The 56,049-nt window shown below is 55.2% G+C and carries 48 protein-coding genes; 25 read left to right on the top strand and 23 right to left on the bottom strand.

The window, feature by feature from the left end:
- Positions 1-342: 342 nt before the first annotated feature.
- Together J1782_RS06720 and J1782_RS06715 are read right to left on the bottom strand one after the other, a co-directional pair.
- Positions 343-1,113 carry a hypothetical protein gene (locus J1782_RS06720; protein WP_165059107.1) on the bottom strand — a complete coding sequence of 257 codons (771 nt, stop codon included), beginning with the start codon at positions 1,111-1,113 and terminating at the stop codon, positions 343-345.
- A 130-nt stretch (positions 1,114-1,243) separates the two neighbouring features.
- Positions 1,244-3,952 (bottom strand): cation-transporting P-type ATPase, encoded by a 2,709-nt coding sequence (locus tag J1782_RS06715; protein ID WP_217152697.1) that lies wholly within the window; start codon positions 3,950-3,952, stop codon positions 1,244-1,246.
- Between the two features lie 278 nt (positions 3,953-4,230).
- Between J1782_RS06715 and J1782_RS06710 the strand changes: the two genes are divergently transcribed.
- Genes J1782_RS06710 through J1782_RS06700 form a run of 3 tightly spaced genes read left to right on the top strand, consistent with a single transcriptional unit; the run spans position 4,231 to position 9,360 of the window.
- Positions 4,231-5,331 carry an efflux RND transporter periplasmic adaptor subunit gene (locus J1782_RS06710; RefSeq protein ID WP_371819745.1) on the top strand — a complete coding sequence of 367 codons (1,101 nt, stop codon included), beginning with the start codon at positions 4,231-4,233 and terminating at the stop codon, positions 5,329-5,331.
- Between the two features lies 1 nt (position 5,332).
- Complete coding sequence (locus tag J1782_RS06705) at positions 5,333-8,398, top strand: efflux RND transporter permease subunit (protein WP_217152696.1); 3,066 nt, start codon at positions 5,333-5,335, stop codon at positions 8,396-8,398.
- Positions 8,395-9,360, top strand: a complete 966-nt coding sequence (locus J1782_RS06700; protein WP_165059101.1) for an acyltransferase — start codon at positions 8,395-8,397, stop codon at positions 9,358-9,360. The genes J1782_RS06705 and J1782_RS06700 overlap by 4 nt, the downstream gene beginning before the upstream one ends.
- A gap of 1 nt (position 9,361) precedes the next feature.
- On the opposite strand, the gene J1782_RS06695 is transcribed toward J1782_RS06700, so the two are convergent.
- Entirely contained in the window at positions 9,362-9,910 is a 549-nt protein-coding gene (locus tag J1782_RS06695) for a helix-turn-helix domain-containing protein (RefSeq protein ID WP_152327702.1), read from the bottom strand.
- A 98-nt stretch (positions 9,911-10,008) separates the two neighbouring features.
- Here J1782_RS06695 and J1782_RS06690 point away from each other — a divergent pair, with 98 nt between their 5' ends.
- Positions 10,009-10,677 carry an AzlC family ABC transporter permease gene (locus J1782_RS06690; RefSeq protein ID WP_217152695.1) on the top strand — a complete coding sequence of 223 codons (669 nt, stop codon included), beginning with the start codon at positions 10,009-10,011 and terminating at the stop codon, positions 10,675-10,677.
- Positions 10,674-10,997: an AzlD domain-containing protein gene (locus tag J1782_RS06685; protein WP_152327700.1), complete on the top strand. Its 324-nt coding sequence runs from the start codon at positions 10,674-10,676 to the stop codon at positions 10,995-10,997. The genes J1782_RS06690 and J1782_RS06685 overlap by 4 nt, the downstream gene beginning before the upstream one ends.
- Before the next feature lie 48 nt (positions 10,998-11,045).
- Here the strand turns inward: J1782_RS06685 and J1782_RS06680 are convergent, their stop codons facing one another.
- Positions 11,046-12,407: an APC family permease gene (locus tag J1782_RS06680; protein WP_152327699.1), complete on the bottom strand. Its 1,362-nt coding sequence runs from the start codon at positions 12,405-12,407 to the stop codon at positions 11,046-11,048.
- Positions 12,408-12,977: 570 nt separating this feature from the next.
- Between J1782_RS06680 and J1782_RS06675 the strand changes: the two genes are divergently transcribed.
- Together J1782_RS06675 and J1782_RS06670 are read left to right on the top strand one after the other, a co-directional pair.
- Entirely contained in the window at positions 12,978-13,946 is a 969-nt protein-coding gene (locus tag J1782_RS06675) for a sensor domain-containing diguanylate cyclase (protein WP_165059097.1), read from the top strand.
- 104 nt (positions 13,947-14,050) lie between these two features.
- Positions 14,051-14,860, top strand: a complete 810-nt coding sequence (locus tag J1782_RS06670; protein ID WP_152327697.1) for an AraC family transcriptional regulator — start codon at positions 14,051-14,053, stop codon at positions 14,858-14,860.
- On the opposite strand, the gene J1782_RS06665 is transcribed toward J1782_RS06670, so the two are convergent.
- Both J1782_RS06665 and J1782_RS06660 read right to left on the bottom strand, forming a co-directional pair.
- Complete coding sequence (locus J1782_RS06665) at positions 14,850-15,485, bottom strand: LysE family transporter (protein WP_208950327.1); 636 nt, start codon at positions 15,483-15,485, stop codon at positions 14,850-14,852. The genes J1782_RS06670 and J1782_RS06665 overlap by 11 nt on opposite strands.
- Positions 15,482-16,774, bottom strand: coding sequence for a hypothetical protein (locus tag J1782_RS06660; protein WP_152327695.1), 1,293 nt, complete (start codon positions 16,772-16,774; stop codon positions 15,482-15,484). The genes J1782_RS06665 and J1782_RS06660 overlap by 4 nt, the downstream gene beginning before the upstream one ends.
- 171 nt (positions 16,775-16,945) lie before the next feature.
- Between J1782_RS06660 and J1782_RS06655 the strand changes: the two genes are divergently transcribed.
- The 4 genes from J1782_RS06655 to J1782_RS06640 all read left to right on the top strand — a co-directional run bounded on the left by J1782_RS06655 (position 16,946) and on the right by J1782_RS06640 (position 20,569).
- Positions 16,946-17,605: a DUF1345 domain-containing protein gene (locus J1782_RS06655; RefSeq protein WP_152327694.1), complete on the top strand. Its 660-nt coding sequence runs from the start codon at positions 16,946-16,948 to the stop codon at positions 17,603-17,605.
- Between the two features lie 163 nt (positions 17,606-17,768).
- Positions 17,769-18,587 carry a transporter substrate-binding domain-containing protein gene (locus J1782_RS06650; RefSeq protein ID WP_152327693.1) on the top strand — a complete coding sequence of 273 codons (819 nt, stop codon included), beginning with the start codon at positions 17,769-17,771 and terminating at the stop codon, positions 18,585-18,587.
- Positions 18,587-19,411 (top strand): amino acid ABC transporter permease, encoded by an 825-nt coding sequence (locus tag J1782_RS06645; protein ID WP_152327692.1) that lies wholly within the window; start codon positions 18,587-18,589, stop codon positions 19,409-19,411. Before J1782_RS06650 ends, J1782_RS06645 begins: the two co-directional genes overlap by 1 nt.
- A gap of 27 nt (positions 19,412-19,438) precedes the next feature.
- Positions 19,439-20,569, top strand: a complete 1,131-nt coding sequence (locus J1782_RS06640) for an aminotransferase class I/II-fold pyridoxal phosphate-dependent enzyme (RefSeq protein WP_217152694.1) — start codon at positions 19,439-19,441, stop codon at positions 20,567-20,569.
- Positions 20,570-20,585: 16 nt separating this feature from the next.
- Here the strand turns inward: J1782_RS06640 and J1782_RS06635 are convergent, their stop codons facing one another.
- A complete protein-coding gene (locus J1782_RS06635) occupies positions 20,586-21,464 on the bottom strand; it encodes a LysR substrate-binding domain-containing protein (RefSeq protein WP_208949963.1) in 879 nt (292 codons plus the stop codon).
- A gap of 117 nt (positions 21,465-21,581) precedes the next feature.
- On the opposite strand from J1782_RS06635, the gene J1782_RS06630 reads away from it, so the two are divergent.
- Positions 21,582-23,117 (top strand): MFS transporter, encoded by a 1,536-nt coding sequence (locus J1782_RS06630; RefSeq protein ID WP_217152693.1) that lies wholly within the window; start codon positions 21,582-21,584, stop codon positions 23,115-23,117.
- Here the strand turns inward: J1782_RS06630 and J1782_RS06625 are convergent.
- Complete coding sequence (locus tag J1782_RS06625; protein ID WP_217152692.1) at positions 23,096-23,872, bottom strand: YdcF family protein; 777 nt, start codon at positions 23,870-23,872, stop codon at positions 23,096-23,098. The genes J1782_RS06630 and J1782_RS06625 overlap by 22 nt on opposite strands.
- A 424-nt stretch (positions 23,873-24,296) precedes the next feature.
- Here J1782_RS06625 and J1782_RS06620 point away from each other — a divergent pair, with 424 nt between their 5' ends.
- The 6 genes from J1782_RS06620 (at position 24,297) to J1782_RS06595 (ending at position 30,317) form a co-directional block, all read left to right on the top strand.
- Complete coding sequence (locus tag J1782_RS06620) at positions 24,297-24,842, top strand: spore coat protein U domain-containing protein (RefSeq protein WP_152327687.1); 546 nt, start codon at positions 24,297-24,299, stop codon at positions 24,840-24,842.
- Positions 24,843-24,904: 62 nt separating this feature from the next.
- Positions 24,905-25,423, top strand: coding sequence for a spore coat U domain-containing protein (locus J1782_RS06615; RefSeq protein WP_152327686.1), 519 nt, complete (start codon positions 24,905-24,907; stop codon positions 25,421-25,423).
- Positions 25,424-25,431: 8 nt separating this feature from the next.
- Entirely contained in the window at positions 25,432-25,962 is a 531-nt protein-coding gene (locus J1782_RS06610) for a spore coat U domain-containing protein (RefSeq protein WP_217152691.1), read from the top strand.
- Positions 25,963-25,980: 18 nt separating this feature from the next.
- Positions 25,981-26,793 (top strand): molecular chaperone, encoded by an 813-nt coding sequence (locus J1782_RS06605; protein ID WP_217152690.1) that lies wholly within the window; start codon positions 25,981-25,983, stop codon positions 26,791-26,793.
- 18 nt (positions 26,794-26,811) lie between these two features.
- The gene (locus tag J1782_RS06600; RefSeq protein WP_217152689.1) at positions 26,812-29,352 is read left to right on the top strand and encodes a fimbria/pilus outer membrane usher protein; all 2,541 of its coding nucleotides are present in this window, start codon (positions 26,812-26,814) and stop codon (positions 29,350-29,352) included.
- A complete protein-coding gene (locus J1782_RS06595) occupies positions 29,349-30,317 on the top strand; it encodes a spore coat protein U domain-containing protein (RefSeq protein WP_217152688.1) in 969 nt (322 codons plus the stop codon). The genes J1782_RS06600 and J1782_RS06595 overlap by 4 nt, the downstream gene beginning before the upstream one ends.
- 57 nt (positions 30,318-30,374) lie before the next feature.
- Here the strand turns inward: J1782_RS06595 and J1782_RS06590 are convergent, their stop codons facing one another.
- From J1782_RS06590 to J1782_RS06580, 3 genes are all read right to left on the bottom strand, one after another.
- Positions 30,375-30,854 carry a cold shock domain-containing protein gene (locus J1782_RS06590; RefSeq protein WP_152327681.1) on the bottom strand — a complete coding sequence of 160 codons (480 nt, stop codon included), beginning with the start codon at positions 30,852-30,854 and terminating at the stop codon, positions 30,375-30,377.
- 107 nt (positions 30,855-30,961) lie between these two features.
- Positions 30,962-31,615: a DNA oxidative demethylase AlkB gene (gene alkB / locus J1782_RS06585; protein WP_217152687.1), complete on the bottom strand. Its 654-nt coding sequence runs from the start codon at positions 31,613-31,615 to the stop codon at positions 30,962-30,964.
- A gap of 69 nt (positions 31,616-31,684) precedes the next feature.
- Positions 31,685-32,569 (bottom strand): LysR family transcriptional regulator, encoded by an 885-nt coding sequence (locus J1782_RS06580; protein ID WP_165059078.1) that lies wholly within the window; start codon positions 32,567-32,569, stop codon positions 31,685-31,687.
- Between the two features lie 91 nt (positions 32,570-32,660).
- Between J1782_RS06580 and J1782_RS06575 the strand changes: the two genes are divergently transcribed.
- The 3 genes from J1782_RS06575 (at position 32,661) to J1782_RS06565 (ending at position 34,931) form a co-directional block, all read left to right on the top strand.
- On the top strand, positions 32,661-33,461 hold the full coding sequence (locus J1782_RS06575; protein WP_165059075.1) for an isocitrate lyase/phosphoenolpyruvate mutase family protein: 801 nt from the start codon (positions 32,661-32,663) through the stop codon (positions 33,459-33,461).
- 49 nt (positions 33,462-33,510) lie between these two features.
- On the top strand, positions 33,511-34,047 hold the full coding sequence (locus J1782_RS06570) for an ATP-binding protein (RefSeq protein ID WP_217152686.1): 537 nt from the start codon (positions 33,511-33,513) through the stop codon (positions 34,045-34,047).
- 65 nt (positions 34,048-34,112) lie between these two features.
- A complete protein-coding gene (locus J1782_RS06565) occupies positions 34,113-34,931 on the top strand; it encodes a shikimate 5-dehydrogenase (protein ID WP_217152685.1) in 819 nt (272 codons plus the stop codon).
- Positions 34,932-35,022: 91 nt separating this feature from the next.
- Here J1782_RS06565 and gudD read toward each other — a convergent pair whose 3' ends face one another.
- The 6 genes from gudD to dgt form a co-directional block, all read right to left on the bottom strand.
- Complete coding sequence (gene gudD / locus J1782_RS06560) at positions 35,023-36,360, bottom strand: glucarate dehydratase (RefSeq protein ID WP_152327675.1); 1,338 nt, start codon at positions 36,358-36,360, stop codon at positions 35,023-35,025.
- Between the two features lie 32 nt (positions 36,361-36,392).
- A complete protein-coding gene (locus J1782_RS06555; RefSeq protein WP_165059067.1) occupies positions 36,393-37,730 on the bottom strand; it encodes an enolase C-terminal domain-like protein in 1,338 nt (445 codons plus the stop codon).
- On the bottom strand, positions 37,727-39,103 hold the full coding sequence (locus tag J1782_RS06550) for an MFS transporter (protein WP_152327673.1): 1,377 nt from the start codon (positions 39,101-39,103) through the stop codon (positions 37,727-37,729). The genes J1782_RS06555 and J1782_RS06550 overlap by 4 nt, the downstream gene beginning before the upstream one ends.
- A 305-nt stretch (positions 39,104-39,408) precedes the next feature.
- Positions 39,409-40,569: a CdaR family transcriptional regulator gene (locus J1782_RS06545; RefSeq protein ID WP_152327672.1), complete on the bottom strand. Its 1,161-nt coding sequence runs from the start codon at positions 40,567-40,569 to the stop codon at positions 39,409-39,411.
- 217 nt (positions 40,570-40,786) lie between these two features.
- A complete protein-coding gene (gene degP, locus J1782_RS06540; RefSeq protein WP_152327671.1) occupies positions 40,787-42,226 on the bottom strand; it encodes a serine endoprotease DegP in 1,440 nt (479 codons plus the stop codon).
- A gap of 207 nt (positions 42,227-42,433) precedes the next feature.
- Positions 42,434-43,948 carry a dGTPase gene (dgt, locus tag J1782_RS06535; protein WP_165059065.1) on the bottom strand — a complete coding sequence of 505 codons (1,515 nt, stop codon included), beginning with the start codon at positions 43,946-43,948 and terminating at the stop codon, positions 42,434-42,436.
- A gap of 184 nt (positions 43,949-44,132) precedes the next feature.
- Between dgt and mtnN the strand changes: the two genes are divergently transcribed.
- From mtnN to J1782_RS06520, 3 genes are all read left to right on the top strand, one after another.
- The gene (gene mtnN, locus J1782_RS06530; RefSeq protein ID WP_152327669.1) at positions 44,133-44,837 is read left to right on the top strand and encodes a 5'-methylthioadenosine/S-adenosylhomocysteine nucleosidase; all 705 of its coding nucleotides are present in this window, start codon (positions 44,133-44,135) and stop codon (positions 44,835-44,837) included.
- A complete protein-coding gene (gene btuF, locus J1782_RS06525; RefSeq protein WP_165059063.1) occupies positions 44,837-45,643 on the top strand; it encodes a vitamin B12 ABC transporter substrate-binding protein BtuF in 807 nt (268 codons plus the stop codon). The genes mtnN and btuF overlap by 1 nt, the downstream gene beginning before the upstream one ends.
- 346 nt (positions 45,644-45,989) lie before the next feature.
- Positions 45,990-46,235 carry a hypothetical protein gene (locus J1782_RS06520; protein WP_165059061.1) on the top strand — a complete coding sequence of 82 codons (246 nt, stop codon included), beginning with the start codon at positions 45,990-45,992 and terminating at the stop codon, positions 46,233-46,235.
- A 102-nt stretch (positions 46,236-46,337) separates the two neighbouring features.
- Here the strand turns inward: J1782_RS06520 and erpA are convergent, their stop codons facing one another.
- Both erpA and clcA read right to left on the bottom strand, forming a co-directional pair.
- A complete protein-coding gene (gene erpA, locus J1782_RS06515) occupies positions 46,338-46,697 on the bottom strand; it encodes an iron-sulfur cluster insertion protein ErpA (RefSeq protein ID WP_369825840.1) in 360 nt (119 codons plus the stop codon).
- Positions 46,698-46,785: 88 nt separating this feature from the next.
- Positions 46,786-48,249 carry a H(+)/Cl(-) exchange transporter ClcA gene (gene clcA, locus J1782_RS06510; protein WP_165059059.1) on the bottom strand — a complete coding sequence of 488 codons (1,464 nt, stop codon included), beginning with the start codon at positions 48,247-48,249 and terminating at the stop codon, positions 46,786-46,788.
- Positions 48,250-48,435: 186 nt separating this feature from the next.
- Between clcA and hemL the strand changes: the two genes are divergently transcribed.
- Positions 48,436-49,716 (top strand): glutamate-1-semialdehyde 2,1-aminomutase, encoded by a 1,281-nt coding sequence (gene hemL, locus J1782_RS06505; protein WP_152327665.1) that lies wholly within the window; start codon positions 48,436-48,438, stop codon positions 49,714-49,716.
- Positions 49,717-49,778: 62 nt separating this feature from the next.
- On the opposite strand, the gene fhuB is transcribed toward hemL, so the two are convergent.
- The 4 genes from fhuB to fhuA form a co-directional block, all read right to left on the bottom strand.
- Positions 49,779-51,767: a Fe(3+)-hydroxamate ABC transporter permease FhuB gene (fhuB, locus tag J1782_RS06500; protein WP_217152684.1), complete on the bottom strand. Its 1,989-nt coding sequence runs from the start codon at positions 51,765-51,767 to the stop codon at positions 49,779-49,781.
- Complete coding sequence (gene fhuD / locus J1782_RS06495) at positions 51,764-52,666, bottom strand: Fe(3+)-hydroxamate ABC transporter substrate-binding protein FhuD (protein ID WP_152327663.1); 903 nt, start codon at positions 52,664-52,666, stop codon at positions 51,764-51,766. The genes fhuB and fhuD overlap by 4 nt, the downstream gene beginning before the upstream one ends.
- Before the next feature lies 1 nt (position 52,667).
- On the bottom strand, positions 52,668-53,480 hold the full coding sequence (fhuC, locus tag J1782_RS06490) for a Fe3+-hydroxamate ABC transporter ATP-binding protein FhuC (RefSeq protein WP_195813762.1): 813 nt from the start codon (positions 53,478-53,480) through the stop codon (positions 52,668-52,670).
- Positions 53,481-53,558: 78 nt separating this feature from the next.
- Positions 53,559-55,787 carry a ferrichrome porin FhuA gene (gene fhuA / locus J1782_RS06485; protein ID WP_217152683.1) on the bottom strand — a complete coding sequence of 743 codons (2,229 nt, stop codon included), beginning with the start codon at positions 55,785-55,787 and terminating at the stop codon, positions 53,559-53,561.
- Between the last annotated feature and the right edge of the window lie 262 nt (positions 55,788-56,049).

Below are 56,049 nucleotides of genomic sequence, written 5' to 3'. Positions count from 1 at the left end.
CAATGGCATTAATTGCTAAATAAGGGTGGAAATTCGGGCAGATGACCGCAGGAATACGCCTGTAAATCCCCTGCAGGCAGAATGAACGGTAATAATGCGCTGACGGACAGTCATAAAAAAACCCGCCTCATGGCGGGTTTTTTGCGGGCTAATTAATCGATTTAACGGTGCTAAAACACGGCCTGTATTATTTTTTCCAGCCCGCCATCACTTCACTCATCTCAAAAGGTTTAAGAATGTAATCATCCGCACCGCTTCGCCGGTCATCACGTCATCTTCAACCAGCAGTATTCGCATCGGTAATCTCGTGGAAAGAATCGGTTTCAGGACTGACGCACGCCTTCACTGAGCCATTTTCCTTTCAGTGAAGGTGAGATAACCCACCAGGCCAATAATGGCGACGAGAAACAGGCAACTCGTTCCGGTCGTGCCCAATCCGAGGCCGCCGTTATCCGGCGTCTGAGCCAGCAGGTCGCCGCAGGAAGCTCCAAACGGACGGGTCAGCACATAGGCAATCCAGAAACACAAAACCGCATTCATCCGCAGCAGATAATGGGCACAAGCGGTAATCACAATCAGGCCACCAAACGCGATAGCGGCAGTGGAATATCCCAGATTCATGCCTTCGGCCACCCAGTCACCCGCAGCGGTTCCCAGTGCGAAAGTGAAGAGAATAGCTGCCCAGTAAAACAGCTCTCGTCTGACTGTATCAATCTCATGAATCGACAAGGTTTTTTCGTTTTTATACCAGATGCTGAACGTGACAATCAGCAGCGCGCCAAACATCACGGTGGAGAAAGCCAGCGGCACGTTGAAATTGTCGGTGAGGTTATCGGTGAGCAGTGTGCCAAAAACGCTGATCAGCAACACCGACATCCAGTAAAGCGCGGGGACATAGCGTCTGGCTCTGATTTGGAAGAACAACGAAATCACCAGCAAAATGCCGGTCACAACCGACGTATTAGTCAGCCCGAAGTTCAGATTCACGTTGAGGAAATCGGCAGCCGTTTCACCCACCGTGGTAGACATCATTTTGATAAGCCAGAAAAAAAGGGTAATTTCCGGCACTTTGTTTGCCCAGTTAACTTTTTCCTGCGTTGCCACGTTTGTCATCGTAAAACCCGCCCAGTTGGAGATAAGTCAGGCGAGTATTTCACGGGTTTCTTAAGGGCAACTTAGGGCGTGCAAACAAATCCCAAAAACCTGAACGGCTACCTTCGCCGTTCAGGATGTGGGTTTCTCTCTAACTCTTACGCCAGCTGCGCGTCAGCACTTTCTCTATCTCGACAATCACGAACAGCGCGACGCCGATCAGCAGCCCGATGATCCAGTAGATAAACGGCAGCGGACGCGTGCCGAACAGCGTGTTCATCAGCGGCACATAGATAATGATTGCCTGAAGCGCGAACAGCACAACGGTGACAATCCAGATCCCTTTGTTTTCCAGCAGCCCGCGGCTGAGGGAGAAGTTATCCGAATCGCGACAGTTGATCATGTAAACCCACTGCGCGGTCACCAGCGTCTGCAAGAGCACGGTACGGATAAACTCCGGTTCATAACCGCGCGGTTGCAGCCAGGCTTCCAGCATAAAGGCGCTGACGGAAATCAGCAAACCGACGAACGCGACGCGCCAGATGGCGTATTTATCCATTACATGCGCGCTGACGTTACGTGGCGGACGGCGCATCACGCGGCTTTCCGCCTCTTCAAACGCCAGCCCGAATGACAGCGTGGCTGAGGTTGCCATGTTCATCCAGAGAATTTGTACCGGCGTTAACGGCAGAAAATTACCCATCAGAATGGCGATAATAATCAGCAACCCTTGCGCCAGGTTGGTCGGCATAATAAAGAGAATGGTTTTTTTCAGGTTGTCATAAACCCGGCGCCCTTCCCTGACCGCGTTGGCGATGGTGGCAAAGTTGTCATCCACCAGGATCATGTCCGCCGACTCCTTGGTCACCTCCGTCCCTTTGATCCCCATCGCGATCCCGACGTTCGCCTGTTTCAGCGCAGGCGCATCGTTCACGCCGTCGCCGGTCATCCCAACGATTTCACCGGTTTCCTGCAACGCTTTTACCAGCCGCAGTTTATGTTCCGGGCTGGTGCGGGCGAAGATATCAAACTGCGTCGCGGCAACCCGCAGCTGATCGTCATTCATATGCTCAAGTTCATACCCGGTGATCGAGTTTTCGCTGTTGCCGATCCCGAGCATTTTACCGATCGCCATCGCGGTTTCCTGATGGTCGCCGGTGATCATCTTGACGCGGATCCCCGCCTGCTGACATTCCCCGATCGCCACAATCGCTTCCGGACGCGGCGGATCCATCATGCCTGCAATGCCTATCAGCACCATGCCGTGGCTGAGTTCCGGGTGATCGAGCGCCGTCACCGGCTGATCTACCGGCTTCCAGGCCGCCGCCACCATACGCAAACCTTCGCTGGCGTATCGGGTAATTGCTGATTCCCAGTACGCATGATCTAACGGAACGGCACCTTCCGGCGTCTGCTGGTACTGACAAAGTTTCAGCAAAACATCCGGTGCGCCGGTGAGCATAATCTGCGCCTCCCCGTTTTTATCGCCCGCCACCGCCATGTATTTGTAGAGCGAATCGAACGGAATTTTGCTGCTCAGGTTAAACGGCAATTCCGGTAAATGCGCCTTCGCAGCCAGCACTTTCAGCGCGCCTTCCGTCGGCCCGCCGGTAATGCCCCAGTGGCCCTGCGCGTCCTGTTTTAACGTACTGTCGTTACAGATATCGACCGTGCGTAGAAACTGCGTCAGCAGCGGCGACGAGTCTGGCGGCACCTGTGCTGCCGAACCGGCAAGAGAAAAACTGCCCATCGGCTCGTAGCTGTTGCCTTCGACGGTCCAGACGTTATCCGCCAGAATCACCGCTTTTACGGTCATTTCATTCATGGTCAGCGTGCCGGTTTTATCCGAACAAATCACTGACATCGCGCCGAGCGTTTCGACCGTCGGCAGCTTGCGGATAATGGCTTTCGAACGCGCCATCGCCTGCACGCCAAGCGACAAGATGATCGAAATAATTGCCGGCAGCCCTTCAGGAACGGCGGCCACGGCCAGGCTGATGACCGAGAGCAGCAGCTCGCCAAACGGAATATCGCGCAGCAGGAAACCGAAGATCAGCAGCGCCACCATCATGAACAGAATGATGATAAAAATGGATTTACCCAGTTTATCTATCTGCACCAGCAGCGGCGTTTTATTGTCTTCAATCGAGGAAAGCATTTCATTGATGTGGCCGAGTTCCGTCTGGCCACCGGTGGCAAACACCACGCCGCTGGCAGTACCGGAGCTGACGGTCGTTCCCGAGAACGCGAGGTTTTTGCGGTCGCCGATGGATTTCTCGCCTTCCAGCGAATCGGTTTTTTTCGAGACGACGGTGGATTCACCGGTCAGAATCGCCTCTTCAACGCGCAGGTTATGCACGTCAATCAGGCGTAAATCGGCAGGAATTTTGTCGCCGGGGCGTAACAGAACAATATCCCCCGGCACGATTTCGTCGGTTCCCACGGTAACCTGTTGTCCACCGCGTAATACGACAGCCTCACTGGAGAGCATATTCTGGATGCTCTTCAATGATTTTTCAGCGTTATTTTCCTGGATGAAGCCGATTAGGGCATTAATAACTGCCACCGCTAATATCACCAGCGTATCGACCCAGTGCCCCATTATTGCGGTGACCACGCCCGCCGCCAGTAATATATAAATCAGGATATCTTTAAAGTGAGAGATAAACTTAATAAATAAAGACTTACCTTCTTTTTGTGGCAGAACGTTAGGGCCGTAATGTTGCAGTTTGTTTTTGGCTTCTTCGGGTGTCAGCCCGGCTGGCCCGGATTGCAGCCCGGCCAGGCTCTCTTCTACTGTGTGCTGATACCACAATTTTTCCGATGTTTTATCCCCGGAAACTGGTGCTGGATTATTCATGATGCCTGACTCCTTGACCCCTGAAATGGTTCATGAATGAAGCGGATAATGAATTAATTGTCGTGTTAATTCTGGCAAGATACCTAAAGCTGTATAAACTATAATATACCGTGTTAAATAGTGTTAACGGGTTGCCTGAAAAAACAAATTATTAAAGAAAAACAATAAGTCACTGCACAGTTTCAATGGGGATACATCGAAGGCAGAATATACCGAATCCGGTTTATCAAGAGTCCTTATATATTCTGCCGGGATTTATTAATTTCGCGTGTAGTTGCATGAGGGGAAGTATTTTGAAGATCCGTTTCTCTCTCGTTCTGGCCCTCGCTTTAATGTTAAGCGCCTGCGACCAGAAAACGGCGGACGCGCCCGCGCCCCCCCGTCAGGTAAAAATCGCCACCGCCGAAGCGGCCAGCCCGCTAAGTACCCGCGTTTTTCCGGCCCGTATTCTCGCAGGCGATAACACCGACATTGCCTTTAAGCGCGCCGGTCAGTTGCAGACGCTTGACGTCCGCGAAGGCGAAGCCGTGAAACAGGGGCAAGTTCTCGCCCGCCTCACCAACAATGACGCCCGCCAGCGGCTCAACGATCGCCGCAGCGCCGCGACACTCGCTCAGCGCCAGTTCGAACGTTATCAGACCCTCGCCCGTCGCCATGTCGTTTCTCAGGCTGAACTTGAAGTGCATAAAGCCAGCCGGGATTCTGCGGCAGCGGCGCTGAAAATCGCACAGGAAGAACTCAATGATCTCAATCTGGTGGCACCGTTCAGCGGCGTCATTGCCCGGCTGAATGTGCGTAATCATCAGGTGATTTCCGCCGGTCAGCCGGTGGCGACGCTCAGCCGTTCCGATGTGCTGGACGTTATTTTCAGCGTGCCGGAAAACCTCTTCACCAGCCTTGATATGCGTAACGCCGATTACCGTCCGCGGGTGCGCATCAACACCCTTCCCGACCGCGAATTCACCGCGACTTATAAAGAGCACACCGCCAGCAGCGAAGCCAACACGCTGACCTGGCAGGTGACGCTGACCATGCCGCGCCCGGAAAACTTCCCGGCGGTGGCAGGACTGAGCGGCACTGTCACGGTGAACCCGGCCAATCTCGCCACGGCCACGCCGGACTCCACGCTGGTGATCCCGGTTGAAGCCGTGTTTAACCCCGACAACACGCAGCGCAACAACCCGCACGTCTGGGTGATCGCCGGAGAAGGCGACACCCTGCACGTTGAAGATCGCAAAGTCACCGTCGGTAAACTCACCTCGCAGGGCATTGAAATTACGGCCGGTTTGAAACAGGGCGACCGCATTGTCGCCGCCGGTGTCGGTGAATTACATGCGCAGCAACCCGTTCGCATCTGGACACGGGAACGGGGCCTGTAATATGGGGATCAACGAGAGTTTTATCAGCAATCCGACGCGCGTCTGGCTGGTGATCATGCTGCTCGGCGTGGGCGGATTAATTGCATTGTTCAACATCGGGCGGCTGGAAGATCCGGCGTTTACCATTAAAACGGCGGTGGTTTCCGTTCAGTATCCGGGCGCATCCTCGCAACAGGTGGAAGAAGAAGTCACGCTGCCGCTGGAAAACGCGCTTCAACGCCTGCCTTACGTCGATAACATCACGTCGATTTCTGCCGTCGGTTTGTCGCAAATTACCGTGAATATCGATGCCCGCTATCACTCTTCCGAACTGCCGCAAATCTGGGATGAACTGCGCCGCCGGGTGAATGACGCGACGCTGCAATTCCCGCCCGGCGTCAGTCCGCCGTTCGTTAACGATGATTTCGGCGACGTGTACGGCTATTTTTTCTCGATCTACGGAGACAGTTTTACCAACCCCGAACTGCGCGCCTATGCCGAACAGCTTCGCAGGCAACTGGTTCTGGTGCCCGGCGTGGGCAAAGTCGCGATTGGCGGCGTCATTCCTGAGCAGGTTTACATCGAGATTTCGCGGGCGAAAATGGCGGCTTACGGCGTCACGCTGGCGCGTCTGGCCGATGTGCTGAACCGGCAGAATATGGTTTCCGACGCGGGCAGCATGACGGTGGGAAGTGAATCCATCCGTCTGCATCCGACCGGCGGCTTTCAGAATATCGATGAACTCAATAATGTGCTCATCAGCCCGGCCGGTTCCACGCACAGTATTTATCTGCGCGATATCGCTACGGTTTCGCAGGGCGTGACGGATCATCCCGGCAATATTTACCACGCCAATGGCCGCAATGCGCTGACCATTGGCGTCTCTTATATTCCCGGCGTGAATGTCATGAATATCGGCCACGCTATCGAAGCCAGAATGAACCAGCTCAGCGCCGACAAACCGGCAGGGATCGAGCTTAAAGTCTTCTACGATCAGGCTGCGGAAGTGAAGAAATCCGTCGACGGTTTCATCATTAACTTCCTGATGGCGCTGGCGATTGTGGTCGGCGTCTTGCTGATTTTTATGGGTTTACGCAGCGGGATTATCATCGCCGTGTCGCTGGCGCTGAACGTGCTCGGCACGTTGCTGATTATGTATTTATTTGGCATCGAGCTTCAGCGCATTTCGCTCGGCGCGCTGATCATCGCCCTGAGTATGCTGGTGGATAACGCGATTGTGGTCGTGGAAGGCGTACTGATTTCCCGACAGCAGGGCAATCCGCTGATGAGTGCAATTTCACGCATTATCAAACGCTCCGCCCTGCCGTTGCTGGGCGCGACGGTCATCGCCATTCTGGCGTTTGCACCTATCGGTCTGTCCCAGGATTCGACCGGCGAATACTGTAAATCGCTGTTCCAGGTATTGCTGATTTCGCTGATGCTCAGCTGGGTAACGGCGCTGACGCTCACGCCGGTGCTGGTCAAATGGGCGTTTGCCAATATGCCGGTGCCGGAGAAAAAGCCGGATGAACAGGCCGACCCGTACAGCGGCTGGATTTTCCGCGTTTACCGGCGTTTGCTGTCGGCGCTGCTGGTGCGCCAGACGGTGACGCTGGTCACGCTGGCGGCACTGCTCGCGGCATCCGTCTGGGGGTTCGGCTTTGTGCGGCAGAACTTTTTTCCGTCCTCCAACACGCCGATTTTCTTCGTCGATCTCTGGCTGCCTTACGGCACCGATATCAATTACACCGCCCGTGTCGCCCGCGAAATAGAACAGAACATCAGCAAACAGGAGGGCGTGGAAAACACCGTGACCACCGTCGGTCAGGGCGGGATGCGCTTCATTCTGACCTACAACGGCCAGCGCCAGTATTCCAACTACGCGCAGATTATGGTGCGGATGGACGACCAGCGGAAAATCGCCGGGCTGGTTCGCCACACCGAGCAGGATATCCAGAAAAATTACCCCGAGGTGAATGCGCGGCTCAAACGCATCATGTTCGGGCCGTCCGGCGACAGCGCCATTGAAGTCCGCATTAAAGGCTCCGACCCGGATACGCTGCGCAGCATTGCCAGCCGGGTGGATAAAATCATCCTCGATGACGGCGCGGCCGACGGCGTGCGCAACGACTGGCAGGATCGTAGCAAAATGGTCAGGCCGGTATTTTCCCCGTATCTGGGCCGTGAACTGGGCGTGGATAAAGGCGAGGTCGACAGCGCTTTACAGATGAATTTCAGCGGCAGCACGGTCGGGATTTACCGCGATGGCTCCACGCTGATGCCCATCGTTTTGCGCCCGCCGGCGGCTGAAAGGCTGGATGTCGATCACATGGCGAACATCATGGTCTGGAGCCAGACGCGCCAGCAGTTTATTCCGCTGAGCAACGTGGTCAGTGACTTCAAAGTGGAATGGGAAGATCCTCTGATCATGCGTCGCGACCGTATCCGCATGCTCACCGTGCAGACCGACCCCGATGCGGCCACCGGCGAAACGTCCGGCGATATGCTCGCGCGCATCAAACCGCAGGTTGAGGCACTGACCTTGCCCCACGGTTACAGCATTGAATGGGGCGGCGATGCGGAGAATTCCGCCGAGGCGCAGGAAGGCCTGTTCACCACGCTGCCGATTGGATTCCTGATGATGTTTATCATCACGGTGCTGATGTTCAGTTCGGTGAAAAATGCGATTGCCATCTGGCTGACCGTGCCGCTGGCGCTGATTGGCGTGACGTTTGGTTTCCTGCTGACCGGCATTCCGTTCGGGTTTATGGCGCTGATTGGCCTGCTCAGCCTGAGCGGCATGCTGATCCGCAATGGTATCGTGCTGGTCGAAGAAATTGGCCAGCAGAAGAAAGAGAAAAACCAGACAGAAGCGATTATCTACGCAGCAACGTCACGTCTGCGCCCTATCCTGCTGACGGCGTTTACCACCGTGCTCGGGCTCGCGCCGTTGTTACTTGATGTATTTTTCCAGAGCATGGCGGTTGTTATCATGTTCGGTCTGGGGTTTGCGACCGTGCTGACGCTTCTGGTTCTGCCGGTGATTTACAACTGTTTCCATCGTGAAGGACAACGAATTCAACAATGAACACAACGGGACTGAACATTATTAAAACGCTCGGCTGCCTGACGGCCGTGACCTTTTTCACCGTCTATAACACGTACGATAATTACAATTATAACTACGATCAGATCCTGGCCTTTCTGACTTTTATTTCCACCATCGCCACGCCGCTGTTTTTTGTCGTGACCGGTTATATGGACGCCGATTCCCAGCACACGCCGGAATGGCAGATGAAAAAGATACGCGGGATCCTGACAATATTTATCTTCTGGTTCTCGATTTATTACCTGTGGGGACCGTATCAGAAAGGCTATCTGATCCAGCCGTGGTTCATCTTTTCGCTGGTGATCATCTACACCTTTCATCCGGTCGTGGAATGGCTGGCGAAACGCCGGGTGATCCTGGCATCGCTGGTGTTCGCGCTGCTGATTTTCTCTTTCGCCTATGATCTGCTGGCGATCTATTTCACTGAAAGTAAAAGCTTCTCCGCGCCCGCGCAATTCCGCATCTGGACGTGGGTGCTTTATTATCTGACCGGCCAGTTACTTTACGATCCGGTGGTTTCCACACTCTACAGCCGCCCGCGCATCGCTAAATACGCCGCCATCGCGATTCCGTTTGTTTATACCTTTACGTGGTTTTATGAGAAGCACTTTTTCTTCTCGATATTCAACGTTGAGCGCAACAGCTTTATTCTGACCGGCTCGCAGGTGTATATCCTGGTGCTGCTTATTATCATTGCCGCGAACGGCGTAAAACCGGACGCCACGCGGCTGCCGGTCAGTGAAATGGTCAGCTCGCTCGGTAAAACCATGACCGGCGTTTATATCCTGCACTACACCTTCTTCAATCTGCTTATCGAGTGGATCCCGATCAATTCCCTGACCGCCAAACTGCTGGTCATTCTGATGACGTTCCTGCTTTCGGTGGCGTCATCCATGCTGCTGCTTAAAAGCAATCTGACGAAAAAGCTGATTACGTTTTGATTTAGCGTTGCTCCGACACCAGCACCGCCATGGTGTCGGGCTCCAGTGCTCTGAAAATATGCTCAACGTCAGCCGGATATGAAATATAGTCACCGGCGTTCAGCTCGACCGGTGAATCCACCATCCCGACCAGCGCACGCCCCTGTGTGATGATGATGTGTTCCACCGAACCCTGCGGATGCGGGCTGGAAACGCGGTCGCTGCCCGGCTGTGTGGTCAGCAGATAGACATCGCGACGCGCGCCCGGCGGACAGGTCGCCAGAAGCACCGCTTTGTAATCCGCCAGCTCCGCCACCACCGACGGACCTTCGCCGCGCCGGATCACCTGCATTTTATTCACTTCAGGTTCCATCAGCCGCGCGAAGGGAATATTCAGCGCCACGCACAGCGCCCACAGCGTTTCCAGACTCGGATTCCCGTTACCGGCTTCGAGTTGTGAAAGCGTCGATTTAGCCACACCGGCGCGGCGGGCGACTTCTGCCAGAGACAAGCCCGCGCGCTGACGTTCGCGCACCAGACCTTTGGAAATAACGCTGATAGGTTGAGACATTGCGGTACCCTGATCATTATAACGAACGATCGTTCGACTTGAAGAACGATTCGGAAGTGTTCATTATAATGGATACTCGTTCGTTATGGGATTGAATTATGCAAGCACGTTTCTTTTCACCGCTGGGAAAAGATGTGGTGAAAGCCATCTTTCTGGTCTGTCTCGCCGACGGCCTGGTGGGGATTTCTTACGGTTCACTGGCGGTCGCCGGAGGCTTCCCGCTGTGGGTGCCGCTGATGCTCTCGTTGCTGGTGCTCGCCGGCGCTTCGGAGTTTTTATTTATCGCGATTGTCGGCGGTGGCGGAAGCCCGTTCGCCGCAGCGGCTGCCGGTTTACTGGTGAATGCCCGCCATTTGCCGTTCGGTATCGCCGTGAAAGATCTGGTGGGCAGTAAATCGCTCAGCTGGCTCGGATGCCACATCATGAACGATGAAAGCGTGGTATTTGGCATCTCCCAGCCCACCCATGAGAAACGCAAAAAAGCCTACTGGCTGTGCGGCGCGGGCATTGCGCTGTTCTGGCCAGTCAGCGTGATTGCCGGGGCTTACATCGGGCAGTTTATCCCTGATATCAAAGCCATCGGGCTGGATGCCGTATTCCCGGCCATTTTGCTGGCGCTGATTTTCCCGGCACTGAGGAAGCGCAGAACGCTGATCCCGGCGGCGTCCGGCGCACTGATTTCCGTCGCCGTCGTGCCTTTTGTGCCCGCCGGAATGCCGGTACTGTTTTCACTGCTGGGATTACTGGCCTGGAGAAACAAAAAATGACGCAACAAACGTTATGGATTGCCGGGATCGTCGTTCTGGCGGCCGGAACTTTCGCGATGCGCATGGCCGGTTACCGGCTGGGCTCGCGCCTGAATTTTTCACCGGCAACACAAACAATGTTGTCGGACTCCGCCACGATTCTGTTACTGGCCGTTGCGGCCACGTCAGCGTTGTTTGAAGGCCATCACTTTGGCGGATTTGCACGGGTAGCAGGCGTCGGCGTAGCGCTGTTTTTAGCGTGGCGAAAGGCACCGCTGATTGTCATTATTATCGCGGCGGCGGTCGTGACTGCGCTGATGCGCTGGGCGGGGATCGCCTGAACACAAACAAAAATGGCTCCCGCAGGAGCCATCAATATTCACCAGTCTTTACGCCACATCTTCGTATTGCGGTACCGGATTGCGGAAGCTTTTGGTCATGCAGGCCAGATAGATGAAGCCGACTGCGCCCCAGATCAGCCCCAGCACCATCGAACCTTCTTCCAGATTTACCCACAACGCACCGACCGTCAGCGCGCCGCACATCGGTAAAAGCAGATACTGGAAGTGATCCAGCAAGGTTTTGTTGCGCTTCTCGCGGATCCAGAACTGCGAAATCACAGACAGGTTCACGAAGGTAAATGCCACCAGCGCACCGAAGTTAATCAGCGCCGTCGCAGTCACCAGATCGAAGTTAATCGCCATCAGGGCAATCGCGCCAACCAGCAACACGTTGAAAGACGGCGTACGCCATTTCGGGTGAATGTAGCCGAAGAAACGTTTTGGGAATACGCCGTCGCGGCCCATGACGTACATCAGGCGTGAAACGCCCGCGTGCGCCGCCATGCCGGAAGCCAGAACCGTGATGCTGGAGAAAATCAGTGCGCCGAACTGGAAAGCGCGTCCGGCAACCTGCAACATGATTTCAGGCTGAGAAGCATCCGGGTTTTTGAAGCTGGAAATATCCGGGAAATACAGTTGCAGGAAATAGGTTGCGCAGATAAAGATGGCACCGCCAATTAACGCCGTCAGGAAAATCGCCCGCGGAATCACGCGTTCGGCGTCTTTCGTTTCTTCCGACAAATTACTGATGCCGTCAAAGCCGGTGAACGAGAAGCACAGAATGGTGGCGCCGGTAATCAGCGGCACAGTATGGGTATTTTCGCCCCAGAACGGTTTCGAACTGGCCAGCGTGCCGTAACCGGTGCCGTGGTTAACGCCGTAAATCACCATGCCGGTAATCACAACAATCAGCACAATCTGCAAGACGACGACCAGCGTATTAATATTGGCGACGGTTTTGATGCTGCGTAAATTCGACAGCGTCATAAAGCCGACCAGCACAATGACAAATATCCACGACGGCACGGAAGGCACCAGCGCTTCGAAATAGATTTTCGCCAGCAGGATATTAATCATCGGCGCGAAAAGGTAATCGAGCAGCGACGACCAGCCCACCATAAAGCCGACAACCGGATGAATCGCTTTTTGCGCGTACGTATAAGCGGAGCCCGCAGAAGGATAGCGGCGCACCAGTTTGCCGTAGCTCAGCGCCGTAAATAAAACAGCGATCAGCGCGAAGGCATAGGCCGTCGGCACATGGCCGTCGGTCAGGCCGGAGACAATACCGAACGTATCGAACAAGGTCATGGGTTGCATATAGGCCAGGCCTATCATGACAACCGGAATCAGCGTAAGGCTTTTACGCAGTTCCACGCGGGAAGGGGTACCTGTTGCGATGTTATCCGACATGATGTGAATTTCCCATGACGGATGACGTCACATAAAAAGAGTGGTGCACCATTTATGTTTCCTTGCGACAAGACTGTCGATTTCTGAAAGTAAATATCTATCCGGTACTAAGCCCGGCCTCTGGTTTTTGAATGTTTTCTTGTACGAAGAATGATTTCGTTAATGAAGAAAGAGTGAATCAGCCCGTTTTGCGGGCCGCATATTTTGCCTGATTAAGTATCGAATTGACAAGGCTGCTCAGGATAAACAAAGGCAATAAATAAAATAATCCGCCAAAACCGGCACGTATTGTCAAAGCGCTTTCGAAGGGGTGGAATGAAATGTTTTTATAATGTGAAAATAATTAAACACGCCGTTATTGCATCCGGAGATATATCGACAACCCATGTTTAAAAATAACGAGTGCGCCTCTTATTTAACATTTATCGCCCCGAAACGCCGTTGTCCCTTCCCGGTTGCACTTATGGGCAAATTCCGAAAATCCGCTCCTCTGACGTCTTTTTCACACCTGATGTTTACAAAATCAGGGTCCGTGGCAAGAATGAAGATTATTTGCTCATAAAATAAGAAATGTCTGATTCCTCACTTTTACAACAACTCCAGAACCTGAAGAAGCACAATGCCCGGCTAAAACGCATCGCGCACGACGCCCGCAACAAGCTGAGTGCCGCGCTGGATGGAACCGGTTTGTGTTTGTGGCAGCTTGACGTGCCCAGCGGAAAACTGGTGATTTACAACCGCCGCTGGGGATCAATGCTGGGTTATCAGCCGAAAGAGCTGAGCGCGCGTTTTGAAGTCTGGCGCGAGCATTTACACCCGGACGACCGGGACGATGTGCTGTCGGCTTTTTACAATCATCTGGAAGGCAAGACGCCGTTTTATGAGGCGCTGCACCGGATGCAGGCGAAAAATGGCACCATTACCTGGGTGCTCGATCGTGGCCGCGTCACCGAACGGGACGATGCCGGACGCCCGCTGAAAGTGACGGGCACCCACATCGATATGACCAAAGAGAAGAATTACGAGCAGCAGCTGGCGACGCTGGCAAACCATGATCCGCTGACCGGGCTGGCAAACCGTCATGCGTTACAGCATCATTTTGCAGCACTGAAAAATGCCGGCCCGTTGTGTGTGGCATTTATCGATCTGGATGATTTTAAGCATGTGAATGATACGCTCGGCCACCGCAGCGGAGATGAAGTTCTGATGCGGCTTAGCCAGCGTTTTCAGGAAGCGTGCCCGCCGGGTGTAATTCCGGGGCGGCTGGGCGGTGATGAATTTGTGCTACTGATGCCGTATTCGCTGAACAATCCGGTGATTAAACGCGTAGCGCAGGCTTGTCTGAATGCGGCGATCATCCCCTTTGAGCTGGATAACGGCAATGCGCAGATTGGCGCGTCAATAGGGATTGATGAAGTGAACGGCAGCGATGATTTCAGCGAAGCGCTGCTGCTCGCCGACCGGGCGATGTATGCGATAAAGCATCACGGAAAGAATGGCGTCATGCTTGGGTCGGAGGTTTTTCCCCTCCGTGCGTGATGAATTTTCCTCGCTTTCAGTGTTAAAAGTTTGTGCTATAAATTTTGCATAAGAAAAAGGGTTAGTTTGTTTTTTTTCGCTCAGCAATGATTTATGGGGGTGATGTGTCTCTTTCTATTTCTGAATGGACGATAGCTAACGACATTGAATGCTCGCATCTGACCGCGAGTAATTCGTCATTTCCGCGTCATACTCACGACGAATACGTCATCAGCGCCAATCTCACCGGCACGGAAGAAATCTGGCTGCACGGCAAAACCGCGCTGGTGCGCGGCGGCGATATCACGATTTATAACCCGTCGACGGTGCAGTCCTCGTTATTCGGCGATGAAAAGGTCGAATTCCTCAGCGTGCATATTCCCCAAGCGTTGCTGCGTCAGGTGTCGGTCGATCACAATCTGCGTTCAGACCATCACGCGCCGGTCCTGGCCGAAGGCGTTCTGAGTAATCCCGCGCTGTTTTCCGCACTGTGCCATTACAAACGCACGCTCAATGATGAAGACCAGGAGCAGAATCTGCTGTGGCTGCTGGGCGCGCTGCTGGAAGAACCGGCGAAAGAGCAGGAGCAGTCGCTGCGCCCCATCACACTGGCGCTGGATTTTATGCGCGACCATCTGACGCGGAAAATACATCTCGATACGCTGGCCCAAATCAGCGGGCTGAGTAAATTCCATTTTGTCCGGCTTTTCCGTCAGCATATCGGCATGCCGCCGCTGCAATACCATATGCAGCTGCGGCTGCTCGAAGCCCGCAACCAGCTGCGCAAAAACAATAACGCGCTGGACGTGGCAATCCGCCTGGGCTTTTACGATCAAAGCCACTTCATCAATACGTTCCGCAAAATGATGGGGATCACGCCCCACCTTTATTCGCTGTCGCTCAACGCCTCGCACAGCCACGCGGCTATACGATAAATTCGCGGTAGCCGGTGATCACCACGTACAGCGCGAAGTACGAGAATATCGCCGCTGACGCCACGTAAGAGTATTTCAGCATTTTGGTGCCGAGCATTTTTCCGCCCCAACTGCCGACGCAGCACAGCACGATCGTCCAGAACACACCGGCGATAAAGAATCCGGTCAGGAACCACGACGCTTCCACTGTGCCGCCCTGCCCCATGCGGGAAATCAGTGCCCCGCCGACGGCGGCAAACCACAGGATCGCCGTCGGAGAGGACATCGCCAGCAACACGCCACGACCGAAGTTGCGGACAACCGAACGCGGTTGCGCGTTGTCGCCGGAGCTCAGATCGCTGGCCGGAGCCAGCGCCGCGCGGATCATTTTGTAGGTAAACCACATCAGCATCAGCGAGCCGCCGACCCACAAAACCCAGCGGACGCTCTGGTATTGCAGTAACAGCGTCATCCCTGCCAGCGCCAGCACGGCGTAAATCAGGTCGCCAATGCAGGTGCCAATGCCCAGCCAGAATCCGTGAAAATAGCCGCGTTGCATCGCCAGCGTAATCATGGCGATATTGGCAATCCCGATGTCCAGACACAGCGACAGGCTGAGCAAAAATCCATTTGAAAACGGCATCATAACGGAACTCTCTTAATTAACTGGTTGTATTCAATCATGTCATTGGTGGTGCCCAGACGCGCCATCAGCACATCGACATCCTCCGGATTGGTGTGCGGACAACGTTCCAGCATGAAATTTTTTGCCCGTTCCGCGTCGCCGCCCAGCAACTCTTCGCTCATCAGCCGGGTAAGATCCGCCATCTGGGTAAAGAAAAGATCCGGGTGGAAGTCGACAGAGTTCTCGGTCAGCCCGATGCAGCCATGTTCACGCAGGTAGTTGAACTGGATCCAGGCCGCACCGGCGTCTGGATAGCTCGACGGCCCGCGGCGAAGATAGCGAAGCATTTCGAGGAAGTAGATCCGCGCCAGCACGGTGCGGTCGAGTTGCAGACCGTCGGCCACCTGCGGCGTGAGGCACATCAGCAGGCCAAACTGATCGGCCAGCGCTTCCTGCACCATCATCGATCCCCAGCGATCAATCTTGCTGAGTTTCGGGAAGACGTTCTCGTTGCGCACCAGCGAATGTCCCAGGTCGTGCCCGCGGAACCACGCAATCAGATAACGCTGGCACACGCGGCTGTCCGGCAACCGGTCTTCCGGCCAGCCCATTTTTGCCGCTTCGGTGCGCGAAAACAGTTCGAATAATTGCAGGTAAGTGTTGGCGAAAACCACGGTGCGCTTGACCGGCGAATACTTCAGCCCTTCATCCTCCGGGAAGAAATAGGCGAAATGTTTCGGATAGGTATTGGCTTCACCGGCAATGCCAAACAGGTTGATAATTTTGTACGCGCAGCCCGGCATCGCCAGCAAATCACCGGCAATTTCCTTTTGCAGATACAGCAAACTTTCAGGGAATAAATCGTCCATCACGTCGGAGATTTCCTGCAACATCGGTGCGGGTTCGCCAAACCACGACGAATAAAAACTCTGTTTGGATTTTCCGACCCACGTCGAGGTATTGCCGATGCCCAGCACCAGCTGCTGTTCATTCAGCCCGGCGATTTGCGGCAGCACGGTTTTCCCGCAGCTGTCGTCCGCCAGTACTTCCGCGCGCAAAAACAGCCCGCGGCGGGTATCAGGGTCATCAAACATCGGGGCAAGACGGAAACACTGGATCGACATTTCCTCGCGCAGCGCATCCAGCAAACGGCTTTCGCAGGCGGCTTCCAGCTGATTAATGGCTTCCGTGAGACGCAGGCAGTAGTGAATAGTTTGCAGAGCTTTAGGACTTAAATTTTCCGGGGCATCCAGATCCATCATTGAAACCTGATATGCCGCCGCGGCTGGCCAAAATGAGGTTGTAAACATGATTTCAAACCCTTAAGCGCAATAGAGACAACCTACTAAATCACTCCCGCGAAACCGGGTATTGGAAGAAATTGCGCAGACGCAAGGAAGTGAAAACCGCCACCAATACAAGCCTGCCATCTGCGTCTACCCTTAACGTATCCATCCCTTTTTCGCTAAGCGCCTAACATCATGAGTCTTTCCCTTCGTCACTACCTGCACGCCCGTTCCCGGCTGGTGATTTCTATCATTGCCGGACTGATTTGTTTTTTTGCTCTTCCCGCGCATCTGGGGACGTTGCAGCGCCTGATGATTGGCTGGAATGTGCTGGCATGGCTGTACCTGTTTTTCCTGTGGCTGCGGATGTTGCGCACAGAGCCGAAAGACATTCCGCACATCGCCAAAACGCAGGATGAAAGTGCCAGCATCGTGCTGACGCTGGTGACGCTGACCTGTCTGGTGAGCATTCTGGCGATCCTGATGGAACTGGGGTCACTGAAAGATCTGACCGGCACCGCTCGGGCGCTGCACATTCTGCTGACCGCCACCACGCTGATTGCTTCCTGGGCGCTGCTGCCCACGTCGTTCGCCATGCATTACGCGCATCATCACTATCTGCGGCGCAGCAAAGACTGCACGCCAATGATTTTCCCTGAAAAACCCGACGAACCCGGTTACTGGGATTTTCTCTATTTCTCTTTCACCATTGCCGTGGCGTCGCAAACCGCCGACGTGGCAACCGGCACCACCGATATGCGGCAGATTGCGCTGTTGCAGTCGGTGATTTCCTTCGTCTTCAATCTGGCCATTCTCGGGTTTTCCATTAACGTCGGCGCGGGATTGCTAAGCTAATTACTGACTTAACGATTGAAGTAATACGCTGTATTTCGGGGGATTTTCGGCAGAGTTCACTGTAAGTCAAAAAAGGCGCATTTTGGACTTCTATACGTCTAAAACTTAGTGTAGGTTTTCACAATATTCTCCCAATTTGGTTACGTTTAAGGAAACTTTGCTTATGCGCACTTCGTTCGTTGCCCTGACCCTGCTGGCCACCACGCTGTTTTCTGCCACCACTTTTGCCGGGTCGACGCTGGATCGCGTGACCAAAACCGGCGTTTTGCGCAATGCCATCGTTAATGACTATCCGCCTTTCGGCTTTATTGATGACAATAATCAGCTGGCGGGTTTTGACGTGGATGTCGCCAAAGCCGTGGCACAGCGCATGGGCGTGAAGCTGGAAATTATTGCGCCGGGCTGGGAAACCATTGTCGGCGGTAAATGGCAGGGGCGCTGGGATACCTGTATCTGCTCGATGACGCCAAACACCGAACGCGCCAAAGTGCTGGATTTCCCGACGCCGTACTACAACTCTCCGGCGGTTTTGGTGGTGAATAAGAAAGATGACCGCATTAAATCCGCTGCGGATCTGAGCAATAAGAAAATCGGCGTCGGCATCGGTTCAACCTATGAAACGTACCTGCAAAAAGCGCTGGTGATTCCGGGCGCAAAACCGCTGAACTTCCCGTTCGATAACGTGCAGGTTATCCCGAGTGACGAAGAAGTCGCGTTCCAGAATCTGGCGTTGGGGCCGGGCGTGCGACTCGACGGCGTGGTGTCTGATTTAGCCACCGCCAATGCCCGCATCAAACGCGCACCGGTGTTCAAAATTGTCACTGAGCTGTACGCCGAACCGAACTGGGTGGCGACGGACAAAGGCGACGCAGAGTGGGATAAAAAAGTCGCAGACACCATCAAATCGCTGCGCGACGACGGCACGCTGGCCAAAATTTCCCAGCACTGGCTGGGTGAAGATATTACGCACGAGGTACCGTGATGCCACAAATCCCGGACAGCCAGCCGAAGGTGGAAACGCCGGAACGCTGGCACCACGCGCACGCGTTTAAATTTAAAACCGGGCTGACGTGGCTGATTCTGCTCAGCCTGCTGCTCGGCACCTTCAGTAAAATGGGGCTGGACTGGAGCCTGATCAGCCAGAAATTGCCTTTTCTGCTCGGCCTGCGTCTGTCGCCGGACGGTTTTATTCAGGGCGCGGCGCTGACCATTATGATCACCGCCTGCTCGATGTTTTTCTGCCTGCTGATTGGCCTGATTACTGCACTCGGGCGGATGTCCAAAAACGCGCTGGCGTTTGGCTGCGCAACGTTTTATGCCTCGTTGTTTCGCGGTACGCCGCTGCTGGTTCAGGTATTAATTATTTATCTGGCGCTGCCGCAGGTCGGGATTGTGCTCGGTGCGCTCAGCTCCGGCATCATTGCGCTGTCGATGAACTATGGCGCGTATCTGGCTGAAACTATCCGCAGCGGCGTGCTTTCCGTGCCGCGCGGCCAGCAGGAAGCCGCGCTGGCGCTGGGCGTTTCGCGCTGGACGGTGGCGGTTCACGTCACCGCACCTCAGGCGCTGCGCATTATTATTCCGCCCGCCGGGTCGATGTTTATTTCCATGCTGAAAGACTCTTCGCTGGTCTCGCTGATGGGGCTGTGGGAGCTGAATTTTCTCGCGCAATCCTACGGGCGAAGCACCTATCGTTATATGGAAATGCTGGCGACCGCGGCTGCGATATACTGGATTATGTCGATTGTCTTAGAGCTGCTGCAAAGCCGTCTTGAGCGCCGTTTTGCGCAGGGCCAGCGCCGCTGATGTTTAAATTTTATTAACGGGTACGCCATGTCCTTTCCAGAAGATTTTCGTTTAATCAGCTACCTCTCACGGCTGGAACACGCCGTCCGTTTTCCGCTGTCGTCGTCTTATCCGGAATCGATGAGCATCGATACGCTGTTTGAACTGGCGGGAAAAGAGCACCGCGCGCCTTTCATGCAAACCGTGCTGGATTACCCGCCGCTGCGCGGAACGCCTGAACTTCTTGAAGCCATCGCGTCCACATACCGGCACATTACGCCGCAGCAGGTCATCAGTTTTGCCGGTGCCGACGAAGCAATTTATGCCAGTTTTCAGATGCTGCTCGAACCAGGCGATCACGCGGTCGTGATCACGCCCAATTATCAGTCGCTGGAAAGCGTGCCGTTGTCGCGCTGTTCCGTCAACGGCGTGGCGCTCGATGAAAACAACGACTGGGCGCTGGACGTGGAAAAAGTGCGGGCTGCGCTGCGTGAAAACACCAAAGTGCTGGCGATAAACTTCCCGCATAACCCGACCGGTGCGCTGATTTCGCGTCAGCAACTCACGGATCTGGTGGAAATGTGCCGTGCACGCGGGATCTGGATTTTCTCCGATGAAGTGTACCGCCTGACGGAGTTTGATCCGGCGGATCGTCTGCCGCAGCTGGCCGATATTTACGAACGTGGGATCTCGCTGAATGTGACGTCAAAAGCCTACGGATTGCCCGGCCTGCGTATCGGCTGGGTGGCGTGTCAGGATGACGCGTGGATGCTGAAACTCGAACGCATGAAGCAGTATCTGTCGATCTGCAATTCCATGCCCGGCGAGTTTCTGACGACGATTGCGCTCAACGCCCGCGCGCCGATCCTTGAGCGTGTCATGGCGCGTTCGCGCACCCAGCTCGCCGCGCTGGCAGAGTTCCTGGCGCGCTATCCGCATCTGTTCCGGCTTTCCATGCCGAAGGCCGGTGTGCTGGCGTTTCCGCGTTATCTGGGGACAGAAGGCGCAGAAGCATTCGCCACCACACTGGTGGAAGAAACCGGGGTGATGGTCATTCCGTCGGTGACTTATGCCTCTGAACTGACGCCGGTTTCGGAAGATTTTCTGCGTATTGGCTTTGGCCGCGAAAATCTGGAACAGGCGCTGGCGGAAATGGGTAAATGGCTGGACAAGCGGTAAACCGCTGAAAAAATGCTTATCCCAGTACCTGTTTTTCGGTCAGAAAATCAATGAACACCCGCACCTTGGGCAACATATGGCGGCTGCTCGGCCAGACTACCGAGAACTTGCCGCCCTCTTTCTGAAAGCTGTCCAGCACCGAAATCAGCTCGCCGGAGGCCAGATAATTGCGCACGATAAACTCCGGCACATACGCCATTCCCAGCCCCTGTACCGCCGCCTGAAGTATCGATTCGAGATTATTGCTGCTCAGCGCCAGCGGCAGATCCACCGGCGTTTCGCTCAGTTCCCACTCCTGCCATTGTCCGTTACCCGGAAACCGGTAACGCAGGCAGGCGTGATGACGCAAATCACCCGGCGTCAGCGGAGCCGGGTGTTGCGCGAAATAACCGGGGCTGCCGACGATGGCAAAGCGGAACGGCCCGAGACGGCGCGACATCATCTGCGAACTGTTCAGCTCGCCGCTGCGGATAGCAATATCAAACCCTTCATCGATGACGTCCACCATGCGGTCGCTGAAATCCAGATCCAGCTCGACGTCAGGATAACGTGCGCGAAACTCCGGCAAATGTGGCAACAACATGCGGTAACCGATGGCCGGCGCGGTGATGCGCAATTTGCCGCGTGGTACGGCGGAAATCCGCACCAGCTCCTGCTCGGCTTCTTCCAATTGCGTGACGATATTCTGGCAGCGTTCGAAAAAAAGCTGCCCTTCATCGGTCAGGCTGATGCGTCGCGTGCTGCGGTTAAACAGCCGCACGTTGAGCTTTTCCTCCAGGCGCGCCACGCTTTTCCCCACCGCTGACGCCGAAATGCCCATGCGTTCTGCCGCCGCCGCAAAACTCTGGCTTTGCGCCGCGCGGACAAACGCCAGCAGACCATTCAGATTTTCCACTTTACCCTTCCTGCCATTCGAGCGTTTTAGTCCTTAATCATCGGACTCACAGCCTGTTTCCGCAAGATTACTGACATTTTATCATCCATGTCACGACTCTTTCCGTTGGGGAAACCAATGAATACCTCTTCCACGCACAACACCGGCAGCCTGCGGGTTCTGTTCACCGTTTGTCTGGCAGCGGTGATCCTGCCGCTCAATTTCGTCAGCGGCGCGGTCGCCACGCCCGCCATCGCCCGTGAACTCGGCGGCAGCGCGCAGGCGCTCAGCTGGATAACCAATTCTTTCATGCTGACGTTTGGCTGTTTTCTGATGGCCGCGGGTGCGCTGGCGGATGAAATCGGCCGCAAAAAAGTGTTTATCAGCGGCGTTTCGCTGTTTGCCCTGCTTTCGTTGTTACAGGCCTTCAGCAGCAGTTTGCTGTGGACTGATTTGCTGCGCGGCGCGCAGGGGATTGCCGCCGCCGGTGCGCTGGCGGGCGGTGCGGCGGCTCTGGCGCAGGAATTCGACGGCGCAGCGCGAACCCGCGCGTTCAGTCTGATGGGCAGCAGTTTTGGCGTCGGGCTGGCGTTCGGTCCGTTTCTGGCCGGATTGCTTATCGCGCATTTCGGCTGGCGTTCGGTCTTTTTCTCCGCCGCTGCCATCGCGCTGATTTCCCTGCTGAGCGGCACGTCGAAAATGCACGAAACGCGAAATCCGCAGGCTGCCGGTATCGACTGGCCGGGCACAGTGTCGTTTACCGCCATGCTGGCTTTGCTGACCTGGGCGCTGATGGAAATTCCGCAGTCCGGCCTGAACAGCCCGCAGGTGCTGGCGATGCTGGCGGGTGCGGCGGTGTTACTGGGTATTTTCGTGGTGGTTGAGCTGCGCGTGAAAAATCCGATGCTGGATTTATCGCTGTTCCGCTACGTGCGTTTTATCGGCGTGCAGGCACTGCCGCTGGCGACCGGTTTCTGTTTTGTGGTGCTGCTGGTGGTGCTGCCGATGCTGTTTATCGGCGTTACCGGGCTGAGCGAAGAGCACGCCGGGCTGATGATGATGGCGCTGTCGGTGCCGATGCTGGTTGTACCGCTGCTGGCGGCGTGGCTGACGCGCTGGATACCGGCGGGCGTGTTGTGTACCGCCGGGCTGGTGATTGCTGCTGCCGGTCTGGGCTGGCTGAGCCGCGCGGTGCTGGCGCAGGATCTGTCCGGCATGATCGCGCCGATGCTGATAATTGGCGTGGGTACGGGTTTACCCTGGGGTTTGATGGACGGGCTTTCGGTCAGCGTTGTACCAAAAGAACGGGCAGGCATGGCGACCGGGATTTTCAGCACCACGCGCGTGGCCGGTGAAGGGATTTCACTGGCGATTGTCGGTGCCATTCTCGCCGCGCTCACTCATAACGCACTGGCGGCACAATTTACCGGCGGAGAAATCAGTCAGGCGGCGCAGCGGCTGGCGACCGGCAATCTGGCGGTCGCTCAGCAGCTCATTCCGCAGGCCAGCACGGCGCAGCTTCAGGCGCTTTATGCCGCCTCGCTGCATCCGCTGTTGTTGTGCCTGACGGGTATTACGCTGTTTTCCGCGCTGGTGGTTTTACTGGCACTGCGCGGAAATCATCAGGAAACGGCAGAAAACGCAGCCGTCTGTCAGAAGGATCTGTCGCCGTAACCGGCTTCAAGAACCGGGCGCAGCCGCGCATAAACTTCTTCAATGTCTGCCGGAATATCCACTTCGGCAATAAAGCCCGCACCGCGCGGGCCGTAGCCCCCCGGCGCATTACGCAGACGCGGGATTTCGCCCAGCAGCAGGGAGATAAAGCGCGGCAATGTCCACAAACCGGCCTGTGCGGTTCCGGCAAATCTCACGCTTTCGCCTTCGCGCACCAGCTGCGGCACCAGCACCGGCCAGCTGGTGAAGCGGACATCCGGACGATCGCGCCAGACGTGGCGGAAACTGGCGTCGGTGCGCAACTGCATCAGCGGATCCTGTGTCAGAATAATGTTCGTATTCTGGTCACCGGATCCGTCGAGCACGCGCCGCGCCTGTAGGGCGTTATCGCCGCAGTTGGCCGACGCCGTTTCCAGCAGGATATTTTCCGGGGAAAGCCCGAAATGCTGTAAACCGATGTCGTACAACACTTCGGCCTCACTGCGGCCTTCGGTGGCGATGTTCCGGTAAACCGGATGTTGCTGCACCGCGTCATACAGCAAACGGGTCGAATGCCCGATGCCACCGGCAATCAGCAGGCGTGACACCGCGCCCTGCGCCAGCGCCTGAAACGCCGCTTCTGCGGTCGGTAAAATCGCGTTGCCCAGGAGGATGAGCAGCGGCGAAGTACCTGACGGCCCCTTTCCGGCGGTTTGGTCAAAAGATAAAAAATGCGCCAGACGGTTCATATCAGCAATAACGGGATCAGAAAACATCACAGTCTCCATTCGGGGGGATACAGCATCATAACCCGTTAACAACACACAAAGAATGGTTAATAAACTTCATCTTTTCACTGCCGCTCCGCATCATACAGACCTGTAAAAAACATAATATCGGGATAAAAAACTATCAATTTCACATTTATAGAATTTTTATCCTTATTATCAAAAATGCCGAAAATATCCCCTTAAGGTAAATTTATTAACTTATATTTAACCATAACGGCGTTTTTCATCATGAGGTTAAGGTCAGGGACTCTTTCAGCAGTGACTGAAAAATACAAATCCCGGTCTGCGCGTCGTTTCTTGTCCGGTTTTCTTGCAGTCTTTAGCGTTAAATTACTGACCACCAGAGGATTTCCACATGCAACACCGTTGCATGAATACACACCAGTGTAAGCAGTTATTGGGAGTCATCATGGGCGAAAAAAATTCTTTATTACTGGCTATTCTGGCCGCGGCAACACTGACGTTAGCCGCAGGCGCGCAGGCAGCCGGAACCTTAACAGGGCAAGTGGGCGTTTCACTGACCATCAGCACCGGGTGTACCGTGGGTAACGGCACGTCAACGGGTGGGACCAACCAGTGGGGTACCTTAAACTTTGGTAACTATGCCGATCTGACCAGCGTGATCAACGGCACCGTGTTTGGTGCCAATGGCACCGGCGCGGTCACCATCACCTGTAGCACCGGCCTGACACCAACGCTGTCACTCAATGGCGGCCTTGCGGCGACCGGCGGGTTGCGCACGATGACCTCCAGCGGAACCAGCATTCCTTACCGTCTCTATTCCGATACCGCACGTACCACTGAAATCGCGATCAATACGCCAATCACCCTGACCACCGGGACGACGGCGCAAAATATCCCGATTTATGGCCGCGTGCTGCCTGCTGACCAGACCAGCACCACGCCAGCCGCAGGAACTTATAACGATACCGTTGTTGCCACTCTTTCCTGGTAAAGCTTTATTCCCTCAGGGCCGGTTTAGCCTCTGAAGGATTTTTGATTCAAGGAAGGAAAACCATGGACATCAAGGTACTGCTGCTCTTGCCAGCTATCCTGCTGGTGTCGATGCCGTTCAGCATTCCCTTAAGTCAGGCGGCAACAATCGGCGTCAGCGCCACGTTGTTGCCCGCCTGCGAGGCGGGAACCACGACGTCCGGAAGTACCAGTTTTGGTACGCTGAATTTTGGCAATTATGCTTCGCTGACCAGCGCGATTAATGCCACCAGCGCTCAGCTGGCGGGCTCGATTCGCGTGAAATGCGTGAACGGACTGGCCTACAAAATTGTTATGGATGGCGGCAGCAGCGGCGTGGTGACAGCCCGCAGAATGGTCAACACCACCAACAGCGCGGTATCCCTGCAATATAATCTCTATACCACAGCGGCGCGCACGACAGTCTGGGATAACACCACCGGCGTGAGCAATACCGGCAACGGTGCCGATCAGTGGGCGACGGTCTATGGCCGCGTTCCGGCTCAAAGCACACCGGCCGCCGGTGTTTATCAGGACACGGTGAACGTCACCGTGTCCTGGTAGAGGCTGTTATGCCTGGCCGTCTGCTTGCTCCGCTGATTCTGCTGCCGCTGATGTTTTGCAGCGCAGCGCGGGCCGCAACCGCCACGGCAGCATTTACCGTCACCGCCACCCTCACCAATGGCTGCGCTTTTGGCAGCTCGTTTTCCAGCCCGACCACCAACCTCGGCATCATCAACTTCGGATCCATGTCCTCCATCCCCGCCAACGTCGACACCACCAGCGTTGCCGGTGCCGGATCCGTGGTGGTGACCTGTACGCCGGGAACCTCCGTCAGTATCGCCATGGATTACGGCACTCACGGCGGCAGCGCGACGCGCCGCTTTCTGCAAAACACCACCAGCACAGAGCAACTGGGCTATCAGCTTTTTCAGGATGCCGCCCGCAGTCAGGTCTGGGGCAACGGCGCACTGGTTAAATCCGTGGCCAGTTTTCCTGCGACCACACAAACCTACCCGGTTTATGCACGTTTATACGCTGTGACCACCCTGCCTTCTGCCGGGACTTATACCGATACCGTCACCGTAACGTTAACTTATTGAATCATCAGGATATGGAATATGAATACACTGTTTTTACGCACGAATTTTTCCCGCATTATTTCAACCACTGCGCTGGCCTGCTCCCTGCTGTTACCGCCCGCTGCGCAGGCTGCCAGTTCCGTGCTTGTCTGGCCGGTCTACCAGATTATTGAAGCCGATCAGAACGGATCGGCCCTGTGGCTGGAGAACCGTGGCGCTGAACCGGTGTCTTTACAGGTGCGCGTGCTGGCCTGGAAGCAGGAGAATTTTAACGAGCGATACGCGGATCAAACCAACGTGGTCGCCAGCCCGCCTTTTGCGACGGTGCCTCCGGGTCAGCGCCAGCTGATCAGACTGATCCGCAACACGCCGGTGCCGGCGAATACTGAACAGGCCTACCGCATCATTATTGATGAGATCCCGTCCCCGTTGAATAACGCCGGCCAGGGGAAAGATAAGGCGGTGGTCGGGCTGCAATTGCAGATGCGTTATCTGCTTCCGCTGTTTATGGATGGCGGCAGTCTGTGGACTAACGATCGCCCGGATATGAAACGCGATCCGTCCACGGCGTCGCGCCCGGTACTGTCGTGGCGCACGGTTTCTGACGGCGGTAAAACCTATTTGCAGGTGCGCAATACCGGCATCGTCCATGCGCGTCTGAGCAACGTATTCTGGTCAGCGAACGGCAATCAGAAGCAGGGTGTAAAAACCATGGTCGGCGGCTTTATGGGCTACGTGTTACCGGGGCAACAGATGCGCTGGCCGTTGCCTGCGGGCGTCACGCCCGGCGAGCAGCTTAATGCGCAGATTGCCGATAATACCAAACCGATTGTCATTTCCCGCGGCCAGTAACAGCAGGAGCCGCAACGGATGCCAATCAGACCTCTTCCCCGTTCGGGTTATCAGCCGAAGCTGTATTTCCGGGGAAGCCTGTGCCTGTTATGCCTGACCACGTTTGCCGTGCAGGCGCAGGAATATTCATCGCTGCCGGACGCCCCGCGTGCTGCACCGGTGGTGACGGATGCCATGTTTTATCTGTCTGTCGTGGTGAACGGCCAGACGGATAATCAGGTGGTGCCTGTTACCTATCGCAATAATGCGTACTTTGTCGAAGCCGGGGTGCTGGCGAAAAATCACGTTCACATTAACGGTCAGACGGGGCTGATTAACGTCGGCGAGTTGCCGGACGTGAAAGCCCGTTATGACTCGGGAACACAGCAGCTGATTTTACAGGTGCCGGATGCGTGGCTGCCGAATCAGAACGTCAGCGGCGATCCGCTGATGAACTACACACCATCGGAAAGCAGCAACGGCCTGCTGTTTAACTACGATGCGTATTACACCGATCCGCCCGGCGGCGCACGGTCAGTCGCCACCTGGATGGAACAGCGTTTTTTCAGCAGTCTGGGGATTGTCACCAACACCGGAACTTACCGCTACAACATTGACAGCGTGTCCTCCAACGGCGGCCAGACCTCGCAGGATGGCTATCTGCGTTACGATACTTTCTGGCGTTTTACCGACGAAAAAAATTTGATCAGCTATCAGGTCGGGGATTTCGTCAGCGACTCCCTGACATGGAGTAATTCGGCGCGCATGGGCGGTATCCGCATCAGCCGTAATTTCGCGGTTCGTCCGGATCTGGTGACGTATCCGCTGCTGCAATACAGCGGAACAGCCGCCGTACCGACCACCGTGGATTTGTTCCTCAATGGCTTCAAAGCCAGCAGTAATAACCTGAACTCCGGGCCGTTTACCCTGACCAACGTGCCGTATATCAACGGCGCCGGTGAAGCCACGATCGTGACGACGGATGCTGTCGGGCGACAGGTTTCGACCAGCGTACCGTTTTATGTTTCCAACACCTTGCTGCGCAAAAACCTCAGCGACTTTGATTTCTCGCTCGGCGCGGTTCGTCAGAATTATGGCCTGTCCAACGGTGATTATTCCGATGCGGCCTTCAGCGGTATCTACCGTTACGGCCTGAGCAATTACCTGACGCTTTCGGGCCATACCGAAATCGCGCAGGGATTAACGCTCGGTGGTTTAGGGGGGGATATCGCGGTCGGCACCTGGGGAACGCTGAGTGTCTCAGGCAGCACGAGTAAAGCCGACCGGCCGCCGGTCGATGGTAGTAATATTCCCGATAACCAAAGTACTTACCCGAACGGCGCGAACCCGGGTATTCCCAATGCCAGCGGAGAAATCAGCAATCCGCTGGGCGTGAGCGCGACCGACAAAAAAGACGGCAGCCAGTACACCCTCGGCTATTCGTACTATTCCAATATTTTCAGTCTGTCCGCCCTGCGCTCAAAACGCACGGTGGGTTATCAGGATATTACGTCTTACACCAGCAACACGAGGTTAAGCCGTCAGGCGGATCAGGTGACGTTCAGCACCTCGCCCTTTGGCTCGTCAAACGGCACCATGGGCATCGGGTATTACGACGTCGAAGCCTATGACAATTCCCATACCCGGCTGGTGAACTTCTCTTACAGCCGCTCGCTGTGGGGCCAGAGCAGCATGTTTTTATCGCTCAACAAAACGCTGGGCGATAACGGCTACAGCGCACAACTTCAGTTCATTATCCCGATCGGCACCAATATCAATATGAATGCAGGCGTGCAGCGTGACAGTTCAGGAAATTATCAGGAGCAAATTGGCGCCAGCAAAGCGACACCGACCGACGGGGGTCTGGGCTGGAATCTGGCTTACAGTGGCGGCAATAACCCGTATCAGCAGGCCGATGCCACCTGGAAATCCCATTACGCCACGGTTCAGGGCGGCTTTTACGGCAATCAGGGCGATTACACCAACTGGGCGGATCTGAGTGGTTCCGTGGTGTTTATGGCTAACGACTGGTTCCTGTCAGACAAAATTAATGACGCCTTTATCGTGGTGGATACCGGCCATTACGCCGACGTGCCGGTGTTGTTCGAGAACCAGAAAATGGGCAAAACAGACAGCAACGGACATCTCCTGATCCCAACCGTCAGCTCGTATTATCCCGCCAAAGTGGAAATCGATACGCTTCCGCTCCCGGCAGACGTGGTCGCCAATAACGTCAATGACCGGATTGCCGTGAAGCAAGGCAGTGGCGTAATAGTGAAATTTAGCGTGGAAAAAGTCCTTTCCGCCAATATCACCCTCCACGACAAAGCCGGGCAACCGCTGAAACTCGGGACGCTGGTAACGGAACAAAACTCTCAGCAAACCACCGTAACCGGCTATGACGGGCTGGTGTACTTCTCCCATTTGCAGGAACACAACGTGCTGAATATTCAGCAGGAAGATCATTCGGTATGCCGGATCGGTTTCGATCTGGATCCTAAACATCAGAGCATTGAGCAGATTGGCCCGCTGGCATGTCCGGACACGACAGCGGGTACAGGCGCAGGAGATAAATCATGAGAATTTTTTGGCGGCAGATACGCCACGGCGTGTTGCTGGTGATGCTGCTTGCGGCATCGTCGGTGGCCCGGGCCGGTTGTACCACAGCAGCGTCCACCATTACATTGGGAACACAAAATTCTTTTGCCGTCAGTTCCACTCCGCTGATCACCTCTGGCGGCAGCGGATTAAGCTGTACCGGCGGCCTGCTCAACGTGGGCGGCACCAATACCATCACGGCGCTGATAGGCACAACGACACATCCGGCCGGAACACAGCCACGCCTTTACAGCGCAGCCACCGGCCAGTATCTGCCGTACAGTTTGTGTAAAGATGCCAGCTGCAGTGCCGTTTATAATCAGGGCGATACTATCACCTGGAGCAGCAGCACCGCGCTCGGCCTGTTGGGATTATTTTCCGGCCCCAACAGTACATTGCCGCTCTACGTCCGCCCGGTTGCCATTTCCAATCTGGCAGCCGGAACCTATATCGATACGGTTCCGATTAACTGGACCTGGAATATGTGTTCCATCGCCGTGGGTACATTGCTGTGTCTCGCGGATACAGGGAGTGTTTCTGGCAATGTGAATCTGACCCTGAATGTCACCAGTTTTTGCTATATCGACAGTGCTCCCAACGTCGGTTTCGGCAGCGCCGCCCTGCCTTCCGGCCTGACGACGGTCGTGGCGAACACCATCAGCGTGCGCTGCACCCTGAACGCCGCCTATTCCGTGAACCTGACCAGCAGCGTGGCGGGCACCGGCGCATACCGGCAGATGTCATCTACCGCCAATTCGGTTACCAGCTATCTGCAATACCAGATTTTCAAAGGTGACAGCACGGTCTGGACCGCCGCAACCAACAGCAGCGCGACCGGAACCGGTACTTCGCAGTCATTCCCGTACACGGCGTCCGTGAATTTGACGCAAGCCAACCAGCCCGCAGGTTCTTACAGCGATATCGTGACGGTAACAGTGACGTACTAGAAGGGATAAAACAGAACCGGTGCAGCGAATGCGCACCGGTTTGGAAACGATAAAAACTTACAGCGCTTTCAGCGTTTTGATGGTGGCATCCACGTCAATTTCATCTTCCGTAAACACGTACGTGCTGTTCTGGAAGGTGGTGATCAGCAGCTTTTTCATGGTACGCGTCGCGGCTTTTTTCTCTTCTTCCTGCGGGCGGATACGGTTCATCAGCAGGCCGACAGAAAGCACGGCATTCTCTTTGTCGACTTTGGTTTCTGCCGGGACTTCTTCATTGAAGGCCAGGAAGGATTTGATACTGGTGATTTTGATGCGCTCACCGGCAATAAAGATGTATTTGCTTTCCGGTTCCACTTTGACCGCAAAGGCGGAAAGACCTTTGTTGTTGGTCGTCGGCTCAAAAGTGACCACCGCATCTTTTTTAATCAGCTCAGGGTTTGCGACTTTAATCACGTGGAAATAACGGTTATCGCCGTTTTCATCTTTGATAAAACCGAAACCTTTATCTTCAAACCAGGTTGTGATTACGCCGTTCATCGCTTACCGCCTAAGTAATTATTCGTTCAATATGTCAGATTTTGCAGGGCGGCAGTGTAAAGCAGAATGAGGATAAAGTCCTGTGCTTTACAGCCCGGCCTGCCGTGTTATACCGCTTTACGGAAAGTCAGGTTAAACCGGTACCCACCTGTGAGCGGATGTTCACCGGCTTTCAGCGGCAAAACGCCGTGATAACGCAGCCGCGACGGGCCGCCCCACACCACGATATCGCCGTGCGTCAGCGTAATGCGCTGCGTTTTGTCGCTGCGCTCCAGCCCGCCAAACTGAAACACCGCCGGTAATCCGAGCGAAATCGAGACAATCGGCTGCCCGAAGTCATGCTCGTCTTTATCCTGATGCAGGCTCATTTTGGCGCCCGGCTGATACCGGTTAATCAGGCAGGCATCCGGATTAAAACCGGGAAAACCGGCCTGCTCTGCGGCTTTCACCGCGATATCGCGAAACAGTTCAGGCATCGCGGGCCATTGCTGATGGCTTTCCGGCGATGTGGTCTGATACCGGTAACCGGCTTTATCGGTTACCCAGCCGACATCACCGCAGTTGGTCATCGCCACAGACATCGCATAACCGCCCGGCGTCGCGCGATACTGAAAAGGCACCAGCCCGGCGATCCGGTCGATCTCCGCCAGCAACGCTGTATCGTTTTCCCGCGCTGCGCCACGCAGCACCACCGCGCCGGGGAAAAGATCTTCGCGCCAGTGCGGGTGGAAATCGGGATGATCAAAAAGATCCAAATTCATGTCAGCCTCCGCGTTTGCGTATGCATTAAGTATAACGGATGTCGCCTTTTGAGCATCAGACCATCATTTTCAACGCCACCGTGAAGACAAAAACTCAAGAAATACCGTGGCCGCCTGGCCGATACGCCGGTTAGGCCGCACGCAATAGACGCCGGTTTCCCGCCCTGTCCATTGCGGCAAAACCTGCACCAGACTTCCTGCGGCAATCGCTGCCGCCATCGTGACTGCCGAATGAAAAGCGATGCCGTGCGCGTCGGTACAAAGCCGCCGCGCCGCATCCGCGTTATCCACTTTCACCGATCCTTTCGGTGCCAGCGTGCGTTCTTCTGCACCCGAAAACAGCCGCCACAGCAGGCCGTCCTGACTGGCCGAAGAAACAATACATTCATGCTGATTGAGATCTTCCAACGCCTGCGGCACCCCGCGTTTTTCCAGATAAGCCGGTGCGGCTACCAGGATCCGCCGGTTCTCCAGCATCTTGTGAGCAATCAGCGAGGAATCCTTCATACGACCAATACGAAACGCCAGCATGATGCCGTCGGCAACCAGATCAGCGTAGTCATCGGTCAGACGCAAATCCAGCTGCACGCGCGGGTACGCCGCCAGAAACGCACTCAGATACGGCACGATATGCGTGTGACCAAATGCCACCGGCGCGCTGACCACCAGTTCGCCATACGGCAGCTTCTGTTCATCGCGCACGGTTTCGGCGGCGTTCCGCAGCAGCAGCAGCGCCTGATGACACTCGGAAAAATAGCGTTTCCCGGATTCAGTCAGCGACATCGCCCGCGTGGTCCGGTTCAGCAGCTGGGTGCCCAGCTGCTGTTCCAGCGCTTTGATAAAGCGGCTGACGGACGACGGCGTGATCCCCAGCGCATCAGCGGCGCGGGCAAAGCTATTGTGTTCAACCACAGCAACAAAGGTTTGCACTAAGTGCAGCGACGGCGCGTTCATTATTGCTCTCAGGGAATCAATGAATGTTATTTCCGGCTATTATCAAGAAAATTGAGCATGATTAAAATATTTCTTTTTCGAGGAACATTCTATGAAAACGCCTGATCTCTCCGCCTTTCACGCCCTGCATTTGCAGGATAAACCGCTGAAATTACCCAACGCCTGGGACGCAGGCAGCGCACGCCAGACAGAGTTTCTTGGCGCGGCGGCCATTGCCACCACCAGTGCAGGCGTCGCCTGGTCTTTGGGGTATCGCGACGGCAATGCGCTGCCGGTGGATGAGTATGTGGCGCGCGCGGCGTCTATCGCCCGGGTAATTTCAGTTCCGCTGTCTGCGGATGTCGAAGGCGGTTACAGCGACTCCCCGGCGCAGGTTGCCATTCATGTTTCGCGGCTTACCGACGTCGGCGTCACCGGCATTAATATTGAGGACGGCGCGGGAAATCCCGATCTCCTTTACGCCAAAGTCGAGGCCATCCGCAACGCGTGTATCCGGCGCGGCGTGGAGCTGTACATTAATGTACGTACCGACGTTTACGCCCGCAATCTGGTGTCCGCTGAACACCGCGCCGCCGAAGTCATGGTGCGGGCACAAGCCTGCCATCGCGCAGGCGCTGACGGGCTTTTTGTGCTCGGATTAACCGACCTGAACGAGATGCGCGACATCGCCGCAAGCACCCCGCTGCTGCTCAATGTTGCGGTCTGGCCGGGACTTGCGCCGGTGGAAGAACTGGCGCAAGCGGGCGTGCGCCGTCTCAGCGCCGGTTCCTGGCTGCCGCAAACCTTGTGGGCACAGAACGCAAGGCTGGTCAGCGGTTTTTTACAGGAGGATGCGATGACGCCGATGATGGAAAATGCGGCATCTTATTCTGAAATCAACGTGTTATTTTAACCAGCTGAACGGGCTGAAAAACAAAGACATCAAACCGGAGGGGCAGACAATGAGCACCCAAAATCAGGCAATGCTGCATATCTTGTGCGGAAAAATTGCCTCCGGGAAATCGACCCTGGCGCGCGAACTGGCAACGCAGCCGGTCACGGTTGTCGTCAGCGAAGACCGGTGGTTATCCGAGCTGTTTAAAGAGGAAATGCGCACGATCGAGGATTACGTCCGCTGCTCGGCAAAACTGCGCAGCGCCATCGCCCCGCACGTGGTTTCGCTGCTCAGCGCCGGAGTTTCCGTGGTGCTGGATTTTCCGGCCAATACCGTCGCGAACCGCCAGTGGATGATGAGCATCATTCACGAATCGGGCACGGATCATCGCCTGCATTTTCTGAATGTCTCCGCCGACGTCTGTAAATCCCGTTTGCACGCCCGGAATCAGTCCGGCACGCATGATTTTGTGGTGACCGATGAGCAGTTTGAGCTTATCTCCCGACATTTTGCTGAACCTCAGGCGGAAGAAGGTTTCACCATTATTCAATACGATAACGGAAACTCAGCGGAAACGGGAACCGCCCATGAAGGAACGCGCTGATTGTAGGGTTGTATCGTTTCAGCTAAGGTTTACCTAAGCCAAACCTACCCTATCAGGAGAGCATCATGAGTCGGGAAATCAACAAAGACACGCAGCTGTGCATGTCTCTTTCCGGTCGTCCGGGAAATTTCGGTACCCGTTTTCATAACTACCTTTATCAGGCGTTAGACCTGAACTTCGTCTACAAGGCGTTCACCACTCAGGATATCGAGGCGGCTGTCAAAGGCGTCCGCGCACTCGGTATCCGCGGCTGCGCGGTTTCCATGCCGTTCAAGGAAACCTGCATTCCGTTCCTCGATGAACTGGATCCTTCCGCAACCGCCATTCAGTCCGTGAATACCATCGTCAATGACGACGGTTTCCTGCGCGCCTATAACACCGACTACATTGCCGTCGCCAAACTGCTCGACAGCCACAAAGTCCCGCGCGATGCGGTCTTCGCGCTGCGCGGCAGCGGCGGAATGGGCAAAGCTGTGGTCGCTGCCATCCGTGATGCCGGTTTCAAAACCGGTTATATCATTGCCCGCAACGAAGCCAATGGCCGCGCGCTGGCAGAAGAATACGGTTACGAATGGAAAGCCGACGTCGGTGATTTAGCCGTCGATATGGTCGTCAACGTCACACCAATCGGTATGGCCGGTGGCCCGGAAGCCGATTCACTGGCCTTTGCGCCCGACGTCATTGACCGCGCGAGCATCGTTTTCGACGTCGTCGCCCTGCCGGTCGAAACGCCGCTTATCCGCTACGGCCGTGAGCACGGCAAAAAAGTCATCACCGGCGCAGAAGTCGCCGCACTTCAGGCCGTCGAACAGTTCGTGCTGTATACCGGCAAACGCCCGTCCGACGAACTGATCGAAGCCGCGGCAACGCACGCGCGAAGCTAAGGGTTGTAATCACCTGACGTAAAAACAAAAAAGCCCTGACGGCAACGTCAGGGCGGTGGTCATGACAGCACCAATTATTTGAATCAAACGGCTACCGAACCAGACACGGTTTCTTCGGATCAAACGTCCAGTCCGGCACCAGGAACTGCATGCCCTGCGCGTCATCGCGTGCGCCCAGCCCCATCCCCTTGTAGAGTTCGTGAGCTTTCATCACCTGATCCATATCCAGCTCAACGCCCAGCCCCGGTTGTTCCGGCACGCGCACTTTACCGCCTTTGATCTGCAGCGGTTCTTTAGTCAGACGCTGATTGCCTTCCTGCCAGATCCAGTGCGTATCGATGGCGGTGATTTTGCCCGGCGCGGCGGCGGCAACCTGCGTAAACATCGCCAGCGAGATATCAAAGTGGTTATTGGAGTGAGAACCCCACGTCAGGCCCCATTCATGGCACATCTGCGCCACGCGCACCGAGCCCTGCATGGTCCAGAAATGTGGATCCGCCAGCGGAATATCCACGGATTTCAGCTGGATGGTATGGCCCATCTGACGCCAGTCGGTGGCGATCATATTAGTCGCAGTCGGTAAGCCGGTGGCCTGACGGAATTCCGCCATGATTTCGCGCCCCGAGAAACCCTGCTCCGCGCCGCACGGATCTTCCGCATAGGCCAGCACGCCACGCAGTTGTTTGCCGAGCGCGATGGCTTCATTCAGCGACCACGCGCCGTTCGGATCCAGCGTGATGCGCGCCTGCGGGAAGCGTTGCGCCAATGCGGTCACGGCTTCGGCTTCTTCACTGCCGGCCAGCACGCCGCCTTTCAGTTTGAAATCATTGAAGCCGTATTTTTCATACGCGGCTTCGGCCAGACGAACCACGGCGGCAGGCGTCAGGGCTTCTTCGTGGCGCAGACGATACCAGTCGCAGCTGTCGCCGGGCTGGCTCTGGTAGCCGAGCGACGTTTTGTTGCGGTCGCCGACGTAGAACAGATAACCGAGCATTTCGACTTCGTCGCGCTGCTGACCGTCGCCGAGCAGAGATGCGACGGTGACGCCCAGATGTTTGCCGAGCAGATCCAGCATCGCCGCTTCAATCGCGGTCACAACGTGGATTGTGGTGCGTAAATCGAAAGTTTGCAGCCCGCGGCCGGAAGCATCGCGGTCAGCAAATTTTTCGCGCACGGCGGTCATGACGTTTTTGTATTCGCCCAGCGTTTTGCCGATCACCAGCAACGCGGAATCATCCAGCGTCTGGCGGATTTTCTCGCCGCCCGGGACTTCGCCCACGCCGGTATTCCCGCTGCTGTCTTTGAGGATCAGGATGTTACGGGTGAAAAAAGGCGCGTGCGCCCCGCTGAGGTTAAGCAACATGCTGTCGTGCCCGGCTACCGGGATCACCTGCATGGAAACAATTTTAGGTGTTGAAGAAGAGGTCATAGCTAACTCCTTAGTGAATTCGGATTCCGTAATCAGCGCCCCATCGCCGGGCGCTTGCGATCGAATTTCCAGCCGGGGATCAGATACTGCATTGCAACGGCATCGTTGCGGGCGCCGGTCGGCAGTTTTCTGTGCAGTTCGTGAGCGCGGTGGATCTGATCCATATCGATCTCAATCCCTAACCCCGGTTTCTCAGGCACTTTGATTTTTCCGTTGACGATTTGCAGCGGCTCTTTGGTCAGGCGCTGATTGCCTTCCTGCCAGATCCAGTGCGTATCGATCGCCGTCGGTTTACCCGGCACAGCCGCGCCAACGTGGGTAAACATCGCCAGAGAAATATCGAAATGGTTGTTAGAATGGCAGCCCCAGGTCAGCCCCCACTCATCGCACAGCTGCGCCACGCGTACCGCGCCGTGCATGGTCCAGAAATGCGGATCCGCCAGCGGAATATCGACGGACTGCAACATCACGGCGTGCTGCATCTCGCGCCAGTTGGTGGCAATCATATTGGTGGCGACCGGCAAACCGGTGGCGCGGCGGAACTCGGCCATCACTTCGCGGCCTGAAAAACCCTGCTCCGCGCCGCACGGATCTTCCGCATAGCTGAGGATCCCGTGCAGGTTTTTACATAAATCAATCGCTTCATCGAGCAGCCACGCGCCGTTCGGATCGACGGTAATCCGCGCATCCGGGAAACGTTTTGCCAGCGCTTTCACTGCGTCGATTTCCTGCTCACCCGGCAGTACACCGCCTTTGAGTTTGAAATCTTTAAAGCCGTAGCGATCCTGTGCGGCTTCCGCCAGCTGCACCACGGCGTCGCTGTTCATCGCTTTCTGGTGACGCAGGTGATACCAGTCGTGAACACCACGCGCCCCTTCCTGATACGGCAAATCTGTTTTCTGACGGTCGCCGATATAGAAGAGATAACCGAGCACCGTCACTTCGTCGCGCTGTTTGCCCGGCCCGAGCAGCTCGCACACCGGCACGCCGAGGAATTTGCCCATCAGATCCAGCAGCGCGGCTTCCAGCGCCGCAACCGCGTTCACGCGCAGTTCAAACGTCCACGCGCCTTTACCAAATGAATCGAAATCCGACGACTGATTACCCACGTGAATCTGATGCACCAGCCGGTTCATCCGCGCTACTTCCTGGCCTTTGACCTGCGCGATGGCTTCCACCAGCGTGTTGTAAATCACTTCGCCACCCGGCGCTTCGCCCACGCCGGTGTTCCCGGCGCTGTCCGTCAGAATCACGATGTTACGGGTGAAGTAAGCGCCATGTGCGCCACCGATGTTCATCAGCATGCTGTCGTGCCCGGCCACAGGAATAACCTGCATATCAGTAATGACCGGAGAAGATTGCGTACTCATCGTGATGCTCCTTTTTTTACGCTGGCAGAGACGAGAGGTTTCAGCTGGATACGTTCAATTTTGCCGACAATAAAGACATAGCTGATGACGGCGAGCAGTGCGTGGATCCCGACGAAAATCAGTGCGCCGTTAAACGAACCGGTGGTACCGATAATGTAGCCGACCGCAATCGGGGTGATGATGCCGGAAACGTTACCGAACATGTTGAACAGCCCGCCGCTCAGCCCGCTGATTTCTTTCGGTGCGGTATCGGCCATTACCGCCCAGCCCAGCGCGCCCAGCCCTTTGCCGAAGAAGGCGAACGCCATAATCCCGACAACCATCCATTCGGTGTCAACATAGTTACAGACAATCATCGACATCGACAGCAGCATGCCGATGACGATCGGCGCTTTACGTGAAAGCGTCAGGTTGTTGGTTCTGCGCATCAGCCAGTCGGATATAATCCCGCCCAACACGCCGCCGAGGAAGCCGCAAATGGCCGGAACCGACGCCACCATGCCCGCTTTAAGAATGGACATTCCGCGTGCCTGAACCAGATAAACAGGGAACCAGGTGATGAAGAAGTAGGTCAGCGCATTGATGCAATACTGGCCGATATAGATGCCGATCATCATGCGCGATTTCATTAACTGTTTGAGCTGTGAGGCTTTCTCGCCTTTGACTTTCGCCTTTTTAGTGACTTTCTGATCCATATTGATCAGCGCACCACCGGCTTCCATGTAGTCGAGTTCGGCCTGATTGACGCCCGGATGATCTTTCGGATCGTGGATCACTTTCAGCCAGATGAAGCTCAGGATGATCCCCAGCCCACCCATGAAGAAGAAAACATGTGACCAGCCTACGGCCTGTGTCAGCCAGCCCATAATCGGGGCAAAAATCACGGTAGCGAAATACTGTGCGGAGTTAAAAATCGAAACCGCTGTTCCACGTTCCTGCGCCGGGAACCATGCCGCAACAATCCGGCTGTTGCCCGGGAAAGAAGGCGCTTCAGCCAGCCCGACCAGGAAACGTAATACGAAGAGGGAAACTACGATGCCGAAGCCGCTGAATATATCTACAAACCCTTGCAGCAACGTGAATAATGACCAGATGAAAATACTGTAGAAGTAAACTTTTTTGGAGCCGAATTTATCCAGTAACCAGCCACCGGGTATTTGTCCGATAACATAGGCCCAGGAAAATGCCGAAAATATATAACCCATCCCGACAGAATCGAGACCGATATCTTTCGCCATTGCCGACCCGGCAATAGATAACGTTGCGCGGTCGCCGTAATTAAATGATGTGACGATAAATAACATCACCACGATCCAGTAGCGCGCATTAGTTCTTTTTTTCACGGCACTGGCTGATGAAACGATTGTTTCCATGATGTTCTCCGGAATTGAGAGTGATGCAAATACCCCAAGGTATAAGTCATTCCAGCCAGCCACAGAACTGTAGGGTTCAGAGAGGAAGGAAGAATGCCAGTATAAGAACAACCGGAAACCAACTCATTAGGCAAAGTGACAAGCATGGAAAGCGCTTTGCATTTATCTTGAGGCGAATGCCCAGTACCATGCGAGTCAGTTCACGAAAAGAGAATGGCTTGTGATTGACGTCACGTTTAATTAAATACGGCAATTTCGTCCTGAAAATATCCGATAAAGAAATACTTTCAGGACGTACAGATTAATTAAACCTGATCGTTATCTAATTGAAGTGCCACATACAACAACAGACGATCGTCAAAATTCCCCAGATCCAAACCGGTTAATTCCGAAATACGGTTTAATCGATATTCCAGCGTATTACGGTGAATATAAAGTGCCTTAGACGTTGCCGTTGGTTGCACATTATTATGGAACCACGACGCCAGTGTACGGCGCAGTAATCCGTTGCCGTCGGTGGCCTTCAGACGCGCCAGCGGCCGCACCAGTTCATCGGCCTGCCAGCCGCCGCGTAGGCTGTCGAGCAGCACCGGCAAAATCAGATCCTGATAAAAGTAGCAACGCTGTTCGGGCATACGCTGTTTGCCGACGGTCATGGTGGTTCGCGCGGTGCGATACGATCGGGCAATACTGCCGGGACCGCTGAAGAAGTTGCCGAGGGAAATACGGACGCGCAGACGACCTGTTTCGGTCATGCGCGACAACAGATGATCGATTCGCTGCCGGTGACCGTCCGGATCCCAGCGATCGTAGCTGTTCAGCGCTGGTTTCAGCACCACCATTTCGGTGAGCGAAACAATCGCGATCAGGTTATCGCGCTCCGGCGTGGTCAGTAAGGTTTGCAGCTGTTGCAGCTCCGCCATCGCGGAATCCACGCCGAGCTGACCGCTGTCGACTTCAACCACCGCCGCCACGCGCGGGCGGTTCAGGTCAATGCCCAGACGCTGCGCCCATTCCATTAATGCCGGAGAAAGTTCATCCACGCGGATCAGGTTCAGCACCAGTTCTTCGCGCAAACGGCTGTCCTGTGCGAGCATATGTAACAAACGCGCCTGCTCAAGCATCATTTCGGCGGTCATACAAACCAGCTCGCCGTACTGACGCAGCTGTGACGGATTGCCGGTCAGTCCAATCACGCCGACAATCTGGCCATCTATGCGCAGCGGCAGATTGATACCCGGACGCACTCCGTGCAAATGCCGTGCAACACCTTCATCGATATCGACAATACGCTCCTGCGAAATGGACAACAGCGCACCTTCGTGCAATTCGCCAAGACGCTGATCGTCGCCGCTACCGATTATTCTTCCCCGTCCATCCATGACATTCACATTACTATCAATGATTTGCATTGTTCGGGCAACAATCTGTTGCGCCAGCTTTGCATCGAGATGATACGCTGACATGATCCCCTGCCTTGCCTGTTTTATCGTTGTCAGACCAGCATACCCAGCGGCTTACTCCGACACATTATGCAAATGCCCAAAGAGCGAAAGCACCTATTGAAGTTGCGGGTAAGGTCACATTTTTAAGCAAATGCCCAAGAAAATTCAGGCGCGGATCGGGAGAAAAATGCATAAAAAAAGGCACGCCGTAGCGTGCCTTGTGAGGTCTGCCTGCGGATTATTGCGCCAGCAGGTAGATTGAAGAGTCACCACGCTGAATATCCAGCGCCAGTACAGACGGCTTGGTATCCAGAATTTTACGCAGCTCGCCTAAGTTAGCGACTTTCTGCTGGTTCACGCCCAGGATCACGTCGCCTTTTTTCAGGCCAATGTTCGCGGCTTTTGAACCCGGTTTCACTTCGTCAACTTTCACGCCTTTCTGGTCGCCCGCGGTGCCATTGCTCAGCTCAGCACCTTCAATGCCGGTGAAAATGTTGCCGGATTCAACTTTAGGCGTTTGCGTACTTTGCTCAATCGTTACGTCAACATTCATCGGTTTCCCTTCGCGCAGCAGACCCAGCGTCACTTTGGTGCCGATTGGCATGGTGCCGATATCCGCACGGAACGACGCGAAGCTGCTGATTGGCTTGCCGTTCATGCTCAGGATAACGTCGCCCGCTTTGATGCCCGCTTTTTCTGCGGCAGATTTCGGCATGACCTGACTGATGAACGCGCCACGCTGTGCGTCCACTTTCATCGCTTTCGCCAGCTCGGAGTTCAGCTCGGTGCCCATGATGCCCAGTTCACCACGTTTCACCTGGCCGAATTCGATCATCTGTTTGGACAGGTTTTTCACCATGTTACTTGGGATCGCAAAACCGATACCGATATTGCCGCCGTCCGGTGCCAGGATCGCCGTGTTCAGACCAATCAGTTCACCGTTCAGATTCACCAACGCGCCGCCGGAGTTACCGCGGTTGATCGCCGCATCCGTCTGGATGAAGTTTTCATAGTTTTCGATGTTCAGGCCAGAACGTCCGAGCGCAGACACGATACCGGATGTCACGGTTTCGCCCAGACCATACGGGTTACCGATCGCCACGGTGTAGTCACCCACGCGCAGCTGCTCGGAATCGGCGATTTTAATCGCGGTCAGGTTTTTGGCGTTTTGCAGCTGAATAACCGCGATGTCAGAACGTGGATCTTTACCGATCACTTTCGCATCGAACTTACGGCCATCGTTCAGCTGTACGCTGATTTTTGTCGCGTTATCAACAACGTGGTTGTTGGTCACAACATAACCTTTATCCGCATCAATAATCACACCGGAACCCAGCGCACGGAAATCTTCTTTCTGTTCAGGAGCGGGTTGTCCGTCCTGACCGCCGCCCTGGCAAACCGGGGAGCCCTGGAACGGCGAACCGTCCTGGCACAGCGGAGAGTTCTGACCAAAGAATTGCTGGAACTGCTGGCCCATGCGTGGTGTTTTCACCGGCGCGCTGCCTTCCACGTTCACACTCACTACGGACGGCATGACTTTTTCAAGCATCGGTGCCAGGCTTGGCAGCTGTGTGGTGCTCGAAGATGCGGTTTCGGCAGCCAGAGCAGACGAAACAGGGGCCATTGCCATACCAACACTTAACGCTAAAGCGCTGAGGAATAAAGTCGATTTTTTCATTTTTCAGGATCTCTTAAAATTATTGTGGCAACCAAAATAGTCGCGTTGCTTGGTAGTCGTGATACTGAGATGGTATTAATAGCGTGAAGTTCATCAGGGTCATACTGACAATGGTAAAAAAGTATTGTCATTATTTACAAATGGCGCTTTTTCGGACAGTTTCGTAAAGAAAATAAAAGACGTTAAAATCTGTCTTTTTAAAACAAATTACTCCGCCGCCATCAGACGTCGATATTCGTCGTACGCATAAAGGTCTGTCATGCCGCTGATATAATCCTGAATCATTCTCGCCCGGTAATAGAACTCCTGCGCGGAAAATTCCGAAACGCCTGCGCCTTCGAGCGCCACGACGGCATTGTTATACGCCAGACGGTGTTTGGCAGAAATCTTATGCAACAGACGGGTTTCTATAGGATATTTCCTGTGCGTATCCTCCTCAACCAGCTGGCTAAAATCAGACAATGGCATATCCAGCAACGGGCTGTAAATATCCAGTAATCCGCTGATCACCCGATAGCCTTGTAATTCCAGCTCCTCGACTTCAGGATGGTTGAATACCTGTTTGAATGCGACGGATTTATAAATTTCTAACAAACGGTTCGCCTGGCTGTCGTCTTCGAGCAGCGCGTGATTAAAGGTTCCCTGATAAACATCTTCTATATTATCAATGAATCTGCGCGCTGCATGAGGCACCAGCTGTTTAACCGTCTGAACGCGAAGTTCCATAAAGAAATAATCCACCGGATTACGGAATGTTTTCGCTTTATCCATTTTTTCATAGGCGGTGCGAACCACTTTATCGAAGATGTCATTCTTCTCAATGTCGCCCCATTCACGCATCAGATATTTATAGAGTTCTTCGACGCTGAAAATATTTTTCTCAACCGCATCTTCCAGATCGGCGATGCAGTAAGAAATATCGTCCGCCGCTTCCATAATGTAGGTCAGCGGGAAACGGTTGAACTCCCCTAATCCGAGTTCGCTACGCAGCTCTTTGATGAACGTTTCTTCGGCCAGATAAAAACCGGGCTTTTTCATCAGATAATCGTGCGAAGGCAGGCGGTTCATTGAGTACGCCGGACGGGTATATTTCAGGATGCAGGCGGTCTGGCTGTAGGTCAGATTGAGTTTGAGCAACGTAAATACCAGGCGAATGGCCTGCGCGTTGCCTTCAAAATTACTGAGGTCATAACGAATTTTACTGCGCAACTGATTCAGCTCCGCCTCGTCCGGCGTCAGCCGCAAACAGGCCACCAGACAGGAATCGGTTTCCGGCGGCGTTTCGCCACAGCTTTCGATATCCATGCGCTTTTTGAACCAGTTATTAATTGCCGACTCGCCGAAATGCCCGAAAGGCGGATTGCCGATGTCGTGCATCAGGCAGGCCATTTCAACTACGCTTTCGAACGGATCGGTCACGTCGTCCAGCCCGTAAACCTCGAGCTTGCCCTGACGGCGCAGGCGGTGCAGGATTTCTTTCGCAATGTGGCGGCCCACCTGCTGAACTTCGAGGGAATGCGTCAGGCGGCTGCGGACGGCGGCATTTTTCTCCAGCGGGAAGACTTGTGTTTTTTGTTGCAGACGGCGGATGGCGGCAGAATTGATAATACGTCCCCGGTCGCTCTCAAACTGCCGGACGACATCATATGCATCCCGCGCCTCAATCGGGGCGCTAAACGGGCGCTGAAAATTGAATTTCGCTTTAAAATCGATCCCGGACATGATTTCCCACCTTTTCAGCCACTCACGCGCCCGGCCAGCCCGCGTTTTGCGTAACAAAACCCACGGCCCAAACGCATTATCTCTTCCCTTTAGCCATGATAGACTATCGCACATTGTTTTCGTTATTAAACCGTCAATTCCGCACCTGCTGCGGTTCATTTCACCCCAATCTGCGAGTATTTATATGAAAGTAGGCATTATTGGCGCAATGGAGCAGGAAGTGACCCTGCTGCGCGACAAAATCATCAACCGTCAGACTATCGAGCGTGCTGGCTGCGAAATCTACACCGGTCAGCTGAACGGTGTGGACGTCGCGCTGCTGAAATCAGGCATCGGTAAAGTGTCTGCGGCGATGGGTACGACGCTGCTGCTGGAACATTGCCGCCCGGATGTGGTGATCAATACCGGTTCTGCCGGTGGTCTGGCGAAAACGCTGAAAGTCGGCGATATCGTGGTTTCCGATGAAGTTCGCTACCACGACGCGGATGTGACCGCATTTGGTTATGAACCGGGTCAGATGGCGGGTTGCCCGGCAGCTTTCGTGGCAGCCCCTTTCCTGATCGAACTGGCTGAAACCTGTATCCGCGAGCTGGACCTGAACGCCGTGCGCGGTCTGGTGTGCAGCGGTGACGCATTCATCAACGGTGCCGCGCCTCTGGCCCGCATTCGTGCCACCTTCCCGAACGTCGCTGCCGTGGAAATGGAAGCTGCCGCAGTTGGCCATGTTTGCCATCTTTTCGACACGCCTTTCGTGGTTGTGCGTGCCATTTCTGACGTCGCAGACACCGAATCTCACCTGAGCTTTGAAGAGTTCCTGGTGGTTGCTGCACAGCAATCCACGCTGATGGTTGATGCCATGCTGAAAGCACTGGCGGCTTCCGAAGAGTGATGATGCGCCGGTTCTGTCTTTTGCTGATTTGCCTGTCGCTGCCCCTGATGGCGACAGCGGCACCGGCGCAGCGGGTGATCAGCCTCGCGCCTAATCTGACAGAACTGGCGTTTGCTGCGGGCATGGGCGATCAGTTGGTCGGAGTTAGTGCTTACTCCGACTTCCCGCCGCAGGCCAGCAAGCTTGAGCAGGTTGCGAACTGGCAGGGAATCAATGTCGAGCGCATTGTGACGCTAAAACCGGATCTGGTGCTCGCCTGGCGCGGCGGTAATCCGCAGCGTCCGCTTGATCAGCTCACGTCTCTGGGCATCAGGGTCATTTATCTCGATCCGCAGAATGCGCAAGATGTGGCAAAGGCGCTGGAACAGCTGGCAGCCTACAGCCCGGAGCCTGCAAAAGCTCAGCAGGCAGCCCGTGATTTTCGTCAGCAATGGCAGGCGCTGAAGCAAAAATATCACCGCGAAAAGCCGGTGCCGGCATTTATCCAGTTCGGCACTCAGCCGCTGTTTACCGCCTCATCCGCAACAATGCAAAGTGAAGTGCTGGAAGTGTGTGGCGCAAAAAACGTTTTCGCCGACAGCCGTGTTCCGTGGCCTCAGGTCAGCCGGGAGCAGGTTTTAAGCCGTCAGCCGCAGGTTATTGTTATATCGGGAGGAAAATCGCAAAAAGCCATCATTGAAGGCTACTGGCATTCCCTGCTCAATGCGCAGGTTATCGCACTCGAACCGGACTGGTTCAGCCGCGCGGGGCCACGTATTTTGCTGGCCGCTCAACAGCTCTGCCCTCAGCTTGCTGCTTTGCCTTAAAGGTGAATACTTACTAACAAAACGTCTTTCTGCCAAAATCTGTGCGTTGTCGCACTTTTCCGAATTGTTCTTTTATTAACCAAAATCAAGAATACAGCCCTGTCATCTGGTAACATGCCTGTCGTAGAATTATCCGGTTCGTGCACTTTCCCCGCTTGAACATTATCTCTTTGTTGTACAAACGAAATAATAAAAGTCACGCCAGAACGTTAAAATAACGTCACTAAAAGGCATGACTGGCATCCAAATCATAAGAATTTTGGATTAAAGGCCACGAAAACATTACCGATAACCTTCTCAGCCCCGGCTGATTTTATTGTGATTACACCAGCAGGAAAAAATATTAATGAAAGTACTCCTACTCAGCTTGCTGCTGGCTTTGAGCCCGCTGGTCGCGGTCGCGGGCATGACAAGTGGCGAGATCCACATCAGCCTGACCATTTTACCGACCTGCAAAGTGGATGTGGCGCACTCCGGCACGTCAGTTACCTGCGCCAGCCGCACCATGATGCAGCCTCACATCAGTGAAATGATGCTCGCTTCCGTTCCGGGCATCAGCACAGATTCCAAACTGGTCACGGTGGAATGGTAAGTGGCATGTGAATGCTTACTTACCTCAGCGTCCGCTATCAGCCATTAAAAAAGCCCGTCTGCATCAGCAAACGGGCTTTTTCTTTTAGGACGAAGGGGAATATCAGATGCTGAAGGAGGAACCGCAACCACATGTCGTCTTCGCGTTCGGGTTCGTCACCACGAAACGTGAGCCTTCCAGACCTTCGGTATAATCCACGGAGCCACCCACCAGATATTGCAGGCTCATCGGATCGACCACCAGCGCTACGCCTGATTTCTCAATGGTCATGTCGCCGTCGTTGATTTTGTCATCAAAGGTAAAACCGTACTGGAAACCGCTGCAACCACCACCGGTGATATAAACACGCAGTTTCAGGTTCGGGTTTTCTTCATCAGAAATCAGGTTCTTCACCTTCTTCGCTGCGTTTTCAGTAAACTGTAACGGCAACGCAGCAGTTTCATTCAACAATGCTTCGCTCATAATCTCTCGCTCCCAATCCGCATTTGTTCAGGCCGCCGGATTGACTGTCTGAATAATGTACTCATTATCTTATACCTGAGTTAATGCTTCAAGTATGGGGTGTTTTGGTCGCGCTGTCCTGACTAATGGTGCCTTTAGTCTCAGATTCTGCTTCCGCTTTTTCGGTATTTTCACTTTCCTGCCGTTGCAAGGTGCGGGTCAGAATGGCCGAATACAAGGGTTTACCCCCCAAAAACTGTGCCATCAGCGTTGCGCCGAGACAGGTAATAATCATCGGCAAAATGAGCTGATAGTTATCGGTCATTTCCAGCACCAGCACAATTCCGGTGAGCGGCGCACGTACACTGCCTGCAAATAACGCGCCCATTCCGGCAATTGCAAAGGTCGCGGGCTCAATGCCGTATTGCGGGAAAAAGTACATCGCCGCGGTGCCGAATGCGGTGCCCAGCAAAGTGCCGAGCGCTAACATCGGCGCGAAAATCCCGCCCGGCGCACCGGAGGCGAAGCACAGTAACGTGGTCGCAACGCGGACAACAAAGATAAACAGAAGCATCAGCAGGCTGTATTTGCCGGCCGCCGCCAGCGGGATCAGCGCAAAGCCGCCGCCTGCCGCTTCCGGCTGAACCAGCCCGAGCAACCCGCAAAAGCCGCCCAGAATACCGCCAATAATCAGGATTTTTTTCAGATTGCCGCCGTGAATGCGCGCAAACATATCCTGCGTACGGAAAATCAGCGCGTTAAAGCTGACGCCCACCACGCCAAAAACCATGCCTAACACCAGATACAGCCACAGCGTGTTGAGCGGTGCGTTCGCCAGTTTCCCGACTTCAATTACCGCGCCATCGCCGTTGAAAACACGAAAGACGATGCTCGACATAATCACGCCGATAAACACCGCTTTGATGGAAATCAGGCTGTACCGGAATTGCAGACGCATCTCTTCGAGAATGAACAGGATCCCCGCCAGCGGTGCGTTAAAAGCGGCCGAAAGCCCGGCCGCCGCGCCGGTTGCCAGCAAAGAATGGCGCGCTTCAGCGCTGCGCAGCCGGAAAATATCCACCATCATTTTCCCGACGTTTGCGCCCATCTGCACGGTCGGCCCTTCCCTGCCCAATACCATGCCTGCGCCGAGTGTGCCCATCCCGCCAAAAAACTTCACCGGGATAACGCGCCACCAGCGAACCGGCCGTAATTCTTCCAGCGCGCCTTCAATTTCAGGAATGCCGGAGCCGCCCGCTTCGGGCGCGAATTTGCGCACCAGGTAATAACCAAACATCGCCAGCACGGCGGAAACCACAAAGGTCAGCGGCCACAGCAGGATCCAGTAATCGCTGAAAAATCCCAAGCCGGTGAGGCGCAGGTGCATCACCCAGTTAACCGCTTTTTCGAACGCCACGCCGAGCAGTCCGGCGACGGTACCGGCCACCGCGGCGACCATCAAAATCGTGACCGGCGTTTTATCGCGGCGCAGAAAAAGGCGCAGCACTTCACTGCGCTTACGCGGACCGCGCAGGCGCGGATTATCTAAATGTTCAGAGCCTGATTCATTCATTTGGTGAAAGGTTATTTGGAAAGAGTTGTGAAAGATTGATGGATTTAATCATACAAAATGCCGGCCTGACAGGATCTGCAACAATATGCCGCACGGTTTACGGTTTGATAACGCCGCTCACTTCACTAGAATGGGCGCATCAACATTCTTATTACATACAGAACCCAGCAATTCAGGAGCCGAATAATGAGTAAGTCAGAAAGTCTGTTCACGCAGGCGCAAGCGCTAATCCCGGGCGGTGTTAACTCGCCGGTACGTGCCTTCTCCGGCGTCGGCGGCGTCCCCTTATTCATTGCGCGCGCAGACGGCGCGTTCCTGTTTGATGCCGATGGCAAAGCCTATATCGACTATGTTGGCTCGTGGGGCCCGATGGTGCTCGGCCACAACAACGCGGAAATCCGCAACGCGGTTATTGAAGCAGCGCAACGCGGCCTGAGTTTTGGCGCACCGACCGAAATGGAAGTCAAAATGGCCGAGCTGGTCACCGGGCTGGTGCCAAGCATGGACATGGTTCGCATGGTGAACTCCGGAACGGAAGCGACCATGAGCGCCATCCGTCTGGCGCGCGGCTTCACGCATCGCGATAAAATCGTCAAATTCGAAGGCTGCTATCACGGCCACGCCGACTGCCTGCTGGTGAAAGCCGGTTCCGGCGCGCTGACTCTCGGCCAGCCAAACTCTCCGGGTGTTCCGGCTGATTTCGCCAAACACACGCTGACCTGTACGTATAACGATCTGGATTCAGTGCGCGCCGCGTTCGAACAATATCCTGACGACATCGCCTGTATCATCGTTGAGCCGGTCGCGGGCAACATGAACTGCGTGCCGCCACTGCCGGAATTCCTGCCGGGCCTGCGTGCAATTTGTGATGAGTTCGGCGCACTGCTGATTATCGACGAAGTGATGACGGGTTTCCGCGTCGCGCTGGGCGGTGCTCAGGAGTATTACGATGTGATGCCTGATCTGACGTGTCTGGGTAAAATCATCGGCGGCGGTATGCCGGTAGGCGCGTTTGGTGGTCGTCGCGATGTGATGGAAGCGCTGGCACCGACCGGGCCGGTGTACCAGGCGGGTACGCTTTCCGGCAACCCGATTGCGATGGCCGCCGGTATCGCCTGCCTGACGCAGGTGGCACAACCGGGCGTGCATCAGACCCTGACCGAACGCACCACGCAGCTGGCTGAAGGTTTACGTGAAGCCGCAGCAGAAGAGAACATTCCGTTCGTGGTGAACCACGTCGGCGGCATGTTTGGCCTGTTCTTTACCGATGCCAAAACCGTCACCAGCTATCAGGACGTGATGAAATGCGACGTTGAGCGTTTCAAAAAATTCTTCCACATGATGCTGGAAGAAGGCATTTATCTGGCACCTTCCGCGTTCGAAGCGGGCTTCATGTCTCTGGCCCACACGCAGGAAGACATTCAGCGCACCATCGACGCCGCGCGCCGCTGTTTCGCTAAGCTTTAAGCCGCTCTATCCGGCAGAAAGCAAAAAGGGGCCATCTGGCCCCTTTTCTATTGGCAAACACGTTAACTCGCCTGCTTTCTCAGCAGATAGATAAAGTACGGCGCGCCGATGAAGGTCGCGAGCAAACCGGCGGGGATCTGGTTTGGGAAGATCACCATACGGCCACACCAGTCCGCGAAGACCATCAGCAGACCGCCGAGAATACTCGCCACCATCCACTGAGGAACGGCGCGGCGGAATCCCATCATGCGCGCCATATGCGGTGCCATCAGCCCGACAAAACTCAGCGGCCCGACGGTCAGCGTTGCGGCCGCCGTCATCACGGCGGCCAGCAGCAGGATCGCCACACGCGTTGGCGTCAGCGCCAGCCCGACGGATTTCGCGGTCACGCTGCCGAGCGGCAATATGTTTATCCAGCGACGGCAGAACGGCACGATGACCATCAGCACGGCGGCCAGCGCCAGCGTTCGCCACGCCATCGGCGCAGTCACTGAATAGGTCGAACCTGAAAGCCAGGTCAGCAAACCGCCCATACGCGGATCGCCGCTGGCCAGCAGCAGTGTCATCAGCGTGGTGAAAGCGGTACTCAACGCAATGCCGGTCAGCAACATCCGTTCCGCCGAGAAACTGCGCAGGCCGGAGGCGACCATAATCACCAGCAACGTTAACGCCGCACCGGCACTGCCCGCAGGCAGCAACCACACAAACGCATCGCCGGGAACGATAAACATCATCACCACGACGCCGGTCGCCGCACCGGAGCTGATCCCCAGCACTTCCGGGCTCGCCATCGCGTTACCGGTCAGTTTCTGAATCAGCACGCCGGAAGATGCCAGCATAATCCCTGCCGCCAGCGCCGCCAGTACGCGCGGTAAACGCCACGGCAGCAACGCCTGCAAATCTGCGCCCGTCGCCCAGCTCCAGCCTGTCGCATTACGCCCGACCATAAGCGCTATCACCAGCCCGGCGAGAAGCACCAGTAAAGCCAGCACAACCCAACGCACCAGATGGTGACGTTCATTGGGCACATTGTCGCCCTGATTCATCGGCGGCGGCGTCATGCTGTTTCGCAGACGCGGCAGCAGCCACAGCAGCAGCGGCGCACCGACTAACGCGGTCGCGGCACCGGTCGGGATTTCCATCCAGATTTGCGTCACGTACTGCATCACCTGATCGGTGAACCACAGCAGCAATGCGCCAATCAGCGGAGCCATCACCAGACGCGCAGTCAGGCGACGTGCGCCGAGCATTTTTGCCAGAAGCGGCGCAAACAGGCCGATAAAACCGATTATCCCGACGGCGTTGACCAGCTGCGCACTCATCAGGATCGCCAGCGCCAGCACTGCCAGACGCGCCGCCGACAAGCCTAAACCCAGGTTTTTCGCGACGCCGTCATCCAGCCCGAGCAGCGTCATCGGGCGCTGCAACAGGAAGGCCAGCAGCCAGACGATAATCACGCGCGGCAGTAAAAACGTCGCGACATCCCAGTCCTGCTGCGTCAGCGAACCGCTGCTCCACATATACAGGCTTTGCAGGCTCTGATAGTTGAAGATTCCGAGCAGGCCATTCACCGCCCCGCAATACAAACCGAGTACCAGCCCCGCGAGGATCAGCGTCACCGGCGACATGCGTTTGCCCCAGGCGATCCCGAACACCAGTCCGCCGATCACCACCGCTCCAGTCATCGCGGCAAACTGCTGCGTAATCATGCCGCCCGGCAACGCCCAGAGAGTGGCGATCGTCAGGCCGAGCTGTGCGCCCGCCGAAACCCCCAGCGTCGCGGGTTCGGCCAGCGGATTACGTAATACCTGCTGGAACAGTAAACCGACCAGCCCCAGACCGGCACCGGCGAGCAGCGCGACGGCAATGCGCGGCAGTGAGCTGTAATGGAAAAGCATCTGCTGAACATCATCGATGTCCGGCTGCCAGAGCGCGCCGCGCCATAAGTGATAAGGCAATTGCTGGTGCAGGTTGTAGATGCTGAGCGCACCGGCCGCCAGCGCCAGAACCAAAAGTAGGATCAGCGAAACGCTGAGTGAACGGCAGTTCATACCGGTTTCCCCAGTGTGCTGTTCAGGATTTTACAAAAATGCATGGCGCTGAACGTCGCGCCGTAGAACCAGACGGCGGGGACAACGCTGAACTGATTAGCACGCACGAATGGCATTGATTTCCACAGCGGCGTTTTGGCAACCGCGTCCATGATGTCAGCGCTGCCGTGATCAAAACACAGCACGCGGGCATTTTTAATGCGGGTCAGGCGCTCAACGCCCACTGACACACTGCCCCAGAAGCTGCCTTCTCCGCTCCACGCGTTGGTCAGCCCGACATCGCCCATGATTTCATGGAACATGCTGCCCTGACCAAACACCAGAACGTGGCGCGGGTCGATAAAGGTCATCAGCAGAACCGGTTGCTGCGCGACCGGTTTCATCAGCTCACGCGTTTTCGCAATGGCGTCGTTATACACCCGCAAATGTTCTTCGGCGCGCTCCTGCAAACCGAGCGTATCCGCCAGTTTATGCAGCGATTTGATCGCCAGTTGCATCGGCTTCGCGCTGCCGTCATTGGCTTTCACACCCAGCACCGGCGCGATGGTTTCCAGCTGTTGGGTATCCGGACCATAACCTTGCGTTATCAGCAACAAAGAAGGTTTCAGTTGCTGGATAAGTTCCATGTTGGGTTCGGTGCGCTGGCCGACATCGATAACGCCGGGCGCCAGCGGCGGTTCTGCCACCCACAGGTTGTAATTGGGAATATCAGCAATCGCCAGCGGCATCACGCCAAGCGCAATCAGCAGCTCGGTAGGTAACCATTCGAGGGTAACAATGCGGCTCAGATCAGGGCGCGAGGCAGACAGCGCTGGCAGGGAAGTCAGTAACGGGGACAGCGCCATCATCTGTAAAAGACGACGGCGCGTCAGCCCTGAATAACGTTGAATATCAGACATATCAGTAAACGAAGCTTACCGGCGCACCGCCCGCAGGATGCGGAAGAATGCCCATCGGAATACCATAAATTTGTTCGAGAACGTCACCGCGCATCATGTCTTCCGGCGCGCCCTGCGCGATCATCTCACCGCCGCGCAATGCCATCAGTTCATCGCAATAACGCGCCGCCATATTCAGATCATGCAATACCGCGATCACGGTTAAGCCTTTCTCACGGCTCAGGCGCTGGATCAACGCCAGCACATCTTTCTGATGCGCGATATCCAGCGCGGAAGTCGGTTCGTCGAGCAACAGGCAACGGCTGTCCTGTGCGACCATCATCGCCAGCCACGCACGCTGACGCTCGCCGCCCGAGAGGCTGTCGACCAGGCGCTGGGCGAACGGTTTCAGGCCCACCAGCGCAATGGCTTCTTCGACTTTTTCTTTGTCCTGATGTTTAAAACGCCCCAGCGCGCCGTGCCACGGATAGCGGCCAATCGCCACCAGTTCCTGCACCGTCATGCCTTCTGCGGCCGGAAGTTGCTGCGGCAGATACGCAACCTGACGCGCAAACGCTTTGCTGTCCCACTGGGCCAGCGGCGTTTCATTCAGATAAATCGTTCCGGACGTCGCCGGCTGATGCCGTCCCAGCATTTTTAACAACGTTGATTTCCCGGAGCCGTTATGGCCAATCAGCCCGCACACTTTCCCCTGCGGGAAGGTCAGAGACAGCGGCGCGAGCAACGTTCGCCCCGGCACTGAAAAGCTGACTTCTTGCAGGCGAAAGACGCTGTCAGGCAGCGATGAAGACGGGTGTACGTTGTTATCAGGCATAAGATTTTCTACGTGGCGTCTGGAAGTGAATTGGAAACGGGCACGACCAGCGTGCCCGGATTTAACTTCTTAAAACTTTTAGAAACGGAAGGTGGCTGTTGCCACAACCTGACGATCTGAACCCCAGTAACAGGCGTAATCGCGGTAGCAGCTGGCAACGTACTCACGATCCAGCAAGTTGTTGATGTTCACGCCCACGGAAGAACCCGGCAGGCCGAAACGACCCAGATCGTATTTCACCGTTGCATCCACCAGTGTGTATGAAGAGACATTGAATGCTTCATTCGCTTTGTCTGCATTTACACCGTTCGTTGTGTAGAAGCTGGAGCTGGCCCCGACATAACGCACACCGGAGCCTACGGTCAGGCCGCTGAGAGCCGTTTCGTGGAAGGTGTAATCCGCCCACAGAGACGCCATATTTGCCGGTACTTCAACAGGGCGTTTGCCTTCGAAAGTGGTGTCATGCGTGTACTTGGCATCAGTGTAGGTATAAGACGCCGTCACGTTAATGTTAGCGTTAATCGCAGCTTTGGCTTCGAGTTCAACACCACGCGAACGTATTTCACCAGACTGAACGCTAAAGGCAGCATCAGCAGGGTTGGCAGTCAGGTTTTTGTCTTTTGTCAGCTGGTATACCGCCGCGGTCAGGCTGATCGGACGATCGTTCGGGATGTATTTGATCCCGGCTTCGTACTGTTTGCCCATTGAAGGATCGAACGGTTTCCCTTCTTTGGTCGCGCCGGCAGTCGGTTCAAAGGATTCGCTGTAGCTGAAGTACGGAGAAATACCGTTGTCAAACAGGTAGTTCAGACCGCCGCGCCAGGTAAACTGCTCGTCGTTGATCTGCGCAGAAGTGTTCGTTGTGCGGGTAAAGGTTGAGCTTTTCGCGAAATCGTAACGACCGCCGAGGGTCAGGATCCACTTGTTCCATTCCGCCTGATCCTGCACGTACAGGCCCGTTTGTTCCTGACGGTTGAGGATCTCATACGGGAAGTACAGCGAGACATTGCCGTTACCGTACTGCGGATTGGCCAGATTCAGATTACTTGCGCTGCCGTAATCCGCATCAATATCGTTACGCATACGCATGTAATCGACGCCTGCCAGCACGGTGTGATCAACATCACCGGTACCGAATTTAGCTTGTGCCTGCGTATCAACATCAAAGTTCGCCAGCTTCTCTTTGGACTGAACATAGCTGCGCGTAATGTTGCCGTTGCCGAGGTAGCCGAAGCCGTAAACCGATTTATATTCCGTATCGAGTTTGGTGTAACGCAGGTTCTGGCGAACTGTCCAGGTATCATCAAACTGGTGCGCAAAGCTGTAACCGACCATTTTCTGATTACGGGACATGCGGTTACCCGCTTCGCCTTCGTTGAAATCTGTCGGCAGTTTATGCGCTTTACCGTTGGCGTCGTAATACGGCACAACGGTGCCTTCACGTGGCAACCATCCGTAGTAACCCGCATCCGGATCGTTCTGGAAATTGCTCAGGAAGGTGAAATCAGTTTTATCATCAGGACGCCATGAGAAAGACGGAGCAATGGAATAGCGTTTTTCTTTCGCCATTTCCTGCTGCGCATCCTGACTACGTGCCACACCGGTCAGACGGTAGGAATACACGCCCGCATCGTCGATGGCATCGCTGAAATCAAACCCGGTCTGGTACAGATTATCTGTACCCATTTTGAACTGTACTTCTTTGAGTGGTTCAGTGGTCGGGCGCTTGCTGACCATGCTGACAACGCCGCCCGGGTTGCTTTTACCGTACAAAACGGAAGACGGCCCGCGCAGCACTTCGACACGCTCAAGCATGTACGGATCCATCGACACTTCAGAATAGTTATCACCCTGAAGTTTGATACCGTCGAGATACTGGTTGGTATTCACAGAGGTGAAGCCACGGATTGCCATAGCATCGATGGTGTTGGAGCTACCACGGCTGGCGAAGACACCCGGCGTATAACCCAGCGCTTCTTTCACCGTCACAGGCTGCTTCATGTCCATTTCTTCACGGGTGACCACGGAAACAGACTGCGGGGTTTTCACCAGTGGCGTATCGGTTTTAGTCCCGGTCGCACTGTGTTTTGCCGCGATTGTTGCGGCCGGGCCCCATGCCGATTCCTGTGCGACATCAGCAGACGCAGAGCTGGTGACATTAATCGTATCTTCTTTTGCGGTTGCTGTGGTTGCTGCACCTGCGTAAAACGCGGTGGAGCCCAGAACGGCGGTAATGGTTAACGCGAGCGTCCGACGCTTAAATGCGCCTTTTTGGACTGAGTTTGAAAGCGAGCATTGAGAAGCCATTGCATTATCTCTGGAGTGGTAATGGGAATGTAAACGATAATTATTATTATGACCGTCGCATAATATGCGCATTGCGCGGGGCTCTGCAAGCCTATTTGACTCATAGATTGGCTGAATGAATAAAAAGTATCCCCATGTTAAGCATGGGTAAAAACGCCTATGAATTATACGGAATGAGTTGTGAAAGACCTGACGGGAATGTAAAACACGACGGGGAAATTTGAGTTAAGAATAACAATTAAAAAGGGCGCGATTTTCATCG

The sequence above is a fragment of the Rahnella sp. BCC 1045 genome, from assembly GCF_019049615.1.
Lineage (GTDB): Bacteria > Pseudomonadota > Gammaproteobacteria > Enterobacterales > Enterobacteriaceae > Rahnella > Rahnella contaminans.
This window is presented reverse-complemented; position numbering and strand designations above follow the sequence as displayed.

Excerpts from the sequence above, each read along its gene's own strand:
- J1782_RS06610 (WP_217152691.1), top strand. The coding sequence starts at position 25,432 with ATGCCTGGCCGTCTGCTTGCTCCGCTGATTCTGCTGCCGCTGATGTTT.
- J1782_RS06640 (WP_217152694.1), top strand. The coding sequence starts at position 19,439 with ATGTCCTTTCCAGAAGATTTTCGTTTAATCAGCTACCTCTCACGGCTG.
- J1782_RS06645 (WP_152327692.1), top strand. The coding sequence starts at position 18,587 with ATGCCACAAATCCCGGACAGCCAGCCGAAGGTGGAAACGCCGGAACGC.
- J1782_RS06675 (WP_165059097.1), top strand. The coding sequence starts at position 12,978 with ATGTCTGATTCCTCACTTTTACAACAACTCCAGAACCTGAAGAAGCAC.
- fhuB (WP_217152684.1), bottom strand. The coding sequence starts at position 51,767 with ATGAACTGCCGTTCACTCAGCGTTTCGCTGATCCTACTTTTGGTTCTG.
- J1782_RS06705 (WP_217152696.1), top strand. The coding sequence starts at position 5,333 with ATGGGGATCAACGAGAGTTTTATCAGCAATCCGACGCGCGTCTGGCTG.
- J1782_RS06700 (WP_165059101.1), top strand. The coding sequence starts at position 8,395 with ATGAACACAACGGGACTGAACATTATTAAAACGCTCGGCTGCCTGACG.
- J1782_RS06615 (WP_152327686.1), top strand. The coding sequence starts at position 24,905 with ATGGACATCAAGGTACTGCTGCTCTTGCCAGCTATCCTGCTGGTGTCG.
- J1782_RS06605 (WP_217152690.1), top strand. The coding sequence starts at position 25,981 with ATGAATACACTGTTTTTACGCACGAATTTTTCCCGCATTATTTCAACC.
- J1782_RS06650 (WP_152327693.1), top strand. The coding sequence starts at position 17,769 with ATGCGCACTTCGTTCGTTGCCCTGACCCTGCTGGCCACCACGCTGTTT.
- J1782_RS06690 (WP_217152695.1), top strand. The coding sequence starts at position 10,009 with ATGCAAGCACGTTTCTTTTCACCGCTGGGAAAAGATGTGGTGAAAGCC.
- J1782_RS06555 (WP_165059067.1), bottom strand. The coding sequence starts at position 37,730 with ATGAGTACGCAATCTTCTCCGGTCATTACTGATATGCAGGTTATTCCT.
- J1782_RS06550 (WP_152327673.1), bottom strand. The coding sequence starts at position 39,103 with ATGGAAACAATCGTTTCATCAGCCAGTGCCGTGAAAAAAAGAACTAAT.
- fhuC (WP_195813762.1), bottom strand. The coding sequence starts at position 53,480 with ATGCCTGATAACAACGTACACCCGTCTTCATCGCTGCCTGACAGCGTC.
- J1782_RS06620 (WP_152327687.1), top strand. The coding sequence starts at position 24,297 with ATGGGCGAAAAAAATTCTTTATTACTGGCTATTCTGGCCGCGGCAACA.
- alkB (WP_217152687.1), bottom strand. The coding sequence starts at position 31,615 with ATGAATTTGGATCTTTTTGATCATCCCGATTTCCACCCGCACTGGCGC.
- hemL (WP_152327665.1), top strand. The coding sequence starts at position 48,436 with ATGAGTAAGTCAGAAAGTCTGTTCACGCAGGCGCAAGCGCTAATCCCG.
- J1782_RS06520 (WP_165059061.1), top strand. The coding sequence starts at position 45,990 with ATGAAAGTACTCCTACTCAGCTTGCTGCTGGCTTTGAGCCCGCTGGTC.
- J1782_RS06655 (WP_152327694.1), top strand. The coding sequence starts at position 16,946 with ATGAGTCTTTCCCTTCGTCACTACCTGCACGCCCGTTCCCGGCTGGTG.
- J1782_RS06715 (WP_217152697.1), bottom strand. The coding sequence starts at position 3,952 with ATGAATAATCCAGCACCAGTTTCCGGGGATAAAACATCGGAAAAATTG.
- J1782_RS06695 (WP_152327702.1), bottom strand. The coding sequence starts at position 9,910 with ATGTCTCAACCTATCAGCGTTATTTCCAAAGGTCTGGTGCGCGAACGT.
- J1782_RS06680 (WP_152327699.1), bottom strand. The coding sequence starts at position 12,407 with ATGTCGGATAACATCGCAACAGGTACCCCTTCCCGCGTGGAACTGCGT.
- J1782_RS06660 (WP_152327695.1), bottom strand. The coding sequence starts at position 16,774 with ATGTTTACAACCTCATTTTGGCCAGCCGCGGCGGCATATCAGGTTTCA.
- J1782_RS06570 (WP_217152686.1), top strand. The coding sequence starts at position 33,511 with ATGAGCACCCAAAATCAGGCAATGCTGCATATCTTGTGCGGAAAAATT.
- J1782_RS06625 (WP_217152692.1), bottom strand. The coding sequence starts at position 23,872 with ATGTTTTCTGATCCCGTTATTGCTGATATGAACCGTCTGGCGCATTTT.
- J1782_RS06685 (WP_152327700.1), top strand. The coding sequence starts at position 10,674 with ATGACGCAACAAACGTTATGGATTGCCGGGATCGTCGTTCTGGCGGCC.
- J1782_RS06580 (WP_165059078.1), bottom strand. The coding sequence starts at position 32,569 with ATGAACGCGCCGTCGCTGCACTTAGTGCAAACCTTTGTTGCTGTGGTT.
- degP (WP_152327671.1), bottom strand. The coding sequence starts at position 42,226 with ATGAAAAAATCGACTTTATTCCTCAGCGCTTTAGCGTTAAGTGTTGGT.
- fhuA (WP_217152683.1), bottom strand. The coding sequence starts at position 55,787 with ATGGCTTCTCAATGCTCGCTTTCAAACTCAGTCCAAAAAGGCGCATTT.
- J1782_RS06545 (WP_152327672.1), bottom strand. The coding sequence starts at position 40,569 with ATGTCAGCGTATCATCTCGATGCAAAGCTGGCGCAACAGATTGTTGCC.
- J1782_RS06720 (WP_165059107.1), bottom strand. The coding sequence starts at position 1,113 with ATGACAAACGTGGCAACGCAGGAAAAAGTTAACTGGGCAAACAAAGTG.
- J1782_RS06630 (WP_217152693.1), top strand. The coding sequence starts at position 21,582 with ATGAATACCTCTTCCACGCACAACACCGGCAGCCTGCGGGTTCTGTTC.
- J1782_RS06590 (WP_152327681.1), bottom strand. The coding sequence starts at position 30,854 with ATGAACGGCGTAATCACAACCTGGTTTGAAGATAAAGGTTTCGGTTTT.
- J1782_RS06600 (WP_217152689.1), top strand. The coding sequence starts at position 26,812 with ATGCCAATCAGACCTCTTCCCCGTTCGGGTTATCAGCCGAAGCTGTAT.
- gudD (WP_152327675.1), bottom strand. The coding sequence starts at position 36,360 with ATGACCTCTTCTTCAACACCTAAAATTGTTTCCATGCAGGTGATCCCG.
- clcA (WP_165059059.1), bottom strand. The coding sequence starts at position 48,249 with ATGAATGAATCAGGCTCTGAACATTTAGATAATCCGCGCCTGCGCGGT.
- erpA (WP_369825840.1), bottom strand. The coding sequence starts at position 46,697 with ATGAGCGAAGCATTGTTGAATGAAACTGCTGCGTTGCCGTTACAGTTT.
- btuF (WP_165059063.1), top strand. The coding sequence starts at position 44,837 with ATGATGCGCCGGTTCTGTCTTTTGCTGATTTGCCTGTCGCTGCCCCTG.
- J1782_RS06575 (WP_165059075.1), top strand. The coding sequence starts at position 32,661 with ATGAAAACGCCTGATCTCTCCGCCTTTCACGCCCTGCATTTGCAGGAT.
- J1782_RS06665 (WP_208950327.1), bottom strand. The coding sequence starts at position 15,485 with ATGATGCCGTTTTCAAATGGATTTTTGCTCAGCCTGTCGCTGTGTCTG.
- J1782_RS06710 (WP_371819745.1), top strand. The coding sequence starts at position 4,231 with ATGAGGGGAAGTATTTTGAAGATCCGTTTCTCTCTCGTTCTGGCCCTC.
- mtnN (WP_152327669.1), top strand. The coding sequence starts at position 44,133 with ATGAAAGTAGGCATTATTGGCGCAATGGAGCAGGAAGTGACCCTGCTG.
- dgt (WP_165059065.1), bottom strand. The coding sequence starts at position 43,948 with ATGTCCGGGATCGATTTTAAAGCGAAATTCAATTTTCAGCGCCCGTTT.
- J1782_RS06565 (WP_217152685.1), top strand. The coding sequence starts at position 34,113 with ATGAGTCGGGAAATCAACAAAGACACGCAGCTGTGCATGTCTCTTTCC.
- J1782_RS06595 (WP_217152688.1), top strand. The coding sequence starts at position 29,349 with ATGAGAATTTTTTGGCGGCAGATACGCCACGGCGTGTTGCTGGTGATG.
- fhuD (WP_152327663.1), bottom strand. The coding sequence starts at position 52,666 with ATGTCTGATATTCAACGTTATTCAGGGCTGACGCGCCGTCGTCTTTTA.